The 57,671-nt window shown below is 41.3% G+C and carries 59 protein-coding genes (2 of these 59 cut by a window edge); 26 read left to right on the top strand and 33 right to left on the bottom strand.

Going from position 1 to position 57,671, the window contains the following annotated elements:
- From P6709_RS17115 to P6709_RS17105, 3 genes are all read right to left on the bottom strand, one after another.
- On the bottom strand, positions 1-327 hold the beginning of the coding sequence (locus P6709_RS17115) for a sugar ABC transporter permease (RefSeq protein WP_278242147.1). The gene continues 516 nt to the left of window position 1, outside the view; the window shows 327 of its 843 coding nt (coding positions 1-327); it begins with the start codon at positions 325-327; its stop codon lies beyond the left edge, outside the window.
- Positions 327-1,637 carry a carbohydrate ABC transporter permease gene (locus P6709_RS17110; RefSeq protein ID WP_278242146.1) on the bottom strand — a complete coding sequence of 437 codons (1,311 nt, stop codon included), beginning with the start codon at positions 1,635-1,637 and terminating at the stop codon, positions 327-329. The genes P6709_RS17115 and P6709_RS17110 overlap by 1 nt, the downstream gene beginning before the upstream one ends.
- Before the next feature lie 101 nt (positions 1,638-1,738).
- Entirely contained in the window at positions 1,739-3,004 is a 1,266-nt protein-coding gene (locus P6709_RS17105; RefSeq protein WP_278242145.1) for a sugar ABC transporter substrate-binding protein, read from the bottom strand.
- 346 nt (positions 3,005-3,350) lie between these two features.
- On the opposite strand from P6709_RS17105, the gene P6709_RS17100 reads away from it, so the two are divergent.
- The 4 genes from P6709_RS17100 to P6709_RS17085 all read left to right on the top strand — a co-directional run bounded on the left by P6709_RS17100 (position 3,351) and on the right by P6709_RS17085 (position 8,443).
- Positions 3,351-5,108 (top strand): glycoside hydrolase family 13 protein, encoded by a 1,758-nt coding sequence (locus P6709_RS17100; RefSeq protein ID WP_278242144.1) that lies wholly within the window; start codon positions 3,351-3,353, stop codon positions 5,106-5,108.
- Positions 5,109-5,173: 65 nt separating this feature from the next.
- The gene (locus P6709_RS17095) at positions 5,174-6,517 is read left to right on the top strand and encodes an MATE family efflux transporter (protein WP_278242143.1); all 1,344 of its coding nucleotides are present in this window, start codon (positions 5,174-5,176) and stop codon (positions 6,515-6,517) included.
- A gap of 176 nt (positions 6,518-6,693) precedes the next feature.
- Entirely contained in the window at positions 6,694-7,035 is a 342-nt protein-coding gene (locus P6709_RS17090; RefSeq protein WP_278242142.1) for a P-II family nitrogen regulator, read from the top strand.
- A 28-nt stretch (positions 7,036-7,063) separates the two neighbouring features.
- Entirely contained in the window at positions 7,064-8,443 is a 1,380-nt protein-coding gene (locus tag P6709_RS17085; RefSeq protein ID WP_278242141.1) for an ammonium transporter, read from the top strand.
- 139 nt (positions 8,444-8,582) lie between these two features.
- Here P6709_RS17085 and P6709_RS17080 read toward each other — a convergent pair whose 3' ends face one another.
- From P6709_RS17080 to P6709_RS17055, 6 genes are all read right to left on the bottom strand, one after another.
- Positions 8,583-9,422, bottom strand: coding sequence for a phytoene/squalene synthase family protein (locus P6709_RS17080; RefSeq protein WP_278242152.1), 840 nt, complete (start codon positions 9,420-9,422; stop codon positions 8,583-8,585).
- Positions 9,397-10,890: a phytoene desaturase family protein gene (locus P6709_RS17075; RefSeq protein ID WP_278242140.1), complete on the bottom strand. Its 1,494-nt coding sequence runs from the start codon at positions 10,888-10,890 to the stop codon at positions 9,397-9,399. The genes P6709_RS17080 and P6709_RS17075 overlap by 26 nt, the downstream gene beginning before the upstream one ends.
- The gene (locus P6709_RS17070; RefSeq protein WP_278242139.1) at positions 10,887-12,413 is read right to left on the bottom strand and encodes a phytoene desaturase family protein; all 1,527 of its coding nucleotides are present in this window, start codon (positions 12,411-12,413) and stop codon (positions 10,887-10,889) included. Before P6709_RS17070 ends, P6709_RS17075 begins: the two co-directional genes overlap by 4 nt.
- Before the next feature lie 299 nt (positions 12,414-12,712).
- Positions 12,713-13,084 (bottom strand): YisL family protein, encoded by a 372-nt coding sequence (locus P6709_RS17065; protein WP_278242138.1) that lies wholly within the window; start codon positions 13,082-13,084, stop codon positions 12,713-12,715.
- A 256-nt stretch (positions 13,085-13,340) separates the two neighbouring features.
- Entirely contained in the window at positions 13,341-14,249 is a 909-nt protein-coding gene (locus tag P6709_RS17060; RefSeq protein WP_278242137.1) for a fumarylacetoacetate hydrolase family protein, read from the bottom strand.
- A 67-nt stretch (positions 14,250-14,316) separates the two neighbouring features.
- Positions 14,317-15,486 carry a DUF418 domain-containing protein gene (locus P6709_RS17055; protein WP_278242136.1) on the bottom strand — a complete coding sequence of 390 codons (1,170 nt, stop codon included), beginning with the start codon at positions 15,484-15,486 and terminating at the stop codon, positions 14,317-14,319.
- A gap of 88 nt (positions 15,487-15,574) precedes the next feature.
- On the opposite strand from P6709_RS17055, the gene P6709_RS17050 reads away from it, so the two are divergent.
- The 6 genes from P6709_RS17050 to P6709_RS17025 are packed head-to-tail and all read left to right on the top strand — an operon-like array spanning position 15,575 to position 17,312.
- The gene (locus P6709_RS17050; RefSeq protein ID WP_278242135.1) at positions 15,575-15,799 is read left to right on the top strand and encodes a spore germination protein; all 225 of its coding nucleotides are present in this window, start codon (positions 15,575-15,577) and stop codon (positions 15,797-15,799) included.
- Entirely contained in the window at positions 15,796-16,005 is a 210-nt protein-coding gene (locus tag P6709_RS17045) for a spore germination protein GerPB (protein ID WP_278242134.1), read from the top strand. Before P6709_RS17050 ends, P6709_RS17045 begins: the two co-directional genes overlap by 4 nt.
- 19 nt (positions 16,006-16,024) lie before the next feature.
- Positions 16,025-16,549 carry a spore germination protein GerPC gene (gerPC, locus tag P6709_RS17040; RefSeq protein ID WP_278242133.1) on the top strand — a complete coding sequence of 175 codons (525 nt, stop codon included), beginning with the start codon at positions 16,025-16,027 and terminating at the stop codon, positions 16,547-16,549.
- Positions 16,546-16,719 (top strand): spore gernimation protein GerPD, encoded by a 174-nt coding sequence (locus P6709_RS17035; RefSeq protein ID WP_278242132.1) that lies wholly within the window; start codon positions 16,546-16,548, stop codon positions 16,717-16,719. Before gerPC ends, P6709_RS17035 begins: the two co-directional genes overlap by 4 nt.
- 2 nt (positions 16,720-16,721) lie before the next feature.
- Entirely contained in the window at positions 16,722-17,087 is a 366-nt protein-coding gene (locus P6709_RS17030) for a spore germination protein GerPE (protein ID WP_278242131.1), read from the top strand.
- A 6-nt stretch (positions 17,088-17,093) separates the two neighbouring features.
- Positions 17,094-17,312 (top strand): spore germination protein, encoded by a 219-nt coding sequence (locus tag P6709_RS17025; RefSeq protein ID WP_278242130.1) that lies wholly within the window; start codon positions 17,094-17,096, stop codon positions 17,310-17,312.
- 178 nt (positions 17,313-17,490) lie between these two features.
- Here the strand turns inward: P6709_RS17025 and addA are convergent, their stop codons facing one another.
- The 6 genes from addA to P6709_RS16995 form a co-directional block, all read right to left on the bottom strand.
- A complete protein-coding gene (gene addA, locus P6709_RS17020; RefSeq protein WP_278242129.1) occupies positions 17,491-21,210 on the bottom strand; it encodes a helicase-exonuclease AddAB subunit AddA in 3,720 nt (1,239 codons plus the stop codon).
- Complete coding sequence (gene addB / locus P6709_RS17015; RefSeq protein WP_278242128.1) at positions 21,188-24,667, bottom strand: helicase-exonuclease AddAB subunit AddB; 3,480 nt, start codon at positions 24,665-24,667, stop codon at positions 21,188-21,190. The genes addA and addB overlap by 23 nt, the downstream gene beginning before the upstream one ends.
- A 66-nt stretch (positions 24,668-24,733) precedes the next feature.
- Entirely contained in the window at positions 24,734-25,279 is a 546-nt protein-coding gene (locus P6709_RS17010; RefSeq protein WP_278242127.1) for a GNAT family N-acetyltransferase, read from the bottom strand.
- 259 nt (positions 25,280-25,538) lie between these two features.
- Positions 25,539-26,096: a signal peptidase I gene (gene lepB, locus P6709_RS17005; RefSeq protein ID WP_278242126.1), complete on the bottom strand. Its 558-nt coding sequence runs from the start codon at positions 26,094-26,096 to the stop codon at positions 25,539-25,541.
- On the bottom strand, positions 26,051-26,764 hold the full coding sequence (locus tag P6709_RS17000; protein WP_278242125.1) for a TVP38/TMEM64 family protein: 714 nt from the start codon (positions 26,762-26,764) through the stop codon (positions 26,051-26,053). The genes lepB and P6709_RS17000 overlap by 46 nt, the downstream gene beginning before the upstream one ends.
- 162 nt (positions 26,765-26,926) lie before the next feature.
- Positions 26,927-28,915, bottom strand: coding sequence for a S9 family peptidase (locus tag P6709_RS16995; protein ID WP_278242124.1), 1,989 nt, complete (start codon positions 28,913-28,915; stop codon positions 26,927-26,929).
- Positions 28,916-29,155: 240 nt separating this feature from the next.
- Between P6709_RS16995 and P6709_RS16990 the strand changes: the two genes are divergently transcribed.
- Positions 29,156-29,569, top strand: a complete 414-nt coding sequence (locus P6709_RS16990) for a hypothetical protein (protein ID WP_278242123.1) — start codon at positions 29,156-29,158, stop codon at positions 29,567-29,569.
- Between the two features lies 1 nt (position 29,570).
- Here P6709_RS16990 and P6709_RS16985 read toward each other — a convergent pair whose 3' ends face one another.
- Complete coding sequence (locus P6709_RS16985; protein WP_278242122.1) at positions 29,571-30,146, bottom strand: competence protein ComK; 576 nt, start codon at positions 30,144-30,146, stop codon at positions 29,571-29,573.
- A gap of 209 nt (positions 30,147-30,355) precedes the next feature.
- Here P6709_RS16985 and P6709_RS16980 point away from each other — a divergent pair, with 209 nt between their 5' ends.
- Together P6709_RS16980 and P6709_RS16975 are read left to right on the top strand one after the other, a co-directional pair.
- Positions 30,356-30,595 (top strand): IDEAL domain-containing protein, encoded by a 240-nt coding sequence (locus P6709_RS16980; protein WP_041056801.1) that lies wholly within the window; start codon positions 30,356-30,358, stop codon positions 30,593-30,595.
- A gap of 172 nt (positions 30,596-30,767) precedes the next feature.
- Positions 30,768-31,130, top strand: coding sequence for a hypothetical protein (locus P6709_RS16975; RefSeq protein ID WP_278242121.1), 363 nt, complete (start codon positions 30,768-30,770; stop codon positions 31,128-31,130).
- Here the strand turns inward: P6709_RS16975 and P6709_RS16970 are convergent.
- The 4 genes from P6709_RS16970 to P6709_RS16955 all read right to left on the bottom strand — a co-directional run bounded on the left by P6709_RS16970 (position 31,127) and on the right by P6709_RS16955 (position 33,540).
- Positions 31,127-31,519, bottom strand: a complete 393-nt coding sequence (locus P6709_RS16970) for a thiol-disulfide oxidoreductase DCC family protein (RefSeq protein ID WP_278242120.1) — start codon at positions 31,517-31,519, stop codon at positions 31,127-31,129. The genes P6709_RS16975 and P6709_RS16970 overlap by 4 nt on opposite strands.
- A 17-nt stretch (positions 31,520-31,536) precedes the next feature.
- Positions 31,537-32,349: a YihY/virulence factor BrkB family protein gene (locus P6709_RS16965; RefSeq protein ID WP_278242119.1), complete on the bottom strand. Its 813-nt coding sequence runs from the start codon at positions 32,347-32,349 to the stop codon at positions 31,537-31,539.
- A 160-nt stretch (positions 32,350-32,509) separates the two neighbouring features.
- Positions 32,510-32,824: an AzlD domain-containing protein gene (locus tag P6709_RS16960; RefSeq protein WP_278242118.1), complete on the bottom strand. Its 315-nt coding sequence runs from the start codon at positions 32,822-32,824 to the stop codon at positions 32,510-32,512.
- Positions 32,821-33,540, bottom strand: a complete 720-nt coding sequence (locus tag P6709_RS16955; protein ID WP_278242117.1) for an AzlC family ABC transporter permease — start codon at positions 33,538-33,540, stop codon at positions 32,821-32,823. The genes P6709_RS16960 and P6709_RS16955 overlap by 4 nt, the downstream gene beginning before the upstream one ends.
- 429 nt (positions 33,541-33,969) lie before the next feature.
- Here P6709_RS16955 and P6709_RS16950 point away from each other — a divergent pair, with 429 nt between their 5' ends.
- Positions 33,970-35,055 carry a hypothetical protein gene (locus tag P6709_RS16950; protein ID WP_278242116.1) on the top strand — a complete coding sequence of 362 codons (1,086 nt, stop codon included), beginning with the start codon at positions 33,970-33,972 and terminating at the stop codon, positions 35,053-35,055.
- A 259-nt stretch (positions 35,056-35,314) separates the two neighbouring features.
- Here P6709_RS16950 and P6709_RS16945 read toward each other — a convergent pair whose 3' ends face one another.
- Entirely contained in the window at positions 35,315-36,091 is a 777-nt protein-coding gene (locus tag P6709_RS16945) for an enoyl-CoA hydratase-related protein (protein ID WP_278242115.1), read from the bottom strand.
- Between the two features lie 162 nt (positions 36,092-36,253).
- Here P6709_RS16945 and P6709_RS16940 point away from each other — a divergent pair, with 162 nt between their 5' ends.
- Positions 36,254-37,912 (top strand): ABC1 kinase family protein, encoded by a 1,659-nt coding sequence (locus P6709_RS16940; RefSeq protein WP_278242114.1) that lies wholly within the window; start codon positions 36,254-36,256, stop codon positions 37,910-37,912.
- A gap of 248 nt (positions 37,913-38,160) precedes the next feature.
- Here P6709_RS16940 and P6709_RS16935 read toward each other — a convergent pair whose 3' ends face one another.
- The 3 genes from P6709_RS16935 to P6709_RS16925 all read right to left on the bottom strand — a co-directional run bounded on the left by P6709_RS16935 (position 38,161) and on the right by P6709_RS16925 (position 41,721).
- On the bottom strand, positions 38,161-39,714 hold the full coding sequence (locus tag P6709_RS16935) for a fatty acid--CoA ligase family protein (RefSeq protein WP_278242113.1): 1,554 nt from the start codon (positions 39,712-39,714) through the stop codon (positions 38,161-38,163).
- Positions 39,715-39,980: 266 nt separating this feature from the next.
- Positions 39,981-40,970: a lipoate--protein ligase gene (locus P6709_RS16930; RefSeq protein ID WP_278242112.1), complete on the bottom strand. Its 990-nt coding sequence runs from the start codon at positions 40,968-40,970 to the stop codon at positions 39,981-39,983.
- Entirely contained in the window at positions 40,954-41,721 is a 768-nt protein-coding gene (locus P6709_RS16925) for an MBL fold metallo-hydrolase (RefSeq protein ID WP_278242111.1), read from the bottom strand. Before P6709_RS16925 ends, P6709_RS16930 begins: the two co-directional genes overlap by 17 nt.
- A gap of 181 nt (positions 41,722-41,902) precedes the next feature.
- Here P6709_RS16925 and yhfH point away from each other — a divergent pair, with 181 nt between their 5' ends.
- Together yhfH and P6709_RS16915 are read left to right on the top strand one after the other, a co-directional pair.
- Positions 41,903-42,031 (top strand): protein YhfH, encoded by a 129-nt coding sequence (gene yhfH, locus P6709_RS16920; RefSeq protein WP_278242110.1) that lies wholly within the window; start codon positions 41,903-41,905, stop codon positions 42,029-42,031.
- Positions 42,032-42,260: 229 nt separating this feature from the next.
- The gene (locus P6709_RS16915; RefSeq protein ID WP_278242109.1) at positions 42,261-42,878 is read left to right on the top strand and encodes an acetate uptake transporter; all 618 of its coding nucleotides are present in this window, start codon (positions 42,261-42,263) and stop codon (positions 42,876-42,878) included.
- A 197-nt stretch (positions 42,879-43,075) separates the two neighbouring features.
- Here P6709_RS16915 and hemY read toward each other — a convergent pair whose 3' ends face one another.
- From hemY to hemE, 3 genes are all read right to left on the bottom strand, one after another.
- Entirely contained in the window at positions 43,076-44,494 is a 1,419-nt protein-coding gene (hemY, locus tag P6709_RS16910; RefSeq protein WP_278242108.1) for a protoporphyrinogen oxidase, read from the bottom strand.
- A gap of 36 nt (positions 44,495-44,530) precedes the next feature.
- The gene (gene hemH, locus P6709_RS16905; protein ID WP_278242107.1) at positions 44,531-45,457 is read right to left on the bottom strand and encodes a ferrochelatase; all 927 of its coding nucleotides are present in this window, start codon (positions 45,455-45,457) and stop codon (positions 44,531-44,533) included.
- A gap of 86 nt (positions 45,458-45,543) precedes the next feature.
- Complete coding sequence (gene hemE, locus P6709_RS16900) at positions 45,544-46,575, bottom strand: uroporphyrinogen decarboxylase (protein ID WP_278242106.1); 1,032 nt, start codon at positions 46,573-46,575, stop codon at positions 45,544-45,546.
- Between the two features lie 240 nt (positions 46,576-46,815).
- Here hemE and P6709_RS16895 point away from each other — a divergent pair, with 240 nt between their 5' ends.
- Both P6709_RS16895 and P6709_RS16890 read left to right on the top strand, forming a co-directional pair.
- On the top strand, positions 46,816-47,325 hold the full coding sequence (locus tag P6709_RS16895) for an antibiotic biosynthesis monooxygenase family protein (protein WP_278242105.1): 510 nt from the start codon (positions 46,816-46,818) through the stop codon (positions 47,323-47,325).
- A gap of 439 nt (positions 47,326-47,764) precedes the next feature.
- The gene (locus tag P6709_RS16890; protein ID WP_442905365.1) at positions 47,765-48,892 is read left to right on the top strand and encodes a M20 family metallopeptidase; all 1,128 of its coding nucleotides are present in this window, start codon (positions 47,765-47,767) and stop codon (positions 48,890-48,892) included.
- A gap of 60 nt (positions 48,893-48,952) precedes the next feature.
- Here P6709_RS16890 and P6709_RS16885 read toward each other — a convergent pair whose 3' ends face one another.
- Both P6709_RS16885 and P6709_RS16880 read right to left on the bottom strand, forming a co-directional pair.
- On the bottom strand, positions 48,953-50,182 hold the full coding sequence (locus P6709_RS16885; protein WP_278242104.1) for an ABC transporter permease: 1,230 nt from the start codon (positions 50,180-50,182) through the stop codon (positions 48,953-48,955).
- A complete protein-coding gene (locus P6709_RS16880; RefSeq protein WP_278242103.1) occupies positions 50,166-50,915 on the bottom strand; it encodes an ABC transporter ATP-binding protein in 750 nt (249 codons plus the stop codon). The genes P6709_RS16885 and P6709_RS16880 overlap by 17 nt, the downstream gene beginning before the upstream one ends.
- Before the next feature lie 147 nt (positions 50,916-51,062).
- Here P6709_RS16880 and P6709_RS16875 point away from each other — a divergent pair, with 147 nt between their 5' ends.
- The 6 genes from P6709_RS16875 (at position 51,063) to P6709_RS16850 (ending at position 54,967) form a co-directional block, all read left to right on the top strand.
- Positions 51,063-51,488 (top strand): HIT family protein, encoded by a 426-nt coding sequence (locus P6709_RS16875; protein ID WP_278242102.1) that lies wholly within the window; start codon positions 51,063-51,065, stop codon positions 51,486-51,488.
- Positions 51,489-51,597: 109 nt separating this feature from the next.
- Positions 51,598-52,116 (top strand): tryptophan transporter, encoded by a 519-nt coding sequence (locus P6709_RS16870; RefSeq protein WP_278242101.1) that lies wholly within the window; start codon positions 51,598-51,600, stop codon positions 52,114-52,116.
- 327 nt (positions 52,117-52,443) lie between these two features.
- A complete protein-coding gene (locus tag P6709_RS16865) occupies positions 52,444-52,821 on the top strand; it encodes a YtxH domain-containing protein (protein WP_278242100.1) in 378 nt (125 codons plus the stop codon).
- Positions 52,822-53,120: 299 nt separating this feature from the next.
- Positions 53,121-53,720 carry an HTH-type transcriptional regulator Hpr gene (locus P6709_RS16860; RefSeq protein WP_278242099.1) on the top strand — a complete coding sequence of 200 codons (600 nt, stop codon included), beginning with the start codon at positions 53,121-53,123 and terminating at the stop codon, positions 53,718-53,720.
- Between the two features lie 351 nt (positions 53,721-54,071).
- On the top strand, positions 54,072-54,632 hold the full coding sequence (locus P6709_RS16855; RefSeq protein ID WP_278242098.1) for a DUF3267 domain-containing protein: 561 nt from the start codon (positions 54,072-54,074) through the stop codon (positions 54,630-54,632).
- A 146-nt stretch (positions 54,633-54,778) separates the two neighbouring features.
- Positions 54,779-54,967, top strand: a complete 189-nt coding sequence (locus P6709_RS16850; protein WP_278242097.1) for a hypothetical protein — start codon at positions 54,779-54,781, stop codon at positions 54,965-54,967.
- A 50-nt stretch (positions 54,968-55,017) separates the two neighbouring features.
- Here the strand turns inward: P6709_RS16850 and P6709_RS16845 are convergent, their stop codons facing one another.
- Together P6709_RS16845 and P6709_RS16840 are read right to left on the bottom strand one after the other, a co-directional pair.
- Positions 55,018-55,104 (bottom strand): YjcZ family sporulation protein, encoded by an 87-nt coding sequence (locus tag P6709_RS16845; RefSeq protein ID WP_084215586.1) that lies wholly within the window; start codon positions 55,102-55,104, stop codon positions 55,018-55,020.
- Between the two features lie 31 nt (positions 55,105-55,135).
- Positions 55,136-55,219 (bottom strand): YjcZ family sporulation protein, encoded by an 84-nt coding sequence (locus tag P6709_RS16840; RefSeq protein WP_041058971.1) that lies wholly within the window; start codon positions 55,217-55,219, stop codon positions 55,136-55,138.
- A 222-nt stretch (positions 55,220-55,441) separates the two neighbouring features.
- On the opposite strand from P6709_RS16840, the gene P6709_RS16835 reads away from it, so the two are divergent.
- Positions 55,442-56,371, top strand: a complete 930-nt coding sequence (locus tag P6709_RS16835) for a peptidylprolyl isomerase (RefSeq protein ID WP_278242096.1) — start codon at positions 55,442-55,444, stop codon at positions 56,369-56,371.
- A 197-nt stretch (positions 56,372-56,568) separates the two neighbouring features.
- Here P6709_RS16835 and P6709_RS16830 read toward each other — a convergent pair whose 3' ends face one another.
- Both P6709_RS16830 and yhaM read right to left on the bottom strand, forming a co-directional pair.
- Complete coding sequence (locus P6709_RS16830) at positions 56,569-56,751, bottom strand: sporulation YhaL family protein (protein WP_278242095.1); 183 nt, start codon at positions 56,749-56,751, stop codon at positions 56,569-56,571.
- Between the two features lie 92 nt (positions 56,752-56,843).
- Positions 56,844-57,671, bottom strand: the 3' portion of a protein-coding gene (gene yhaM / locus P6709_RS16825) for a 3'-5' exoribonuclease YhaM (RefSeq protein ID WP_442905361.1). The gene runs 135 nt beyond the window's last position; only the last 828 of its 963 coding nucleotides appear in the window; the start codon falls outside the window, past its right edge; the stop codon is at positions 56,844-56,846.

Genomic DNA, 57,671 nt, shown 5'->3' with positions numbered 1-57,671 from the left:
TCCATATTTTCTTCCTACAAATCGATAGCGTGAGAACGCATATGCAACAAATGAGGTTAATACGACAGAGAAAAATGCATTGGCAACTGCTACAATCACACTGTTCTTGTACCAGATTAAGTAGTCGCTCGACGGATCTGTAAAGAGCCACTTATAATGCACTAAAGACCAATTTTCAGGAATTAACTGAGCTGAATAAAGGCTTGTACCAGGGTTTAAGGACATGCCTACAGTCCAAAGCAGCGGATATCCTATAATGATGGCCATAAAAGCCAGGAACAAATAAATTAACGCGACTTCTATTTTGGATTTTGCTTTTCGGCTCATTATAAGTTCCCCTCCTCTTTAAACGAGCGTGTTTTTCTAAATTGGAAAAACGCAAACCCCGTAACAATTAATCCGAGTATGATTGTAATAGCTGCAGCCATACTGTATTGATTTAATTCAAAGGTTAAGTCATACACCCACGAAATCAGGATATCGGTTCCGCCGGCATTTTGTCCGCGGACTGCAGGTCCACCCTCGTTAAATAAATAGATAATATTAAAGTTATTGAAATTACCGGCATATTGCATAATTAATAGCGGCGCTGTTGCGTACAAAACGTGCGGCAGCGTAATGCTCTTAAATTTTTGCATGCGGTTTGCACCGTCCACATCTGCAGCTTCATACCATTCTTTCGAAATACTTTGCAGGATTCCCGTAAATAAAGCGAAAACGAATGGAAAGCCAAGCCAGGTCTGTATCATAATTAACGCAATTCTCGTATAAAAAGGATCCTGTAACCATGGGATCGACAAATCGAAAACTGCCAGAATATCCGTATTAATGGCACCGAACCGATCGTTAAACATAGCTGCAAACACCAGAATGGTAACGAAAGCAGGTACTGCCCAAGGCAAAATTAAAATAGTTCGAATTAAACGCTTAAATTTAATCCGGGGATCATTTACAATCAGCGCCAAAAACAAACCAAGCGCAATTTGGAGCGTCGTAGCTACCAGTGTCCAAACGATCGTCCACGTAAAAACACTTATAAAAGTATCTTGCCAAATATTATTTCCTGCTCCTCCTGTTTCAAAAAACAGTCTGGAGAAATTATCAAACCCTACCCACGAAAGCAAAGCTCTTGGAGGCTGGTTGTATTGACTGTAGTCGGTAAACGCCAGGGCCACCGTAAACATCAGCGGCAAAATAACGATAAAAGCCAGCATGATCAAGCCGGGTGTTACGAAGAAATAAGGAAATCCTTTATCCCATACATTCCCTGCTGCTTCTCTGAAAGTAAGAGGTTTTTCTCCCTTTTGAATGCGCAGTGCATCCTTTTTCGCATCTTTAACATTCACCACATAAAGCGTCACAGCAAAAGCGATCAGGATTAGTGAAATCAATCCATAGATTAATAGAATAACAGAATGATCAGTGCCTTCGAGTGTTCCAAGTGTTGTAAGCCCCCATAATCCAAGGTTTAAGAAACGCCCGAGAGTTAATATAAACGAAACTTCAATAATAATAAAAAGTATTCCTTTTACATATCTGCGGTTGTACAACTGACCTAATCCCGCAAGTAAAATGGATAAAATAACAGCTGTATTGGGGTTATGTGATTTTTTAGCTGTTGGATTTGCAGTCGACATGTCATCGCCTCCCTAGCGAGGTTCTAGAAGAAATTTCTTCTTTATAAAATGCAGTGGATAGAAGGAGGGAATCCTTCTATCCACCAGGGTCATGAATCTAATTACTGCTGTGCTGCAGCAATATTATCTTTGATTGTTTGTACAGCTTCATCAAGTACTTCCTGAACATCATCGCCTTGTGCAATGAATAGAAGTGCATTGTTGATTGGGTCCCAAACCTGCTGCATTTCAGGAGTTGATGGCATTGGTGTACCATATTGGATTTGTTCAGCAAATGGTGCGATTAATTCATTGGAAGTTACAGCTTCGCTTTCAAGAGCTGCCTGGTTGGCAGGAAGCTCGCCAGCCTCTTCAAAGTATTGAGTTGAGTTTTCCTCATTTGTCAGGAACAAAGCAAGATCAGTTGCTGCCTCTTTGTTTTCTGAGTAGTCGGATACCATCCATGATTTAACTCCTACAAACGATGTTGCGTTTGTTCCGTCAACAGTCGGAAGAATAGCCGTTCCAAGGCTTTCACCAAGCGCTTCCTCGTATGCAGGAATCTGCCAAGGGCCAGTGATGGCAACGCCGACTTTACCGTCTGCAAATAATCCGTTCATGATATCCGGATTGATCTCAACCGGGATGTAGCCATTTTCGTACCAAGATTGAATTAACTCTCCGCCTGCTACTGCGCCTTCATTATTAAGGCCGATATCTTCTACATCATACGAACCGCCTTCATTGTTAAATACATACGCTCCATTAGCGCCGAAGAATGGGTATGAGAAATAAAAGTTAGCAGCTTCCATAAGGAAACCATAAGTTTCAGTTGATGAGTCTGTCTGTTCTTCCGCAATTGTCATCAGGTCATCCATTGTAGCAGGTGGTTCTTCTACCAGGTCTTTATTGTAGAACGTTGCATACGTTTCAACGACTAAAGGAGCTCCATAAATTTCTCCGTCATAGGTTACCGCATCAATTGCAGTTTGAGAGTAATCGCCTTCAGCATCACCAAGATCCAAAGGAGCCGCTAAGTTCTGCAATAAGATATTGCCCAGTCTGTCATGCGGCTGGAAGAACAAGTCCGGTCCGTTGCCTGCAGGACCATCGAGGTTTAACGCTTCGATTTGATCGAGCATATTCATTGGCGTTGTTTCAATTTCGATCCCTGTTTCTTCTGTGTATTTATCAAAAAGCTTGTCTAATACGGCTTTCTGTTCTTCACTGTCATTTACCCAGACTTTCAGTGTTTCCGGTGCTTCTTCTGATGATCCGGAACCGCCCCCATCTGTAGATTCTCCAGATTCTTCACGATCCGGTGCACATGCGCCTAAAACGCCTGCCAAAAGCAATGATGAAGCTAAAACTGATGCATACTTTTTCAAAATTGACCCCTCCTAAAGGTTTTTATCCGGGTTTGAACAACCGTTTGCACAATTTCTCTTTATAAAAATGCTATTGTGCTCTACAACAACATCTAAACCGCTTACATTATTTTTGTGAAAACGATTGCACAACCTCCTTTTATTATAAATAACTTTAAGAATAATACAATACTTTTTTTAAAACTTTTCTAATAAATTCATATTTTTTATGACTGAATCGCTGGTTCCATTCTCACCCTCGGTTCATTCTTTATAACTAACCCGTTGACAGACCTAATCTGTTGCCATAATCTTATAACCAATTGGAATGGTACGCCATTCAATTATTTATAAAGGAGCCGATTCGATGATTAGAGAAGCCGTTCACCACCGCGCAGACCGCATTGACGCGTATGCAATGAATGAAAAAGAATTACATATCCAGATTAAAACTAAGAAAAAGGATGTAGACGAGCTAAAACTTTTGCTTGGTGATCCCTACGACTGGACCGACAGTCTCTGGAATTTCACCTCCATACCCATGACGATAAGCGGAAGCGATGATTTATATGATTACTGGATCGCAGTTGTAACCCCGGAATTAAGAAGACTCCGCTATGGGTTTCAGCTATATAATAGGAAAGAAAGCGTTTTCTTCGGTGAAAAGGGCTTTAGAGAATCGCCGCCGGAAGACATAGGAGAATACTTTTGTTTTCCATATATAAATAAAGCAGACATCTTTACAGCTCCAGAATGGGTTAAAGACACGGTATGGTATCAAATATTCCCTGAACGCTTTGCTAATGGGGACCCTTCTTTAGATCCGAAAGGCACTCTCCCCTGGGGAAGTGAAGATCCGAAGGTAAACAGTTTTTTCGGCGGAGATATGCAGGGAATCATTAATCATTTGGACTATCTGGTGGAACTTGGCGTTACCGGAATTTATTTTAATCCTCTTTTTACCGCTACGTCGAACCATAAATACGATACCATTGACTACTTTGAAATTGACCCTCAATTCGGTTCAAAAGAAACCTTCAAAACGCTTGTTCAGGAATGTAAAAAACGGGGGATCCGCATCATGCTAGATGCTGTGTTTAATCATAGCGGCTATTACTTCCCTCCTTTTCAAGACGTTTTGAAAAAAGGGAAAGAGTCCAGATACAATGATTGGTTCCATCTATGGGACTATCATGTGGAAACAAAACCTAAACCAAATTACGATACGTTCGGATTCACTTATATGATGCCAAAATTGAATACAGAAAACCCTGAAGTGAAAAATTATTTACTTGAATGCGGACGTTACTGGGCAAGAGAATTTGATATCGACGCGTGGCGGCTCGACGTTGCAAACGAAGTAGATCAGGCTTTCTGGAGAGATTTTCGGTCAGAGGTAAAAGCAATTAATCCGGATTTATATATTCTAGGCGAGATCTGGCACGATTCCATTCCGTGGCTTAAAGGCGATCAATTTGATGCCGTGATGAACTACCCGTTTACGACGAATGTTTTACGGCTTTTTGCTAAAAAAGATTTAACCGTTAAAGAATTTGTGGAAGATATGACCAAGGTCCAGCATATGTATCCTAAGAACATTAATCAAGTCACTTTTAATCTTGTTGGCAGTCACGATACACCAAGAATCCTGACTGAATGCGAAAATAACAAGGAAACACTAAAACAGATCTTCACGATCTTATTAACGTACTACGGTACTCCATCCATTTATTATGGAGATGAAATTGGCTTGACTGGCGGGCAGGATCCGGGCTGCAGGAAATGCATGGAATGGGACGAAACAAAACTGGATCAGGAGCTTCTCGAATGGGTTAAGTCATTAATCGCCATTCGCAAATCTGAGCCTTTACTTGCTAATGCCGGCACTTTTTCATTCCTGCCATCTGATCTTAGTGAAAAATCCTTTGGCTATATACGTTCGAATGAAAGCACATCTGTAATTGTATTATTAAATACCAGCGATAAAAAAGATAAACTTAAACTACCGTTCACGTTTGAAGATCCTAATGCTGTCGACTTACTGACTGGCAAATCAGTCAAATGGAACAAAGGAAAAGTAAACTTAGATCCTTTAGAAGCTAAGATTATTAAACTAAGCCATTAACCAAAGCCGGGACTGTCCATTACTTTATTGGTCAGTCCCTTTGGTGTTCAAGTTGGAGGATCAAAATGAAAAAACCCGATAAATTAACACTTTTTGCATTAACATGGCCGATATTTATTGAAATTTCGCTGCATATGCTGATGGGTAATGCAGATACTCTGATGCTCAGCCAGTATTCAGACAACAGTGTGGCAGCTGTTGGTGTAGCAAATCAAATCTTATTTCTGTTGATTGTAATGTTTGGCTTTATTGCAACAGGAACTTCTATTTTAATCGCTCAATACGTAGGCGGGAGCAGAGAAAAAAGCGCTGCTGAGGTTTCGGTCGTCTCGTTGGCGGCAAATTTCGCTTTTGGCGCTTTTTTAAGTCTGCTGATTGTCCTTTTTGATGATTGGATTTTAAAGATGATGGATATCCCTCTGGAGCTCGTAAGTGAATCATCTTTTTACTTGAAATTTGTTGGAGGATTTTTATTTGTACAGGCCTTAATTATGACTGCAGGAGCGATCTTAAGGAGCTACGGCTTCACAAAAGATGCTATGTATGTAACATTAGCTATGAATATACTGAATGTAATCGGAAACTACTTTTTCATCTTCGGGCCGCTCGGCTTTCCTGTTCTCGGAGTTGAAGGCGTTGCTTACTCCACTATCGGCAGCAGGATTATTGGATTTTTCATTATATTTATTCTTTTACTGAAGCGTCTGCCGAATCAACTGCCTTTTATACGTTTGTTTTCACTGCCTTATTCACATATTAAAAATCTTCTTAAAATCGGCATACCATCAGCAGGAGAGCAGCTATCCTACAATGCTTCCCAGCTTGTTATCACTGCATTTATTGCAATGATCGGAACAGAAGCCATCACGACGAAAGTTTATGCACAAAATATCATGATGTTTATCTTTCTGTTTGCCGTCGCAATAAGTCAAGGGTCACAGATTTTAATTGGCAGAATGGTAGGAGCAGGTGAATATGAAGATGCCTATAAACGCTGTATTAAAAGTTTAAAAATCTCTGTCTACTTATCGATCTTCATGGCTGTTTTATTTTCTCTTTTCGCTGAGCAGCTGCTTGGAATTTTTACTGATAACCCGGATATTATTTCAGTTGGATCCATTCTTATTCTTCTTACTATTCTGCTTGAACCAGGAAGAAGTTTTAATCTAGTAGTTATAAACGCACTCCGCGCAGCAGGAGATGTGCGTTTCCCAGCATATGTAGGAATTATTTTTATGTGGGGCATCGCTGCTTTTCTCTCGTATTTACTTGGAATCGTATTTGAATTTGGACTTATCGGCGTTTGGATCGCCTTTATTTGCGATGAGTGGATTAGAGGGTTGATCATGCTAAAAAGATGGCGTTCAAGAGTATGGGTAAAAAAACATTTTGTTCATGCTGAAAATTGAATGAATGGTTGTCTCTCAAGGGGTTTGCCATATGGCAGACCCTTTTTCATGTTAGGTTTTCTTACATGAATTTTATTTTTTTATAAAAAAGGGTTGCATTTTATCAATTTTCTGAATATTATTAGGTACATAGTTCATGTCATAAAACCTAACATGAGAAATGAGGAGTGAAAGGTATGAAAAAAATCGAGGCAATTGTCCGGCCGGAAGTGTTTCAGGAGCTTCGTCAGTCACTGGTTCATATCGGGATCAGCGGCTTAACAGTTTTTGAAGCCGCCGGATGCGGAAATCAAAAGGGAAAAAAAGGAGCATTCAGGGGCACAACCTACGAGCTCCCGCTTGTCTCAAGAATTAAAGTGGAAATGGTGTCAGAAGAGCATAAAGTAGATGAGATTGTAGAGGCCATTATCGATGCATGCGGAACGGGCCAGGTTGGTGACGGAAAAATATTTATCTCTCAAATTGAAGAAGTTATTCGCATTCGAAATGGAGAACGTGGAAAAGAAGCTGTTTTATAAGCAAGATAAAACCTATGGAGGTGCAACAATGAAGAAAAAAATTGGGTCCATCGTTTTTGCAGGAAGTTTATTATCCACCACTACATTCGCTGCCCCTGTAACTCCTGAAAGTGTTCAATTATCCGTTGATACCATGTGGATTATGATTGCTGCTATCTTAGTCTTTTTTATGCACGCAGGGTTTGCAATGGTAGAGTCAGGGTTTTCAAGGGCGAAAAACAGTCTGAACATTTTAATGAAAAATATCCTGACAATTTCACTTGGTTCAATCCTTTACTTTTTAGTAGGATATGGGATTATGTTTGGCAACTCAAACGGCTTCTTTGGAACATCCGGTTTTGCACTGCAAGGTGTCGATGACATAGGCTTTTTTGTTTTCCAGGCTGTATTTGCCGCCACCTGTGCTACCATCATTTCCGGTGCTGTTGCAGAAAGAATGAAATTGAGCAGTTATTTGCTTCTAACCGTTTTAATGACGGGTGCAATCTACCCTGTCGTTGGTCATTGGATTTGGGGCGGCGGCTGGATTTCAGAGCTTGGATTTGTTGATTTTGCCGGATCTACTGTCGTTCACTTAACAGGAGCAGTCGGAGCATTTATTGCTGTACTTTTCCTGGGTGCCCGTATTGGTAAATACAGCGGTAAAAGTGTCAATGCCATCCCCGGACACAATATACCTCTTGGCGCACTCGGGGTATTTATCTTATGGTTTGGCTGGTTTGGCTTTAATGGCGGAAGTTCTCTTGCTGCTGATCCATCCCTGGTACCAGTTGTTATCTCAACGACCCTGTTATCAGCTTCTGGCGGTGTGGTCGCATCAGCCCTTTACTCAAGAATACGATTTAAAAAGATTGATCCTTCCATTACATTAAACGGAGCGCTTGGCGGTCTTGTAGGGATTACTGCGGGGACAGCAAATGTATCCTTGTTAGGCGCCATTATTATCGGGTTAATCGCAGGGGTTATTCTCGTAGAAGGAATTCGTTTTATTGATGTCGTTTTACGTGTGGACGATCCAGTTGGCGCAATCGCTGTACATGGTGTCTGCGGAATCTGGGGAACGCTTGCGGTGGGACTTTTTGATACTGCCAATGGCGCCGTTTATGGCGGCGGTCTCGGATTACTGGGTGTGCAGGCTCTCGGTGTCGGTGCAGTTATCTTATGGACGGCAGCTGCTGTCGGTGCAAGCGTCTATATTCTGAAAGCTGCCGGAGGGATCCGCGTAGAAAGAGAAGAAGAACTTGCCGGTCTGGACTATTCAGAGCATGGCTCAAATGCATATGAGTTTAAAGAATCATTAACTTCATCAAGTTCTAACCAAACAGATAACGCAAATGGAGATCTTGTGGAACGGCTGAATCAACTCGGTTCTTCCATTAATAAACCTAAAGCGAGAAAGTCGGTTTAAATTCAATAGTCCTCTCACTAGCTGTTTGATAGCAGCCTGAAACCTAGAATCACAACAAATAAAGCCGCCAATCATTCCTTAACAGGGATTGATTGGCGGCTTTATTATTGTTCAATAGTTCGATCTTCCATGGTATAGATCATTCCATATGAGCAGATAGAATTTTTTCTTTACTTTGGCCTGAAACATAATTTTTTACAGTAAAGACGTTATAATCATTGCCTCTGACCTCATCGAGAATCGCCCTGTATAAGATCGCCGCCCCTTTTACTGGAGGACGGCTATAGACCGGGTATTCATGGATCGTGGTCATTGCTCTGTCATAATACATCTCAGCAAGCTGGGCCATCTCTTCCCAAAGTAATTTAAATTGACTATTGTTTTCCATCTGCTCGAGCATGCTATACGTATATCCATGCTTGTCCATCAGCTCCTGCGGAAGGTAAACTCTGCCCCGTTCCAAATCTTCTCCTACATCCCTAAGGATATTGGTGATCTGCATTGCGTAGCCCAATTGAACGGCACTATCTATAAGCTTATCATGTGTTTTAGGCGCCAGCACTGGAAGAAGCATTAAACCGACTGTACTTGCAACATGATAGGAATAATCTAACACATCTTCAAAAGACCCGTAGCTTTTGTTTTCAATATCCATCTTCTGCCCTTCAATCATAGCCAAAAAAGCATCCGTATTCATATTGTAATTGGCGAAGACATCCTGCAGGGCAAGCCACTTTGCGTCCTTCATGTTTACATTGCCGCTTAAAAATTGTTGAAACTCTTCTTCAAATAGTTGAAGTTCTTCCTTGGGATGTTCGTTTTCATCCACAATGTCGTCGACTGTTCTGCAAAAGGCATAAATAGCCCATACTGCATTTCGCTGATTTTTTGGCAGTAATGAAAAAGCGCGGTGAAACGTTTTGGAATGAAGCTTTATGATCGATTCACACTCTTCATAAGCGGTTGATCTGTTCATTATGGATCACATCCCTTGTAAGATACTTCCTTTCAATTCCATCAGCCAGAAGCTTAGCTCCCTGCATGACAATGGGGATTCCGCCTCCTGGATGAATGGATGCACCGACAGCAAATAAATTATCTATTTCTTTATAGGGTTGAAATTGCGGACGGAAAGGACCTGATTGAAATAATGAAGGGGAAATTCCAAAGCTTCCGCCTGCATACAGCCCCTCCTGCATTGCCTCTGCCGGAGTGCGAATGGTAAGCCATTGCATTTTCTCTCTAATACCATCAAAACCGTTTTCAGCCATCGAGTCAATTACCCGGTCGGCTAAAGAGGCTTTTTCTTTTTCCCAGTCTATCTCATCCCCGGAAGGAACAGGAATCAAAACGTACAGGACGCTTTTTCCTTCAGGAGCAAGTGAGTCATCCACAAGCGAGGGATGAAAGACATAATAGGATGGGTCACTTGGCACAGTACGGGATTTAAAGATTTCACTCATATTTTCACTGAAATCTTTCCCTATATAAAATTGATGAATCTTTTTATTATCATATCTGCCGTCTATTCCCATGTAGAGGAGCATGCAGCCGGACGATGGCTGATAGGTTCTGCCCGCTTTGTTTTTTTGCACGCCAATCAGTCTTTCAGCCAAAGGAAAATCACCATTTACTACAACAGCATCCACCTCAATGCTCTCATTATTTATAACTATAGAGGTTACGCGGTTTGAGGTTCTGTTTAATTTTTGAACCGGCGTATTTTTTTTGACGGCAACACCGTTTCGTTTTAAAGCTTTTTCAAAAACTTCAATCAGACTTGCATAGCCGCCTTTTACATAATATATGCCATGACGATGTTCACTGAATGAAACTAAACTGTAGATGGCGGGCGTTGTAAAAGGATTTCCTCCGATATACAGAGTTTGAAGGGCATAGGCTGTTTTCAACTGTTCGTTTATGAAATATGAATCCAGCTGCTTTTTTACGGACCGGAAAGCATTTAGTTTTCGGAGCGCATTGACTGTAGAAGGGTTAACAGAACCCCACCTGTTTAAAAATGACTGCTCCAAAAAGCGGGGCTTACCAAGATGAAAACGTGCGTCCATATCTTTCATAAACCGTTTGAAATTTTTACTTTCGCCCGGGAATACGCGTTCAATTTCTGCTATTTGTTCTTCTATGCTAGCATATTTTGTGTAGGTCTGACCATTTGAAAAGTGAATATCGTACAGTGGATCACAGCGGATGAGCTTATATTCGCTGCTGTCAATTCCCGCTTCCTGCATGAGCTCCTTAAGCATTTCAGGTAATAGAACAATTGTGGGTCCTTTATCTATTTTATAGCCTTCCTGCTCCATAAAAGCCAGTCTGCCGCCCAGGTTCTTTTCTTTTTCATAAAGCGTTACCTGGAATCCTTTTCTCGATAGCAGCAGAGCAGCCATCATGCCCCCGATTCCACCGCCTGCCACTGCTATATTTTTCATAAGGCTTCCTTGCTTACAGGCCCGGAGTGACTCACTTTTCCCCCAGCCGATTTTTCCAGCAGCATAGTTGTTGTAATTCTGGCAGACTCCAGAATCGTTGGAAGTCCGCTTCCGGGATGCGTGCCGCCTCCCACAAGCCAGGTATTGCCCAGTTCTTCAAATTGATTATGGGGACGCAGAGCCATCATCTGACTAAGGTGGTGGCCCAGGCTGAATGTGGCTCCCTCATATACATGAAAGTCCTGCTCCCAATTAACGGGACTAATGATCCGCTCAGCTTCAATATGCTTCCTGATACCTTTAAAGCCTGTTTTTTCTTCTACCGAATCAAGCACTAACTCCCTGAACGCCTGTTTATGTTTTTCCCAGTCAATTTTGCTGAGATTATTTGGTACCGGGGCCAAAATATACAATGCTGATTTGCCCTCCGGAGCTAGTGTAGGGTCTGTGACGGAAGCATTTTGAATGTATATGGAAGGATCCTCTGAAAGTAATTGCGTTTTAGTTATTTCCTCAACATTTTTCTTGTAATCATCCGAAAAGGAGATCGTATGGTGCGGCAGATCGTATTTTTTATTAACTCCAAGATAGATCATAAAAGTAGAGCAGGAATATTTTTTCTTCGCAAGCTTTTCAGGCGCGTATTTTTTTAGCACGCCATCATCCACAAGGCTGGACATAACATGAGAAAAATCACCATTTATAACGACTTCATCCGCTTCGATCTTTTCACCGTTTTCGAGCAGCAGTCCTTTTGCCTCTTTACGTTCATTCAGGATCAGCTTTTTAACTCCATTTCCCAAATGTATCGTCCCTCCAAGTTCTTCCGTAGCCTGTGCGAGCGCTTTAGACAGTCTATTCACTCCCCCGATCGGATGAAAGATGCCATATTCGTGTTCCATAAATGAAAGGATGGAAAACGCGCCGGGACACTCCCAAGGTGACATTCCCAGGTATTTTGCCTGAAATGTGAAACCAAGTTTAAGTTCTTCGTGACGAAAGTAGTTGCTGAGTACGTCATATAAACTTTTACCTAGCGAGAGCTGAGGCAGGGCTCTTAAAATCTTAAAGCTTAAATACTCGTAATAACGGTCCATTTTATTTTGAAGAATAGGTCGAAGGGCATCCATTTTCACTCTTGTATCCTTCATAAAACGGTCATAGCCTTCACTATCCCCGGGAAAATGCCGCTCTATTTCCTCTTTCATTTTTTCAGGATCACGATACATTTTCACCTTTTTGGAAGGGAAATCCAATTCATACATCATAGGCAGTTCTTTTAACTCCAGATAGTCATGGAGGTCTTTCCCAGCTTCATTAAAAAGCTCTTCAGCGATTTCAGGCATACTCATGAAAGTTGGGCCTATATCAAAAGTGTATCCACTCATTTGAAAAGAGCTGTTTCTTCCACCGACAAATGATTGTTTTTCATAAACATCTACTTTGAATCCTTTACTGGCAAGCAGCATGGCAGCTCCTAATCCGCCTGGACCCGCGCCAATAACAGCTATTTTTTTAGGCATCCATATTCGCCTCCATTTCTCACAATCAAGGATTCTTAGGTATGTACAATTGTTATACAAATATCATACATGCGTTTGTTATAACTTAATTATACACATGTGTCGGTATGAAAACAATTTACAATGCGGTCTGTACACGTTATCCGATTTCAGCTGGATAAACAGGGGAAAACCAAATGAAGAAATAAGAAAAAATGAGACTCTTCTAATCTATTTATACACGTTCGGCAGCTATATAGAGTCAGAATAAATTAGCGAATTTCGTCAATAAAAAAAGCCGCCCTAAAGCGACTTTTCTTTTACGCAAAAAAGTTATATCCTACAGGCAGACGGAAGCCCAGGTAGGTGGTTCCAAGCAGAGCCAGCACCAGCAAAATCCATACCACTTGAGTGGATTTTCCTTTTTTCGTACGAACGAGCACCATCTCCATGAATCCCACAGTTAAAATACCCAGTAAAAACTTTACTCCATATAAAGCTGCATCAATACTAGAGTGGATGAAAAAAAGAGCTGCTCCTGTACCGATGATGAACAAATAAAATAAACGTAAAATCATATGGGTAATTTTACTTCCTTTTGCATTGCCTTGTTTATGCAGCCCGTATGCAGCAAAAAATAATATGATTCCTATAACCCATGATGCAATATGTAACCCCGTTGTTTCGAACATGCTATTCCTCCTTATATTCTCATTGCCTTTCTTATGGTATCATATTCCCCCTCTAATAGAAGTAAAAACCTTGTCAGCTTAATGACAGAATCACCATTCGAACGACTATAAAGGCAGGTTAGCAACAGCCATTCCTGATGATGCTTCAAAGCCTTCCGATCTGACTTTTTGCTTTTGGATAAAGTAAAGAATGTCCCCGCAAAACCATCGCGAAGACATTCTTGTATAAAATGAGTAATATTTTTTTGCAGGCTGCTTATTCCCCTATTTCATTTGTCAGCGTACCAATACCCTGAATGGAAACCTTCACCTGATCCCCGCGTTTTAAATACTTAGGAGGAGTAAACCCTTTTCCTACCCCTGCAGGCGTCCCAGTGGCAATGACATCACCTGGCTCAAGCGTCATCCCTTTTGATAGGGTTGATATAATTTCCTCAATAGGGAAAATCATATCCCTTGTATTGCCGTCCTGACGAATTTCATCATTAATCTTTGTCACAATGCTCAGCTGTTCAGGTGCTGGGATCTCATCTTTTGAAACAAGATATGGACCCATTGGACAGGTCTGGTCCAGGCTTTTGCCTAAATAAAACTGCTTATGGCGGGCTTGAAGATCGCGTGCAGTCACATCGTTTATGATGGTATATCCAAATACGTAATCAAAAGCCTGCTGCTTTGGAATATTTTTCCCTTTCTTTCCGATGACAACAGCGAGTTCACCCTCGTAATCAAGCGAATCTGTTAGTTCTTCATAGGATGGAATTAATGAATTATCTCCAGTAATGGAAGTTGATGCTTTTGTGAAAACCACTAAATCCTCTGGAAGATCTTTATCCGACCCTACTTCGAGTACATGATCACGATAATTTTTCCCAATGCAAATCACATTTTTGGGTGTGCGCGGAACCGGTGCCTCCCAAATTAAATCTGTAAAGCTTACTTTAAACCTTGACACCTGGCTGCTTTCTTCTGCTGCGCGGATGCATTTGCGGACTGTTTCCTGAAGTTCCATCCCGTTTTGAATTCCTTCGAGCAAAGTCGCCGGAACATCCTCGTTTGGAATCAGTTCTTTATGAATACGCACGATATTCCAGGCTGCTTCTTCTCTCTTTACTTTAACACCATAAAGCAGCTTGTCTTCAAAACGAAAAGATAAAAATTTCATTAGGTAAACACTCCTTAAAGTCTGAATTGTCCCTCTATTATACTATTATTCTGCTTAACTTGTCTGTTTATTTTACATTTTTCCCGTAAGTTAGACGGCGCCAGACAAATTCTATCGGTCCCTGTCTGAATTTCGATAGCCAGATTTCAGATAAAATCACCTGGATGACAAACAGTCCAAGAGCGATATAGAGTCCGTTTAACAGGGAGACTTCCCCGTATAGCCCAAGTCCGTACGAGTAAAAAATAAGCGTTCCTGCAACAGATTGCATCAAATAGTTAGTGAGGGACATTCTTCCGGCCTGCCCCAATGGACGAAGCCACTTAGCAGCTTTAGGCATTGTTGTTAACAGCGCAATCACACCCATATAGGAAAACGCTAAAAGTGGCCCTCCCACAAAATCCTGGATAAATGAATAAGCTAAATTTTCTTCCATCCAATAAGGAGATGTTTTTAAAACAAGAGCAGCCGGCAGCGTCAACACAACAATGATCATAAGGATTTTCTTTTTTTCTGCAGCTTTTTCCAATAGCTTCAGCTTCGAAATTCCTGCTCCAATCATCATAAGCGGCAAGAGCGCAATCGCAAGGGATACAAACGATGCCGGATTATTAGCATAGAGCCAGTCATTTAAACGCTGAGAAAAAATTTCACTGTAGGTCCCGCTGCCATACGCTTCAATAGAAGACTGAATTTCCTGAACAGCATTAAAATAAGTGACAGATGTAGGATCTGCAAAAGATGCCAGGATAAAAATCGCTGACATAAGAACCTGCGGAACTAAAAATAGCAGGAAGCCTACTAGCAACAGGAGCTTTCCTTCTAATTGCAAAAGCAGGATTAACAAAAGGCCCACCACTGCATAACTGATTAAGATGTCCCCTGACCAAATAATAAAAGCATGTAAGGCTCCAATGATCAAAAGGACGCCAAGTCTTTTTAAAGCAAAAGGATAAAAAGCCGTACCTTTTTCTTTATGATTGCGGTATTGAAGCGCCAGTCCATAACCAAATAAAATGGTAAAGATCGGATAAAAGCTTGCTTGTACAAATACATCTATCCACCAGTAAACCGGCTGATCTATTGAATTCCCCCACCAGGAGTAAGGGTCATAGTAATAAATCGGTGAATGAAACGCCATCATATTTACGATAAATATGCCTATTAGTGAAAATCCCCGCATCACATCGAGTGACTGGATTCTGTTTTGCTGCTTAACAGACTGTACTTCTCTCACATTGCTCTCCTCCACTTTCTGCACGTTCTAATGTATTCCACATATAATGTATCATCATTTACATTAATTCGCGAAAGGATGTTTTTGTATGCCAGGAATTGTAGGCTCAATACAAATCATCTCCATTGGATCAAGCGCTGTTATGCATATTGGAGACTGCTACAGTATTCAGCCAAGATCAAACACAAAAACATTTGCAGGAGCAGGTTCGTTTAATACAGGTGACGGCCTTTACGTCCAAAATCAGCAGTCCGCCACAAATACATGGGATTCTGATCAATTTGATCAAAATATTACAGGGCTTCCGATATGAGATCACCTCAATGGATTATTCATCAGCAAATCAGTGTGAATCAAATTAAAATTGGAAGCATGTCCAATTCTTCTATCCTGCAAATCGGTACAGTTGGCAGCATACAATCACGCGCCGAGCTTGCCAATACCGGAAAATTCACTAAGGCTGCTCCTGATGCTTTTACACTGGGGAAAACAACGACCGTACCTCAAGTGAATCCATAAGAAAGGCGGAGGATCCCGGATGCAGCAAGTCTATTACCAGTTAGCAGCTCTGCAGCAGCAGCTTACTCAATGCATGGAGAGATTATCAAAGATCGAACAAAAGCTCGAAGAACGAGCCTCCTCCCCTTCAAGTGTGCACATTGAAAAGATTGAATATAAATTTGATCAGCTAAAGGTAGAGACGCTTGAAGGTACTCTTTCTATTGGTTTATCTCCTTCTGATCTATATAAACAGGATGTGGAAATTCCCGGTTTTCGTAAAAGCGCATCAATTGAAGACCAGATCAGACAGTATATTGATGATCAAATTCCAACAGTTTTTTCTGACTGCAGTATGATTCATGATCCAGCAGGTAATCCCATTACGCCAAATCAAGTAACAGATCAGCTTATGCAGCAGCTTCCTCAGCGGATCGAACATTTGCAGCAGGGTGCTTCTATAACCCAGGAACAGCTTATATCATTAGTTCAGCGGGATGTGACACATGCACTTCATGCACTCAGGTCACAACAGCCGCTCAATCAGGGAGTTGAGGGTCAATGATTGTCTATCAGCAGGAAAATACCATCACACATTTACAAATTTCCAGTATTTCTTCCTCTTCACTTGTTCATGTTGGCGACGTTTGTTCCATTCAGCTTGATTCCGCATTTGATACTCCCCCTGAGTCGCTGATTATCGGACCTTTTGTTCCGCTTCAGCCCGAGGGATAACCATGTCCTCACAAATTAATAAACTTGATATTACGACTGCCTCCTCAAATTCAATTTTACAAATTGGGGATTCCTGCAGCATTGACAGTAAAGCTCAGGTTATTGCTGTGCAAAGACAGGAAGAACAGTTTTACGGGGATGAGGCTCCTTTTTCGATGTTTGCCATTTTCAACAGGCCTGCAGCCGCTCCCCTTCCCATTCCTTTTCATTGCTTAAAACAGTCAAGCATTAATACGGTTGATCTTTTTACTTTACGGGGAATTTCCAACTCCTCTGTCCTGCATATAGGAGATTCAAAACATATTCGAATGGTGTCTCGCGTTAAGCACATCAGACAGTTATCCGAGTCCTCGAATCAAAAGGAGTGATCCAGTTTGCCTTGTATTACAGGTCCCATTCAAATTTTAAATATCGGAGGCGGCACAGTACAATTTGGAGATACCGCCTTCATCTCACCTAAAAGCGCTTCGAAAAACACTGCCGGATCAGGTTCATACAGCACCGGTCCTTTTCACATTTATAATAATGGGTTCAGTTTAAATCAAACATATAATACAACCGGTGTTGATCAGCCGATTGTCGGAAATACCTAAAAAACCGCTTGGCGGTCCCTGATCGGACTCCAGGCATTTTTCAATTTGTTCTTAATCTATTTTCCGTTTATTAGTAAAATCAAAAAGAACTGCAGGATGTCCGTTATGAACAGACACTCTGCAGCTTTTTACATGCGTTTTTTCATTTGCCTCAACTGACATTACATACACGATATTTTTATTGATTCATAGGTAAAATAGATCCACCGTCAAAGAAATATAAGATGGTTTCATCTATATTCTCATTCAATGTTTGCTCGAGTGCTAGTTTGTATAAGGAAAGCTGTGTACTGTATCTTCGCTGCATGACCCCTCTTGCCTGTTCAAAACCATTTTCAAAGCGGTCGGTTATGCGGTCTGTTTTATAATCAAGCAGGACCATCCCTTTCTCATCCTTAAACAGGCAGTCTACGACTCCCTGAATCAGTACATTGTCCTGCTGATCGGTTTGAGGAGACGGGAGACCTAATTCAGCTGCGCTCGCTACAAATGTAAATGGCATTTCCCGCCTGACAGTATGAGCGTTTAACAGTCGTATGCCGATGGAGGATTCAAAAAAAGAAAGAATCTGGTCAATATCTACAACTTGTCTCTGATCCGCCGTTAACAGTTCACGCCGAACGAGTTCATTTAAAAGTTCTTCAATTGAAGATCGTGCAGGTTTTTTATCTAACGGAACATGCTGCATGACCATATGCATAATGGTCCCTTTTTCAGCAGGTGTTATTTTCATTTCCTGCATAAACTTCGGACGATTAAATAATTTTTTGGAAGGTGCTCCGGTGAAATCAAACGCGCTTCGTTCATCCTGCACTTCATTCATTCGCTTAATTTCCGATACAGATTGCTTTGAACGCCGTTTAGTCGCTTGTTCAAAAGGATACTTCCAATTTAGCCTCTCTTTAATTTCTTCTGAAAGGTTTGTTTTAACCGGAACAGGCTGATGATCCTGGACATATTTAAGATAAACTGCGTCCTTTGTGATTGACTGCTCCGTTTTGTGAATACCTGATGCTTCTACGATATCAATGGACCAGTTTGACGGATCCTGCAGAAGACATTCAGGCTTTTTCAGCTGGATTTTTTCTGCATGAGGATGGCGGATAAGAGCGGGTCCAATCCAATCCATGTAGGATTTTGCAGCTTTTCTTGTATATTCGGGCAAGAGCCAATTTTTGTGATCTCCTGAAGCCTGCCAATTTTTCATTGACTTTGAGACATCTGACAACGTAGCGGACATATACATTTTTTCTTTGGCTCTCGTCATCGCAACATACAATACTCTCATTTCTTCCGCTAAATTTTCAAGCTTTTTCTTCTCTTTAAATGCAAGCTGAGGAAGCGTTTCATAGCTGATTCTTTTCTCAGGCTGAACATATGGCAGCGCCAGTCCAAGCTCTTTATCCAAAAAGAACTTGCCGCGAAGATCCATCTCATTAAACGGACGAGCCATACCGGAAAGAAAGACAATCGGAAACTCCAGTCCTTTGCTCGAGTGAATGGTCATAAGGCGTACAACGTCCTCCTGCTCACTTAAAGCGCGTGCAGCACCCAGATCATCTCCACGCTCTCTCATTCTCTCAACAAAGCGAAGAAATCGAAAAAGGCCGCGGAATGAGGTTGATTCATATTGTCTTGCCCGGTCGTATAAAGCGCGTAGATTCGCCTGACGCTGTTTCCCTCCTGGTGTACCACCTACGAAATCATAGAATTGCGTATCCCGGTACAGCTCCCAAACAAGTTCTGACATCGCTCCGTTTCTGGCCATGGACCTCCATTTTGAAAGCTGATGCATAAACCGTTCCAGCTTGTCATTCAGTTCTTCATCTTCCAGCTTGCCGCCAGTGAGTGTGAATGCCTGAACTGCATCCCAGTAAGTCCCTGAGGAAGCAGCTGTTCTGATATTCCCCAGTTGTTCTTCAGAGCATCTGACAATCGGAGACCGTAACACAGAAGCTAACGGAATATCCTGATGGGGATTATCAATTACTTTAAGAAGAGACACCATAATCGCTACTTCTGTCGCTTCAAAATAACCGTTAGAAATATTTGCATACAAAGGAATGCCGGCATGACGAAACTCATCCATAATATCAGGTGTCCACGTCATGGACCTTGATAAAATGACAATATCACGAAACTGCATTGGACGATAACGGTTCAATTTAGCATCATACACCTGCTGTCCTTCTTCAATCATTCTGCGAATCTCTTTGATCATGTGTCTTGCCTCAAGTCTGGACTTATCCAGCTCTTTTTCATCCATGGCATCTTCAGGCACCTCCCTTTCATTTTCGGGAGCGGCCTGGTCAATTAATGTAAGCTGGACGGATATTGTCTGGTCTTCCGGGTAAGAAGCTCCTTTTACAAGCTCCGCTTCTTTATTATAATCAATCTCTCCAACTTGCTGTCCCATCACTTGTCTAAACAGGAAATTCACCGCATCCAATACTTGGGGACGGCTTCTGAAGTTTTGGGATAAATCAATTTTCAACCCTGTTTCTTCACCTGAAAAAGCGGAATACTTTCGAAGAAACAAATTTGGCTCCGCAAGCCGGAAGCGGTAAATCGACTGCTTCACATCCCCTACCATAAACAGATTGCCATTTTTTTCAGATCCGGTTTTAACGAGCTGAAGAATTGTTTCCTGAACCATATTGGTATCCTGATATTCATCAACGAGTACCTCTTTAAATTTCTGCTGATAATGACGTGCTGCCTCTGACGGTTGAACCGGCTGTCCCGGCACTGAAGCAGGGTCCGATAAAATCGCCAGACAATAATGCTCAAGATCCGCAAAATCAACTAATCCTCTTTCTTCTTTCTCCTCTGAAAAACGCTGATTAAATTCCTTGACCAGTTCGACTAATTCCTTTAATTCCCCGGTCATCCTTCTCATATCCTCCAGGTAGCTTTGGGGACTTCTGATAAAAAAGGTGTCACGTATTGAATCCATCATTTTTTTTACCTGGTCACGCCATTTTTTCGTTTCCTCTAATCGTTCTTCATCAAACTCTGGTCCTTTGCAGCTTTTTAGTCTGCTGAAAGAAATCAGCTTGATCTGCTCATCCATTTCCGTCCACGTGGCAGCATTTTTTAAGTTTTCCAGTTGTGTCACATCATCCTGAAAATTTTCACCGCGAGGATAAGGTCCACCAGGCTGCATGCTTGCCTCCAGTGAACGTTTGCTCAGTTGAATGGCTCCTTCGATTTCCAAATGGATATGAAATAGAAGATAGTCGACCAAAGGATGCTCATTAATGTGGTAGTCCTCCGGTACGTTGTGAAGGTCAATAATCTGTTTGAGCCACTCATCCGGATTCGCATGTGAACGGGAAAAAGTATGAAGCTTTCGGACTAATTGATGCAGCGCATCATCACTCCGGTCGTTTGTTACCGACTCTGCCAAACCAATGAATGCATGAGAACTTTCCAGGTACTTTTTCTCAAGCAATTCCTCCAATACCTCATCTTTAAGCAGCTCGGCTTCAGTTTGATCAGCAATACGGAAGCCGGGGTCTATGTCGATTAAATAGTAATAGGTTCGAATCACGTCCAGACAAAAGGAATGCAGAGTCGAAATGGAGGCTTTGTTAATTAAGCTCATTTGCTGTCTTAAGTGATAGGAATCCGGAAATTCTTTTAACGCTCTCTCCAGTGTCTGACTTACTCTGTGTTTCATTTCCGCTGCAGAGGCATTCGTAAATGTCACAACAAGCAATTGATCAATATTAATTGGGTTGTCGTCCGTCAGTACCTTTTGAATGATCCGTTCAACTAAAACGGCCGTCTTTCCGGATCCAGCCGCAGCTGCCACCAGAATATCCTGGTCTTTGGCCCAAATTGCCTGCCATTGGTCATCTGTCCATATTGCTTCAGTCGGTTTTACCGGTATCAAGCTTCCACTCCTCCTCTCTCATACTCAATAATAAATCTTCGGGCTTTTTGGGCTTCAGCTGTCTGTACTCATTACCCTCCAGCGCTTCATCAAATTGACAGACAGAACGATACGAACAAAATTGGCACGGCGTCCTTTTTTTAAATTCATAGGGATCGATTTTTACATCTCCATCCATAATCCGATCTCCAGACGATTGAAAAAGGGTCCGCGTGTGCGTTCTCATTGCACCAAAATGTTCTCTGCTGGCCGTCTTTGAATCCGATCGCAGTGAGCCGTCTTTTTTAAATCCTGCTGAAATCACGGATGACTGCCCCTGTTCAAGAGTCTGATCCATCAGCCTGACTGCTTCTTCATCACCCAAAACGAGGCCCTTCATTTTGTATTGCTTAAGCAGTTCTTCTTCAATTTCATCCATTGTAAGGCGTTTTTTGCTTTTTATCAGTGGGTTATGAAGGTGGAAATACAAAATTCCTGCTGGATCTGCCTCCGCTTTAACCAGCTGCTTTGAATTAGACAAAGCGATATCAAGATAGGTCAGCATCTGAAGAGAAAGCCCATAATAGATTTCTGTAAAATCCAAGTCCCTCGCACTCGACTTGTAGTCAATTACACGCAAATATACTTTTTCATCTATACTTGCTGTATCCAGCCTGTCAATCCGTCCCTGCAGCTCCATCACAGCGCCATTGCTCAATGTGAATTTCAGCGGAGGCAGCTCCTGTCTGGGCCCAAATCCTACTTCAACGCCTATTGGTACAAATCCGCTTGACCTCGCATGCTCGCTTATAATATAAGAGGCCTGTCCAATGACCCCCTCAAGCTTCTTTGCAATATACTGGTAGCGGCTTGAACTTAACAGAACTTCATGCTGAAGCTTTGGAGCAAGGTGACGAACAGACTCCTCTGCCAGTTGAAAACACAATTCCTTTGTAACCTTTTTCCAATCTATTTTTCGAATGATTAATTGCTCGGAAATCCATTTAAGAGCTGCGTGAAAAAGCTCACCAATATTGGGCGCTTCCAGACGGTAGACACTTCGTTCCTTCAGCTTTAGCCCGTGACTGGCAAAATGAGAAAAAGCACAGCTGTTGAATTTCTCCATCCTTGAAACACTTGCAAGAATAGAAGAACCATAGAGCTCTTTAGTTGTTGAAGAATTCAATGTTTGTGTATTATTGCTGTAATATAGACTCGACAAAATTTTTCTGCTTGTCTGTTTCCATACATCATCCTGAACATAAAAGTTATAAACGTCCCACCATACACCCGCTATAGGATAATCACGTTTTAGCTGCTGAAGCTGCGTGGTCATGAAGGAAACTGCAGCTCCGGGATGAGAGATATAGTCAAGCTGTTTATCACCCGGCAATTCCACCGGATCATTGACCGCCATTTTTATAGTTGTATCCGGCAGCATCTCCTTCACCCTGTTAATATATGGGGAAGCAAGAAGAGCCTTTCCTTCTTCATCTGCGATCGGATAAGATATATAAAGGCCCTGGGAAGAAGCAGTAAACGCCCTGTAAGCAATAAATTCTTCATCCTGCAATCTGGTCCTGGCACTTGGTGCAACTCTCATACCTGAGCGCTCGAGCCAATCCCGGTCATCTTCCGCCAGGATTCCTTCATCTTGAATACGGGAGGGCATAACTCCGTCATTGACACCCGCAACAAACGTAATTTTAATATCCGGCAGTCTGGAGTTTTCCAAATCCGCAACAATCACATGATCTATCGAAGGAGGGACTAGCGAGAAATTCATTGATTCCAGACCCGCATCAAGCAAATCGACAAAATTCGCAGTGTCCATTGTTTCCTCCCCAAGCATTTCCACCATCTGATCCAGTAAATCCATAATTGCGTTCCATGCCTGGTCATGCTCCCTTGCTCTAAGTATGTCTCCTCGTTCTTCTGACAATAAAGACAGCTGTTCGAGCTTTTCAGGAATTTGCAATTCCTCTAAGAACTGATAAACAGACTGGCACTTATTTCTTGCAGTTTTGCTTCTTTCAAGCTTTTTTTGTAATCTTTGCATCGGTTCTATAATTAAATTTCTGGCTTCGTTTATCTCAATCTCTATATTCTCTTCATCTTTTGTCTGAGCAGTATCAACGAAGTCAAGACCTCTGAATCGGCGGTAATGAAATTTATCCTTTTTGGTCCACCTGTCCCCGTGGATTCCATGCGCGAGAACATAATTCTCCAAACGGTCCATCTGCTGCCGGACTTTAAACCCTCTAGTTAAATCAGGAAAAAAGAGCTCTGTTTTCACTGCACGAAAAACAGATTCATACCGCCAGTTTTTGACCACGATTTCCAGGGTGGAACGAATAAATTCTACAAGAGGATGATTAAGCATCGTTCTTTTTTCGTCAATAAAAAACGGGATATCATAATCGTGAAAAATGGGCTCAATTAATTCATGATAAGCGTGGCCGTTGCGAATTAATACGGCAATATCTTTATAACGCATGCCTTCTTCCCGGGCTTTCAGTCTTATTTCCCGGGCAATGCTTTCCACTTCTGCGCGGCGGTTGGCCGCCTCAGTAATGACGACATCTGTACCGGCCTTTACAGCTGATCCTCTTTCTTGAAAATTTGCTTCTAAGAATGCGAGATCCGGTGATTCATAACGGTTTTTTTTCTTTTCATGCTCCACGTTCACGGGAATCTTCTTTTTTGCTGACAGTTCTTTTAATTGAAGAAACGTTTCATTTGTTTGACGGAATAGTGCTGTATTCGTTTGAGGCTCATCCATTGTTAATGAAACAGTCACATTTTTTCCATTTTCTATAAGTTCACCGAGCACTAAAAGTTCCTGGGGGGTAAAACTGTGAAATCCATCTATATAAATTTCCGCCTCGCTAATCCAGGAAGAACGTGCTATGTTTTCCGCAAGCAATCGAAAATAATCCTCTGCATCAATGTACTTTCCAAGCAGCTGATCATCAAAATTACGATAAATTTTTTCAAGATCCTGAAGCTTATCTACGAGAGATTTAGGTGCATTCTCAGCACTCAGGTCAGCTGCCTGTTGAAGTAAATCCTCCGGCTGTATACAATACCTTCTGAATTCCGTAATCAACGATTCAACATGCTGAATAAAACCGTGCTTTGAAGCAGCCCGGCTAAACAGATTTAATTCATCTTTTTGTTCAATGATAATTTTTCGAATCAGCATATTGATCCCGATTTGATTGACATACTGCCTTGCAGCCCCGCCTGTTTCATGAAGAATCCGCCAGGCCAGCCTGGTAAAGCTGAAAACCTGAGCGCGCACCATCCCTGCCGCTTCAGAAGCAAGACGGTATTCAGATTGAAATGTCATTTGTTCAGGAACCAGTAAAACGAGAGGATGCCCGTCAGGTTCCTTCTTTAATTTTTGCTGAATATCCTGCATCATAGCAGATGTTTTACCAGAGCCAGAGCGGCCCACTTTGATCGTAACAGTCACTTATGCCCCTCCCGCCGTTTTTTCTTATTATACCAGTAACGAAACATACGTTCTATTTATTAATACTTATATGGAACCTTCAAAAGGATCTTTCCATTCTGATTTAAGCAACCCGAATAAAATCATATCGTGCTTTTTGCCGTTTCTTTCAATAAACTCCCTGTATACACCTTCTCGGGTAAAACCGAGTGCCGCATATAAACGGACAGCTGGTTCGTTATAAGAGAAAACAGTCAGCTGAAGTCTGTTCAAATTCAGTTCCAAAAAAGCATAGCGCATGCACGACTCCATTGCTTCTCTTCCGTATCCTTTGCCCCAATGAGCTTTTTCTCCAATAGCGATCGAGACCCACGCATTACGATGGTTCCACAGAATCCCATCCAGTTCTACAAATCCAATCAGCTCGTTTCCCTGTTTAAGCCTTATGCCAAAACGCTGAGAATAGGCATCTTTCCCGTCCCACCAATCCTTCAGCTCCTGAACGGTTTGAAAACGATATGGCTTGGCATCCAATCTTCTAACCAATGACTCATGCAAATACCAACTCGACATCTTCTCAAACTCTTCCTCATAAACAGGACCCAGCCAAATATTTTCATTCGTCAGCAACATCCCAAATCCCCCCTTACCAAACTATTCTAGACAAAAACCAACAAAACCTCCAATTAAATTAAATGCGGAAGGCGCTCGTCCAGCTCCGACAAGCATAAGACGACCTGCACGAATAGGCGCTTTTTGCCTGCATGGTGGAGCGGCTTACGATCCGAGGAGCTGCCCGCTGGAGCTAGATACCATTAAATGTGGAAGCGGGCGTTTAGGGGCGACAAGCAAAGAAGAATCAAAATAAAAAAGACCAGTCTCAGACCAGTCTCTATTCATAAAATGTCATATTCATCTCGTTTAAAGGCCAATAGCGTAAATTCACTTTTCCAACTACTGTGTCCTGCTCCACAAAGCCAAAAATCCGGCTATCGAGGCTTTCCTTGCGATTATCACCAAGGACAAAGATCATACCTTCCGGAACTTCCGTTTCATCTGTAAGCTCTTCGAGTGTAAAATTCCCAGTCAGTCTTTCGTCAGATCCCTGCTCACGAAACTCATCCAAATAAGGTTCATCATACGCTTCTCCATTAATATATAATTGGTCGTCAACGTATGAAACTTCATCTCCTGGAAGACCAATTACCCGTTTCACATAATCTTCATCTTCGCTGGCATGAAAAACAATTACGTCAAAACGTTCAAGCTCGCCCAGCTGATAGCCTATTTTATTCACAACAAGCTTATTTCCATCTTCAAGGGTCGGCTGCATTGAGACGCCTTCAACTACGTAATTTGAAAACAGAAATACTCTAACGATTAAAACAATAATAATTCCTACCGCTAGTGCTTTGATCCATTCGAAGCCTTCTTTCTTCCATGAGTCCATTTAGTCTCCAACCTTTCAATCTTCACAGACTTCCCATCATCATCTTGCTTTTCATAAATAATTATATCACGTTCCATTTTTTTATTTATTCTTGCTTCGACTTTTTTTCCTACCAGCCATAATACTATAATAACAGCCAAAACAATTCCTGTCTTTGCAGGCTGCCTGATTAATGAAACAATGTCTGCTCCTATGAAGGAAATAGTGGAAATCATCACTAGTTTCCCTGTGACAACAGCAAGCATATACTGAAAAATGCTGATTCTTGATAACCCTGCTACTACATTAACCAGGGCTGATGGAGTAAAGGGAAAGCACAATAGTAGAAAAAGCGGACCAAATCCGTGCCGTTCAACCCATGTAGTAAGTTTTTTTACTTGTTTTTGATTTCGTAAAAAGGCCAAAAACCGCTTGTCTCCAAACCTTCTAATTAGAATAAAAACAAGCAAAGCTCCGATACTCGCTCCGGCCCATGAAAGTAAAATACCTCCGAGAAGACCATATGCGTTGGCATTTGCAACCACAAAAACAACTAAAGGCAAAAACGGAAGGAATGCCTCTATAATGGGCAGCAGCAAACCTAAAAGCGGTCCAAACGAGCGGTATTCACCTATCACTTCACGAAGATTTTCAACCGTTAACCATGCTTCAACCGTTTCAAACGTCATTTGAATGCTCCTCAAATTAAAATCACCGGGATAGATACGCTTAGCATTTTCAGTATAGCATAATTTCTTTTTTATACTGCATTTGGTGTGTACTCATTTTTCCCTTATTTTTCTGCAATTAAACAAAGGGTCTGCACCTTTTAGCGCAGACCCTTAATGTTTTTATAAATATTTTGCAAACCAGTCGGTTACATGGTTCAAACGTTCAATTCTCAATTTGGGTTTACCTGTTCTTGAAAGATTATGATCAGATTCAGGGAAGCGGATCAGTGTTGCTGTCTTTTCCTGTTTTTTAAGAGCAATATACAACTGCTCTGCCTGTTCGATTGGACAGCGATAGTCTTTTTCGCTGTGCATAATAAGCAATGGTGTATTTATCGAATTAACATAGGCAAGAGGAGAATGCTTCCAAAGCGTATCTATGTCGTTTAAATCAGCCTGAATTTGCCATTCACTGAAGTAGTACCCTATGTCACTTACTCCATAAAAACTGATCCAATTGCTTATGCAGCGCTGAGTTACTGCTGCTTTAAAACGATCCGTATGCCCCACAATCCAGTTTGTCATAAAACCGCCATAACTTCCTCCAGTAACACCGAGTCGATTTTCGTCAATAAAATCGTATTCTTCTATTACATAGTCAACTGCTGCCATTAAGTCAGCATAATCATTTCCTCCATAATCCCCACGGACTGCATTTACAAATTTCTGTCCATAGCCATGGCTTCCTCTTGGGTTCACGAAAACAACTGCATATCCCTGAGCTGCGAGCAGCTGCATTTCGTGAAAGAAGGAATGGGCATACATAGCATGCGGGCCGCCATGAATTTCAAGAATTAAAGGATAGTTCTCTCCTTCAGTAAATCCGGCAGGCCGCAGCAGCCAGCCATGAACGTCCCAATCATCAGCACCCTTGCAAAAAAATGATTCGGGCTGAACTATTTCTACATTATCAATATACTCTTTATTAACATTCGTCACTTGAGTATTTTTCCCTGTCGGAATATGCAGCACGTGCAAATCACCGGGATTTGTTTGTGTGCTTATGGCTGCAATCACCTGCTGGGAGCTGCCATGAACGTCAAAACCATATATATGGTGATCTCCGTCTAATGCCGGGTATACTTCCCCTTTTATTGATCCGTAATAAAGAGATACACTGCCTTGATCACTCATAACAAAATAAAAGCTTTCATTGTCATTCCAAACTGTGCTTTGCATCACGGCTCCCTGCTGAATATCTGCTACTGCGAAGTCACCTACAGGAGCATCAATGCCTGCAGTAATACATTGGCTGTCACCGTTTGCAGAATCAAAAACCCAGAGCTTTGCGTGAGTGGCATTTTCATACGTTCTCTCCGTTGCCACATACGCTAGTTTTTCTCCATCCGGAGACCAGGAAGCCCCTACGATGTATCCCTCGTTTGTTTTAATTTTATCCCGTGTAAGATCTTTCAATGAAAAAAGATATAATTCACTATTAAACGAGAAATCCTTATTGTCTGCTTCATCATTAGTTGAGTACGCTATTTTTTCTCCATCCGGAGACCAGTCAAGAATCGTATAACTATTGTCCCCTTCAGTAATTTGCTTAACTTCATTTACAGACAAATCCAGAATCGCTATATGCTGCTCCTTTTCTTCCAATAAACCGGACCCATCCGCTTTATATTTCATCGTGCTTGTAACGAAAACGTTTAAATCATTTTTGCTATTCTCTTCCCTATTATCATCCCCAGGAATTGTCTCACCTTTTTTCAATGAAGTGGTAAAAGCAATTTTTGTACTGCAGGGGGACCAGATGGGGTGGGAGGCACCGTGTTCAGCCTTGGTTAGCTGCTTTGCCTCTCCTCCCGATTTTGATAAAAGATAGAGCTGGTTTTTCCCGCTTCGATTGGAAACGAATACTACATTATCACCATCCGGCGACCACCTTGGCGAAGAGACTCTTTCGTCGCCATATGTCCATTGTGAGAGTTTTCCATCTGAAACATTCATGTGATATAAGTGTGATACATATGTATGCTCATCTGAATCAATATGTGTTTTTACAAAGATGACTTCCTGTCCGTCAGGAGACCACCTTGGATCTGTCGCTGAATGAATTGCATATAAATCCTCTGCTGTTACGTTCTTTTTTTCCGTCACCATTACCCCTCCACATTCTGCTGCTATTTCGTTATACAAAATAATCTGCAAGTTCTATTATCAGATTTTTTTGTAAATAATGCAAATAGTAAAGCTGCCTCTGACATGGTACGTATAAAATATCCGTGTTGACGAACGCTGCTCTGACAAATGATCTGAAGAAAAAAATTCCTGTTGTAAGTTCTAAAAATGTGTGTAGAATAATATATACGAACATATGTTCTTTTTTGGAGGAGATTCATTATGACGAGAATACCAGCTGAGGATCGTGACTTACTGGAAAATGCTTTTTACTTTCCCATGCTTTTAACCGTTTTGGAACGGGATCGTCAACTGATTGAGCAAAGCAGTTTTAAACTTAAAAAACCTTATCTTGAAATTATTGAAGCTGCAATGAAAGCGGCACAGATGGATTTGGCAGCTGTTAAGAAAAAAATGAAAATGAAAAACATGAAGGTGGTTAAGCTGGGTTCGGACGAAGCCTTTACTTCTTATTTATTCATCTATAGAGGATACGAGGAAAGACATAATTATTTTAACCCCAGGCTGCGGAATCATACGGAAAATCTGCTCCGTTTCTATCTTTTGGAAAGGTTAAACACGAAGATGGAAGAACAAAAATTGCCTCCATCTGCCGGCATAACCTTTCAGAATTAATTTACACCCGATTACGTTCAATGCGATTCAAATATTCCATAATCATTAATCGGTTTGCCTGACGCTCAACAGTGTACTCAGGCTCCGTTTTTTCTCTTATTTCATCCAGGTTAAGCTGAGCCTTGCAAAACAGATGAGACGCTTTATAATACTGCTGAACAAAGGATTGGTATGAAACGGGAAGATTTCTTTCACTTCCATCTATAAATAAAACTTTGGTATAATTCCCCTGGCACGCCTGCTGATCATGTGTATGCTTAAGTGAAACCCAGTGATTATGCGGATTTGTATCCGAATGTGTAGAATAAAAATACACGCCAGTAACGGGGTCTATTACAATAGGAGGCTTGTGGCGAATATTTGTCAGAGACTTTGTCGATAATTTCCGGCCTTCATATGAAGACAAAAAATAGAGGCAGGAAGACTGTATGATCTCCTGAGGCTGTTTTTCTGCAATAATAGGCTCGGCATTCTTTTCATATATTATCGTTTTCTTTTCCTTTCCCTCTATCCAAGGCTCGAGCAGCATCGTATGTGTATGGATTATGTAAGAGTCAACGCGTTTAAAATCTTCCATTTAATCACTCCCTTTTATTATTATGGAATAATAATATCGATTTAGTCGACGCTTGTATATATGAAATTACATTTTTTTATATTTTTACAAAACTATAGAACTACATTTACAATTGATACATAAGAATCACTGCAAAAAGAAAAGTATTTAATGGTTGAAATATTTCTGATTATTCACTATAATGAAAAAAAGTAGCAGAGGTGATGAAGATGGAAAATAACAAGTCGTTCGCAGAATTCATGAATGAGTCAACCGTCCCTCAAAAACAATCAAGTGAAATGACGATGATGGAGATATACGTTGATATGGTTCTCAACGAGATATTGATCAGGCATCGCAAAGAAAAACTGTTAATCGCGATTAATGACGCATTGGATCAAAAAGATCAAAAAGCGTTCATGGAATACTCGAAAGAACTGAATACTTTAAAGGACACACACGGTGTGTAAAGATTGAACCCCCTCCCTTCAAAATAAATACAGCAAAGGAGGGGGTTCAGTATATTTAATTTTCACTGGTGTTTTAATTTCAATAAATCGTCATCGATTATGGTAGCATTGGCCTCTTGAATCATGAATAATAGGTTTATACACTATATTCTTCAAGGCAAGGGGTCTGTTCATGAACCATTACGAATTAAATTCTGTATTTTTAGCCATCCTCGAATGGGGATATGTAGCGGTTGCAGCTGGAATCATTCTATTTACTTTGTGGTCAGTTAAAAAATATCCTGAACTGAAAACAATCCTTTTATGGCTGGTCATTCATCTGTTTTTAATGATTGGCGCTCATTTATTGTTTTGGATGGGATTGGGAAACCAATCAGATGGACTTACACCGATCGATAATGCGGTTGATCAAATCCACTTCCTTATGGGTGTTGCGGGTCTATTATGGTTAATGGGAATGCTGTGTCTTGTGCTTTGCATTCAGCTTTTAAAAGACCGTTTTTCTGCAAAATTAAAAAAGAGCGGAGAGGGCTAATCCAAAAGCCTTCTTCGCTCTTCTTTTGTAGGAAGATCACATTGCTCTTTTCTGCCAAACCAATGAAACCGATTACGTGCAATAAAGTCGTAGACAAGATCTCTCAGAGGCCTTGGAATCATCAAACCCAATGAAAGATAGCGTACGGGTCCCTCAAGCTCCCTGCAAATACGAAGGGCAGCTGTCGATTTACTCCACATCTGATCATTCTCAACCAAAAGAACAGAATCAATCATAGGATCTGATCTATAGGTTTTTGTCAGTTTGCGGCCGATATCCCCTTGTAGAGAAGCAAACTTAAACTTTCCTGAGGGATCCCGCTTCATAATAAATTGAATACTCCAGTTGCATACATGACAATCCCCATCAAACAGCACAATAGCTGACATTTCTCTTCCCCCTTGCTTTAGTGACTCTTATGTTCAATTGAATAGGCGTTTAATAAGCCTCCAAATAATAAAATGAAGGCAGTTAGATAAAACCATACGAGAAGCACGATAACAGAACCCAGCTGTCCATATAATTGAGTATAATTTCCATAACCTACATACAGAGAAAATGCTTCAGATATCCCCTGCCAGCCAATTGTAACAAATAAAGCACCCGGAATTACAGATTTCCAGCCTAATTTCCGGCTGGGCAAGTAGCGGTAAAGCAGCCAGAAAAACAAAAATAAAATAAGCGAGCCAAGTCCCCATCTGATCGGGCCCCATAATGACAGCCAATCAACCTGCAGCCAGACAGCATTTTCCGCCAAACGCCGAACAAATTTCTCCAGTATAGGTATTAAAATGGTCAATGGCAGCACAAAAATCAAACCTACAGTTAAAAAGAAGTCACTGAACAACCCTTTTAAAAAATGCTTCTCCCTTTTTATTTGATAGGTATCATTTAGTGAGCGGACAAGTGACTGAATGGCCATTGAGGACAGCCAGAAAGTAGATATGGCGCTTATCGAGAGAATTTGACCCTGTCCGGAGTCAAGGATAGATGACAAATTAGATTCGATCAGATCATATGTACTTGGCGGAGCATATGGCTGAATTACGGCAATCAATTCATCTGACCGAATCGGAAAAAAACTTGCAATAGACATAACCATAAAGAGGAATGGGAAAATTGACAGCATAAAATAGTAGGCTGTTTGAGCCGATTGATCATAAAATCCTTCTTTAAAAAAACGCTTCAAGGCATAGATAAAGCGGTCTGCTATCTCCATTTAATTCCCTGCCTTCTCTGATTTCTTTCATCCATCTGCCTGTTTTTTACAAAAGCAAAAAAGAGCAGATGATCATGTATATGGATTCTTCCACATACTATACCATTCTACTCCTTCTTCCCGCCATTTCAGGTTGGTTCAAACGAAATCCCGGCTCCCCTTAAAATGAAAAAATAGCCAGATAACCTGAAAGGATGATAATTGATCCAATGACCACGATCATAACATTAGCTCCAGCCAATGCCAGCGCAAATGCAGCAAAGGCCCCCACCAGCCCAAACCAGACATCGCCTTCCCTGATAAGAAGAATTCCTGGAAATATTAATGCACCTAATACAGCATACGGAATACTGCTTAAAAAAGACTGGATAAATGGGGGCAGATCCTTTCCTTCCAAAATAGTTAAAGGAAGCACACGGGGAATATAAGTTACAACCGCCATTCCTGCAATTAATATGAGCATCTGCCAATTCATTTAACTCCCGCCTTCCTCTTAAGTAAGATTGCTGTCTCGACTGCAGCAGCAGAGAGTATAGTAGAAATAATAATTGCCCACCCGGTTTCCATTGAATCCGTAAGAATCAAAGCACTGTTAATGCAGCCTGCGATCAGGGCCAGATATAGGACCTTGATACTCTTTTTGAGAGAAGGCATCAGAAGACCCACAAACATTGCATACAGAGCTATGGACATGGCTGCTTGAAGGAAATCCGGCAGACTTGCGCCGATTAAATGGCCTGCACCTGTGTTTAAGACCCAGCTTCCATAGGCAACCAACATAACACCAAGTGCGTATGAAGCAGAAGATTTCCCATTTCTAGTAGCAATAACCGAGAACGTTTCATCTGTAATCCCAAACGCGTATAAAGATTTTGTTCTTTTTGGTGCGTCGTCCATCTTTTCATTTAAGGAAGCAGACATTAAAAAATGACGGATGTTTACAATAAAAGTATTAAAGATAATGACACCGATCCCAACCCCGCCTGCAATTAAAGATAAAGATATGTATTGAGCTGCCCCCGCAAAAACAAGCATACTCATTAAAATGGCTTCTAGCAGCGTAAGCCCGGTTGTTTTAGCAAGCAATCCAAATGTTAAAGCAACCGGGACATACCCTACTGCAATGCTCATGCCTGCCTGAATTCCTTTTTTTAAATCAGATTGAATAGATTGTACTGCGGTTTGCTGCATGTTATTCCCCTGCCTTTATACAGAAAGTTAAGTATAATCTTCAATTCTTACAGACACTTATTTCAGACGTTCCTAAGATTGATTACTATAGTATATAAATACGTGCAGGAACAAACAATGGATGGAGCGAAAAAATCATAAACTGCCCCAGCCTCAGCTCAGATGACGGATTAAATTATATAGTCATTTGCAGTCAATCGGCAATTTAAAGAAATGATAGAGAGTGGGTTTTTTGAGTCTCTTACCTTATTATAAATAGTAAAAAAAGTTTTGAATAGCAGGTTCAGATTCATTATATTAAATAATTTAAAGCCATTATGTTTCCGTTTCAATCTGATTACAACTGTCTAACCTGGAGAAAATTGTGTTAGGATTACTTCTAGCTTGTCCCTGTATACCAATCTTTTCATTTAAAAGGGAGTGGAAAACATGACGAAGAAAAACACGCAGCTGTTCGCAGCGCTTTTAGTTATACTGCTTTTAGGAGCATGCACTCCACAGAGTTCCGAAGAGGAAGCAGAAGAAGCACCGGAAAAAGAAGAGGAAACACAGCCTGAGGAGAAGAAGGAGCCCGAGGCACCTTACCAGGCCTTAGCACCCTCTGAAGAAGCTGTTCCCTTAAGTGAAAGTTTATCCCAAGAAGAGCAAAATAATATGCCGGAGCAGCAGATGGCGCTTGGCGGCGACCCTGCCCGTTCAATTCCAGCTGGTGAAACACTTGCGAAGGATATAGAGGATCAGACAGACGGACCGCTGAAGGATCACCGGCTCGTTGCTTACTATGGCACGCCTCAATCTGAAAACATGGGAATTCTCGGGACACTTGAGCCAGAGGAGTTTATGAAGAAGCTGAAAGAACAGACCCAGGCTTACTCGGATGCAGATCCGGACAGGCCGGCGATTCCAACTATTGAACTGATAACGACGATGGCTCAGCGTGATCCAGGTCCCAATGGAACGTACGTCAGCCAGCTTCCTGATGACAGAATCGAGGAGTATGTAAATCTGGCAGAGAAGCACGATGCGATTGTCCTTCTTGATATCCAACTCGGAACAGATACCGTAATGAACCAGGTAAAGAGCATTGAAAAATGGCTTAAACATCCACATGTTCATCTGGCGATCGATACGGAATTCCAGGTGGGTGAAGGCGAAGTACCTGGTGAAGACCTCGGACAGGTTAACGGCCAGGAAGTTCAAGAAGCCGTTAAATACCTGTCCAAGCTGACTGAGGAAAACAATCTGCCTGATAAGTTCTTACTCGTTCACCAGTTCACGGAGCATGTGCTGACAAATAAAGATGCCATTCAGCCAACCGAAAACGTCGAAGTTGCACTTAATTTTGACGGTTGGGGAAATTCAACCGATAAAATGTCGCTCTATAAAAAGTATGTTCGTGATGATCCTTTCCAATATGGAGGTTTTAAGGTTTTTTACGATAAAGACGAACCTGTCATGACGCCCGAAGAAGTGGTTAAACTCGAACCAAGCCCCGCAATTGTAAATTATCAATAGAAAACGAGAGCCTGAGACACCGTCTCAGGCTCTTTTGCCGGTTCACTTGGCTGCAGGCGGACGCTTTTCGCAGAAGTCCGCGCCGCTTTACTCCCCTCATAGAAATAATAGATCCTTCCTTTAAAATTTTTTGTAATGTCAGGACCTCCGAACACCAGCCTTTCGACTAAAAAATACGATAAATGAGGAAGTTAAATAAAAATTTTCTCTATAATAAGCACCCCTATCGAAAGTAGAAAACTTCCTTGAACCCCTTGTGCTATTCTCCTAGAAAATTCGGCTTTCTTTTTTCACTGAATGCGAGCAGTGCTTCCATTCTATCCTTCGTCGGGATTGTTAGTTCATAAGCTTTACGCTCGATTTGAAGACCTGTTTGAAGATCCGCTTTCATGCCGGTTTTTACCGCATATTTCGCCTGAATTAAAGCGACCGGTCCATTTGCGAGAATGGCCTCAGCCAGATTCATTACTTCATCCCAAAATAACTCTCCCGCTGCTGTTTTTGTAACAAGGCCCGCCTGCAAAGCCTCTTGAGCTGTTAAACGTTTTGCAGTTAAAATAAGCTCAAGTGCTTTAGACTCCCCGACTAACCGCGGCAGACGCTGTGTCCCCCCTGCTCCTGGAATAATAGCCAGACTCGTTTCTGTAAGGCCCATTAAAGCATTTTCTTGTGCAATTCTAAAATCACATGCTAAAGCAAGCTCCATTCCCCCGCCGAATGCGTGACCATTCATTGCCGCAATGGTCGGCTGCGGAAGAGAATCGACTGCATTAAATACTTCTCCAATTTTGTATACATTTCTTCTTACCTGCTGTTCGTTCAAGGTTTTTCTTTCTTTTAAATCAGCCCCTACACTAAATGCTTTTTGACCCCCTCCTGTAAAAATAACTGTACGAATTTCAGGATTCAGTTTAATTGATTCCACTGTCTCCTCCAGGTCAGCCAGCATGTCCCAGTTAAATGCATTCATAGCTTCCGGACGGTTTAGTGTGACAACCGCCAGATGTTTTTTTTGTTCTAGTAAAATGGTTTTCATATGTATGACCTCTCCCTTAATCAACCAGAGTGTAAACCCTTACATTTTTAAATTGTATCACCTCTTCCTCTCTGTTGCACATGACCATTCGTTTAAGTTAATTGAAAGAGTGGTAATTATTTTATACGCATCAAGAAAAAACACATAAATAGACAGCTAGGGGTGTTTAACACGAAAAACCTTGCCATATACCGTATTTATAAAATTGTCTGGATGTCTACTAAGTTTTTCCTTCAAATTTATTGGTTTCAAAAAAGATATAAAGGCAGCTGGAACTCGAATGTAGAAGAAAAATGGTCACGTTTAACCGGAAGACAGGCAAGAGAATACAAAAAGCTTGCTTTAAAGCTTGAAGGGCTCATGATAAAGCTTGGGCAATTCTTATCAACGAGGGCAGATATAATGCCAAAATCCTTTATTAATGAGCTGGATGGACTAACAGACCGGGTTCCGCCTGTGCCATGGGAAAAAGCAAAAAGAGTGATGGAAAGTGAATGGAACACGGATACTTCAAGTATTGTTAAGTCGATATCTGATGTTCCTGTGGCATCTGCTTCTATTGGAGACGTCTACAAAGCAACGCTCCATAACGGTGACACTGTCGCGGTAAAGGTACAAAGACCGGGGATTGAAACGATTATACGTACAGATTTTAAGGCAGTGAAAATCGTCAGCTGGCTGGCTCAAAAGTTTACCTCATTTGGCAAGCAAATTGATTTAAATGCCTTATACAGGGAAATGACAACCGTCATAGGAGAAGAGCTTAACTTTCGTCAGGAGCTGCAAAATGGCGAAACGTTCAGAGAGCGGTTCAATCATCAGCCCGGCATCAGTATACCGTTTTATTATACCGACTTTACTACTCGCCGGGTGCTGGTTATGGAATGGATTGAAGGCGCAAAAATTAATGATCAGAACTTTTTACAGGAAGCCCAGATCGACCGCTCTGATTTGGCTGACCGCCTCCTTCAGCTTTTTATTGAGCAGCTATTAAATGAAGGGCTTTTTCATGCAGACCCTCACAGCGGCAATATCTTAATTAAAAAAGATGGAACGATCGTATTAATTGATTTTGGAATGGTAGGATTGATTCGAAATAAAGATGCACAGGCTGTCCAGCTTGCAGTAGAGGGGATTATCTTTGAGCGGTATGACGATGTCATTCAGGCATTGGAATCGCTGCGCTTTTTACTGCCGCATGCGGACAAGGAAATCTTAACGGAAGTAATTGAGCGTGTAGTAAGACTTTATAAAAGCAATGAATGGCAGGATGGAGACAGCTTTTTAATGGATCGATTACTCGAAGATATTCAGGAAATTGTAAGGTCTCAGCCTATTCAGCTGCCAAGCGAGTTTGCTTTTTTCGGAAGAGCAATTTCAACATTTACCGGTGTCATCTACAGTATTTATCCTGATGCCGATTTTATTGAAATGGCCCGCCCAACTGTTCTTGGATGGGTGACTGGAAGAAATGAAGAAAAAGATTCATCAAAAGAGCTGCTTAAAACGGCTCAGCGCTACTTCCAGCCTTTATTAAGCACTCCTTACAAACTGCAGGAAACGTTAGAAGAACCAAAAAGATACCGCAGAATGGTGCAAAACAAACATAAACAGGAACAATTACTGAATAACTGGATTACACAGCGAAAAGATATTGCCTTTATAACGGCTATCCCTTTTGTGGGTCTTCACGGAGCGGTTTGGTTTTCAGAATGGATTATTGCAAGCGGAACCGGCGTATTGGTTTTAGCCGGATCGTGGCGCTATATGGTGCTTTCCCGAAGAATTAAAAAAGAACTGGATGAAGAAAAACGTTCATGACGAGGCATAATGAGGTTAGGATAAAACTCAAAAAAGTTCAAAAATGAGGATACACTTATTAATAGTAATTGGAGAGCGAAGGGGAAGGTGGCGACAGCAGGATATGATGGGTGCTTGAGACTTTACAGAGCAAGGCTCTGAAAGGCTCAAGCACCAGTTCCCTGCGGAAAGGTCCGCCAGAAGCACAGCGAACTGGTCAACGAGCTTGAGACACGTGTCTCAAGCTCGTTTCATTAAAGATAGTTTTTTTAGCCCTGCTTTACTTGATCACGCAAAGCTCTTCGTAGAATTTTCCCTGTTGTATTCTTAGGTAATTCTTCAATAAATTCTACTACTGTAGGAAGTTTGTATTTAGCCAGCTGTTTTCCACAGAATTCCAGCAATTCTTCCTTTGTTAAAGAGGCGTCTTTTTTAACCACAAAGCATTGCACAGCTTCTCCATAGTCAGGATCAGGAACTCCCACAACTGCCGCTTCAACTACATTTTTGTGGGAATATAAAACCTCTTCAACTTCACGTGGGTATACATTATAACCGCCTACTAAGATCATATCTTTTTTGCGGTCTACAATAAAGAAGTATCCTTCCTCATCTTTTTTTGCTAAATCCCCTGTAAACAGCCAGCCGTCTCGTATGGCTGCCCCGGTATCTTCAGGCATTTTGTAATATCCTTTCATGACATTTGGACCGCGCACAATTAATTCGCCTACTTCTCCAGGCGGCAGCTCTTCTCCTAATTCATTAACGATTTTATTCTCCACATTTGTAATCGACGTTCCGATTGATCCTGCTTTTCTCTCTTTATCAAGCGGATTAAAACACGTAACGGGCGATGCTTCTGATAAACCGTAGCCTTCGGAAACCCTGACACTGAATTTTTCTTCAAACTGGTGCAGCAGTGCAACCGGCAGTGAAGCCCCTCCAGAAATACATAAGCGCACGGACGAAAAATCAGCTGGGTCTGCATCCGGATACTGAAGAAGAAAATTATACATAGTTGGTACCCCTGCAAAAACGGTTGCCTCATATTTTTTCGTGAGATCGAATACGTCTTTTGGGCTGAATTTCGGCACAATGATGATAGTACCTCCATTAATAAGAGGCGCATTTAACACTACTGTTAAAGCGAATACATGAAACATAGGCAGAGCGGCAATCACTTTGTCTTCACCTGTAATCGAAAGATATTCAGCAGTATCTTTTGCATTTGAATATACATTCCTATGAGTCAGCATAGCCCCTTTTGGTTTTCCAGTAGTGCCTGAAGTATACAAAATGACTGCTACATCATCCTGCACTAATTCCGGACCTTCATACACAGGCGGGTACGGGGCAAGGGCGTGGGTAAACGATGTTACTTTGCTTTTTATTTCTTCCCCAAGATTCTCAATTTGCTCCTGTGTCTGCGAGCTCGTTTCACAAATAACATAATGACTGATCTCAGGAAGAACTGCATGTGCCTTTTCAACAAGCGGAAGCAGCAGGTCTAACGCTACAACCACCTTAACATCACCATCCCGCAGGATGTATGAAATTTCATCCGGCGTGTAAATAGGATTAATGGGTACTGCCGTTGCTCCGATTCTTAGAGCTGCATAAAGGGATACAATAAAATGAGGAGAGTTGCCAAGGAGAAGACCTATATGATCCCCTTTTTTAACCCCCATTGCCTCCATACTATTTGCCATTTTGTTAACTGCTCCATTTAATTCCCCGTAAGAGGCAGTCTGTTCCATGAAATAATATGCTGCTTTATCCCCGTGCTGCATAGCATTTTCTCTCAAGCGATCTGACAAATTCATAGATCCATCCCCTTTGTTCAGTTTATGAATGATTAGTCATTCATTTTTATAGTTAAAAAAACTCCTCTGCCCCTTCGATCACCTACTGCTTATAGAACGCGGTAAATAATCGAGAATATTCTAACTAATTATAGCCAACTATGAAAAGATTATCAAGAGAGCGTTTTCATAAATTCATATAAAACAAAAGGCTGAGACAAATGTCTCAACCTCTATTAACTGATTCACTGATCTTACGCGTTTTAATCTGGCCATCTGCCTGTTATTTAATATAACAGGTCGATAAATTCTTCTCTTTCAATATTTCCAAAGTAATGCTTTAAGTCAATGTCTTTCAACGCGTCTTCAATCAAGTGCTTTTCGTAGCGGAGACCAGTAAGTCTTTTTTCAATGTCGCTTACATCTCCCACACCAAAGAAATCTCCATATATCTTGCAATTTTCAATTCTGCCTTTATCTACATCCAATCGCACATCTACGCTCCCTACCGGAAACCGGTGAGAATGCTGAAGATTGAACTTAGGTGATTTTCCATAATTCCAATCCCAGTTCTGATAACGTTCATTCGACAGCTCACGGATATTTATCCAGTCCTGATCGGTCAGTACATATTCTTTAATATTTTCTTTGCCATTAAATATATGGCGCAGAATCAGCTGTTTAAACTCTTCAATCGTTACTTTCTCTTCCATGAATTCAGAGATATTGGCCACCCGGCTGCGTATTGATTTGATGCCCTTTGATTCAATTTTATCTTTACGCACTTTTAGGGCTGATACAACATGATCAATCTCCGAATCAAACATAAGCGTGCCATGACTGAACATACGGCCCTTAGTTGAAAATTGAGCATTGCCGGAAATTTTTCGTTCACCCACTACTAAATCGTTGCGGCCTTTAAGCTCTGCTGGCACACCAATCTGATGAAGAGCTTCGACTACAGGCTCGGTGAATTTTCTGAAATTATGGAAGCTGTCTCCGTCGTCCTTAGTAATAAAGCTGAAGTTTAAATTGCCTAAATCATGATAAACAGCCCCGCCTCCTGAAAGACGGCGCACAACACGAATATTATTCTTTTCAACATAATCCGTATTTATTTCTTCAATCGTATTCTGGTTTTTACCAATAATGATAGAAGGCTCATTAATGTAGAACAGCAAAAAATCCTGATTAATATCCAGGTTTTTAAGAGCATATTCTTCTATAGCCAAATTTACCTGCGGATCCGTAATCCCTTTATTATCTATAAATAACATTTGAAGTTCCTCCTTGAGAATAGGTAATGGTCAGGCCGGATGAAGCAAGCAGAATTTGTCCATCGTATGTTTCCTTTGCTTCACTGACCAATTGATTTAAATCGCCAAAGTGAGGAAGATGGCTGAGCAAAAGGGTTTTAACTTTAGCCGCATTAGCGATCGCTGCTGCATCCTCGCTCGTCATATGACCCGCTTCTGCTGCGTTCATGCCTTTATAAAAATTACATTCCGAGATGAGTAAATCAGCGTCTTCAGCAAAAGAAATAAACTCCTCCTGATAAGCTGAATCTGCTGTAAAAACCATCGTACCATGATTACTTTTCACCTTCACAGCATAGCATGGGACAGGGTGAACTGTCCTTAAAAAAGACAAAGTAAAAGGGCCGAGGGTTAAGGTTTTTTCTGGTATGTATGCATGAGCGGTCATAAGTTTCTTATAATGAAGTGAAGCCAGACCATCTTGATCCTCTCCATGGCCGTAAGCATCTACGTGAATGTTTTTATTTTGAAGAAATTGCTGAATAAGAAGAGCATGCTGCAAAACCCCAACATCTGCAATATGGTCAGGATGATAATGTGTAATGACAACAGCATCTAATTCTTCAGGTGCTGTATATCGCTGTAGATGACTTAGAACGCCGCTTCCGCAATCCAGTAAAATGCGAAAATCATCCTGTTCAATAAGATAGCCCGAGCTTGCTTCATTCATTTTAGGATAGCCTCCCCAAAAGCCCACCACAGTAACCTTCATCTGCTTTCCCTCCCAAACATAGTAGACTATTAACTTTCTATACTATACTTCATTTGAACCATTTTTTCATTAATGGGCAATTTATTGAGGAAATAGCCTTGACGGATCACCAACTGTTATAATACAATATAGAAAATAATAAATTAGTTGTATAACAGCTAATAAGAAAGGAAGGATCATCATGCTAGAAAACGTAATGGAATTTTTCAGAAATCTGCCTCCAAAGAAATGCGTATCCTGTGGAGAAAAAATGGAAGAACAGGCTGAAGCATATGGTACGAAATGTGAAAAATGCAACGCTTCTCAATAATCACAACTCAAATTACGAAACATCCTGCTGTATAACAGATTAAATCTGTTGTAGTCAGTCAGGGTGTTTTTTTGTGTATGAATTCTCACAATAAATTAAAATTCTCTTCTGAAAACCCTTACTTTTAAAGGGAAAAATGAAAATTTCGCTTACATATTATTTATCATTGCATCCCCTCCATTTATTATGTAAATTAATCAAGTATGTATTTTAGGAGGGTTAATCGTAAATGAATCAAAACCAAGTAACACAGCGAGTTCAAATTGCTACAGCAGATCCTTCTGCTATCGGATTATTCGGTTTAGCGATGGTGACGCTCGTTGCCTCTTCTGCTAAATTAGGCTGGACTGACGGCCTTTCATTTGTTTTGCCATGGGCGATATTCCTTGGAGGATTTGCTCAGCTCTTTGCAAGCGTCCAGGACGCAAAGCATAATAACACGTTCGGCACAACGGCCTTTGGCGCCTTCGGCTTGTTCTGGCTCGGTATGGGGACCTCCTGGTTAATCGACTATGGAGTTTTCGGTGAAGCAGCGGCTGCTGCAGTAGATCCAAACCAATTAGGGATTGCCTTCATCGGTTATTTAATTTTTTCATTATTTATGACCGTTGGAGCAATGGAAACAAATAAAGTGCTTTTCTTTATCTTTGTGCTAATTGACTTTTTATTTATTGGCCTTTCCCTATCCACATTAGGAATTGCGCCTGAGGCGATGCATTTGCTGGCGGCTGTTGCTGAGCTTCTTATTGCGTTATTCAGCTTTTATGGTTCAGCTGCGGCTGTGCTCAATACTCATTTCGGCAAAATTACTCTGCCAATCGGAAAGCCGTTTGGTATTTTCAAGTAATACGCTGGTGATGACCCGGCTGCAGTTCACTAAACTTGTTTAGCCGAAAATTAAGAAAAACCGGGCGTTATTCGAACTCTGAATTGAGAATTCGATAACGCCCGGTTTTTATTTTTGAACCTTTACTTCCCTTCCTGACGGATGAAGAGTAAAACAAAACAGATCAACTGACCCGAACTTTAATAGGAGGTGTTTAATCAGCGCTCGAGATAGTCAAGGACATTGTCCGCTGCCTTTTCTCCCTGATCAATACAGTCAGGAAGCCCGATTCCATCATAGGAACCGCCTGCCAGGTAAACGCCAGGAAACGTTCGCTGCATTTCATTCCGAACGTCAGCCAGTCGTTCTCTGTGTCCTACTGTATACTGAGGCATTGCATCAATCCAGCGCGTGACAATCGTCCAATCCGGTTTTGCATCCAGGTTCATGATTCTATTTAAATCATTCAGCACAATTGCTTCGATCTGGTCATCCGCCAGGTCCACAACGGCTTCATCACCTGCTCTGCCAACGTAGCATCTCAGTAATACTTTTCCTTCCGGTACTGTATGCGGCCATTTATTGTGTGTCCACGTACAGGCAGTAATCGTATAATCACTGTTTCTAGAAACCACAAAGCCCGTTCCATCCAGCATATTCGCCACTGCGGCTTTTGGAAATGCCATCGCAACCGTTGCAACGGAGGTAGCGGGTACATCTTTAAATTGTGAAAGAAGATTTTTTTTATGAAAAATAGAGTGTGCAGCAAGATGCGGCACAGCAAATACAACGCTGTCTGCTTCTATATACTCACCGTTATTCATTTTCAGGGAGTACCTGCCTGATGGAGCGTGTTCTATGGACTCTATCTTCACGCCTTTATGGATCGCCGCATCCTGTAGCTTTTCTTCAAGTGTATCCACTAAAGATTGAAGTCCGGATGTGAGCGTCAGAAACATGCTTTTTTTCTTTTTCTTTCCATCTTGATCCACTTGTGGAGAAGGAGCAGTTTTTTTTATTCCGGCAATTAAACTTCTATGCTCCTGTTCAAGCTGATAAAACTGAGGGAAAGTAGATTTTAAGCTGATTTGATCAATATCACCTGCATAAATACCAGAAAGAAGCGGTTCAATCATATTTTCTACAATTTCATTGCCCAGACGGCGTCTGAAAAATGAGCCCAACGCCTGATCACCTGCCCCTTTTGAGCAAGGCAATACAAAGTCAGCTGCTGCCCGCAGCTTACCTGTCATAGAGACAAGGTCCGTTGTAATAAATGGTTTTATCTGCGTAGGGATGCCCATAATAGCTCCCCCTGGCATCGGGTGCAGTTTATCATTCATCAGAATAAAAGCCTGGCCGGTTGAATTAGGTACAAGGCGATCTCCCAAGCCTACATCTTGAATAAGCCTTGACATACTTTTTTTACGCTCTAAAAATGAATCCGGCCCCTTTTCAATAACAAAGCCGTCTTTATGAACGGTATGAATTTTTCCGCCAAGACGATGACTAGATTCAATCAAAGTGATTTCCAGGCCCAATCCGCGGCGCTTACTTTCCTTATCCAGTTTATACGCTGCAGTAAGGCCGGTAATGCCCCCGCCTATAATGACAACTTTTTTCTTTACTGAAGACACACTACTCATCACTTTCTGTTTCTGATTTATGTTACTTTATTTGATTAGAGCTGCTATTTTGTCAGCCATTGCATCGATAAACAAAGGCTGGGTATTCGGCATTTCCGGCCGGTAATATTTCGCACCAATTTCATCGGTTACAACCTTGCACTCATAATCATTATCATATAGCACTTCCAAATGATCCGAAACAAAACCAACAGGTGTATACACAAAGCTTGTGTACCCTTTTTCATTATGAAGGGTACGGGTTAAGTCCTGTACATCCGGACCAATCCAGGGATCAGGTGTGTTTCCTTCACTTTGCCAACCAATTTCTACATTTTCAACCTTAGCCTGTTCCGCTATTAACCGCGCTGTCTCTTTCAATTGATCAGGGTAAGGGTCGCCTCCTGCCAGGATTTTTTCCGGAAGGCTGTGGGCAGACACAATCAGGACCGCTTTTTCTTTTTCAGCATCGCTCATTTGACCAAAGACAGATTGAACTTTTTCAGACCAGTATTGAATAAACTTCGGTTCATCATACCAGCTTTCAACAGATGTAATTACCGGTCCGCCAGCTTTTTCTGCAGCTTCTTTAGCTCTTCCATTGTAGGATTTTACGCTGTATGTGGAAAAATGAGGAGCCAGCACTATAGATATAGCTTCTTCTATTCCATCTTTGTTCATTTGTTCAACGGCATCTTCTACAAATGGTTCAATATGCTTTAGTCCCAAATACATCACAAATTCAATGTCTTCCTGCCGTTCATTTAAACGCGCAGTGAGGGCTTCTGCCTGTTCCTGCGTAATTCTGGCTAATGGAGAAATGCCCCCAATTGCTTCGTAGCGTGAGCGCAAGTCCTCAAGAAGCTCTGGAGATGGCTTTCGGCCGCGGCGGATGTGTGTGTAATAGCGTTCCAGATCTTCTTCAGAATAAGGCGTACCATACGCCATGACCAATAATCCCATTTTCTTTTTCATTTTCTCACCTCATGAAGTAGTAATATCAACCTTTTATTTAACATGTTCGTTACCTATGTTCCAATATAAAAGCTCACACAATGTGTTTATTTTGCTGTATATTCGTGCACAAAGGAAGTTAAGCGTTTTAATGTATCCGGTTTAACCTCCGGAAATACTCCATGACCGAGATTAAATATGTGGCCTGGCTGCTTTAACCCCTGATCGAGAATGGGCTTTACTTTTTCTTCAATAATCGGCCAGTCGCATAAAAGAAGTGAAGGGTCTAAATTTCCCTGAACGGTTTTAGTCAATCCTTTTTCACGCGCTTCCTCAATCGACAATCTCCAGTCCAGTCCTACCACATCCAGTGGAAGATCATGCCATTCCTTCGCTAAATGTGCAGCACCAACACCATGCATAATAAGCGGCACGCCTTCAGTGCGAAGAGCCGTAAAGATCTTTTCCATTGCAGGCTTAATATACGTGCGGTAGTCCTCTACATTCATTGTGCCTACCCAGGAATCAAAGATTTGTATCGTTCCCGCTCCTGCTTTAATTTGCGCTTTCGTATACCGAATGGTCATCTCTGCAAGCTTATCCATCAGTTTGAACCAAGCTTTTGGTTCCTGATACATGAAGGCTTTCGTTTTGTGATAATTTTTAGAAGGTCCGCCTTCAATCATGTAACTGGCCAGCGTAAAAGGGGCGCCGCCAAATCCAATTAAAGGAACTGACAGCTGCTCTTTTGTTAAAAGCTTAATTGTATCAAGAACATATGGTATATCGCTTTCCGGTTCAATCATGCCGAGGTTCTCAACATCCTGAACGGTACGAATTGGGTTGTCTATTACGGGACCAATACCCGATTTAATTTCAACATCGACTCCGATGGCAGGCAGCGGGGTCATAATATCTTTATAAAGCACTGCAGCATCTACATTATAATTTTCAACAGGGAGCCGAGTGACGTACGCACAAAGCTCCGGCTGATGGGTAATTTCAAAAAGGGAGTATTTTTCTTTAATCGCGCGATATTCAGGCTGAGAACGGCCAGCTTGCCGCATATACCAAACTGGTGTATGGGACACCTCTTCTCCTCGTGCTGCACGCAAAAATGTATCATTAAATGGTTTCATTGATTTAAACATCCACCCTTCAGTTCTGTATCTTGATGTAATCAAACAACCCGTGAAGATTTCTCCGGGCTTCCGATCATTCTTTCTGCTTAATTCCCACTATAGCCCTATTAACATGTACTGTATAGCAAACAAAATAAAATGTCATAAAATCGACTCTTTTTATTCCTGGCCAAGGCACAATACTGGATTAATAGATACGCTTATGGGTAAATATGAAGTAAGAATAGGAGGGATTTTGTGAACATTTTTATGACTTTTGGAACAGAGGATTTTTTACATAAGACAATGGAAAAACACCCGGATGAAACACTGGTTCTTCTTCATGGGGAGGATACTGCATTGCTTATCCATGAAACGGAAGGAAAAACATTATTTAATGAGCCGAGAAGTTATGGAGTGTTTGAACAATCCGGCGCACTGACACAGGAAGGCTTTTTCGTATTTAATAATATTCCTGTTTCAGAAGAGGGGCGTCCCGTGTTTGAACACCGTTTCAAAAGCCGGGCAGGCTTAATTGACCAGGAGCCGGGCTTTATCGCGATTCGTGTTCTTCGTCCTTTAAACTCTGACATTTATGTAGTGCTGACTCAGTGGGACAGCGAGGATTCTTTTAAAAACTGGCAAAGCTCCCAGGCTTACAATAAAGCACACGAAAAACGGGGAACGGATCAGGGCCTCGATCACCAGAAGACGATTTTCCCACGGGCCTCATTTGTTACGAAGTATCGGGGGAAATCCGAGGAATAATTATCTTCCTTTCCACAAACAAAAAAACAGGGTACCCACTTCTATTGCGGGCGCCCTGTTTTTTTTAATCATTGCGTTTTGCATAAATCGCCGCCTGCGTTTCTCTCGCTTAATACCAGTTTGTTTAAAACGTTCCTTGTTCTTCCATTTTATAAGGGGTTTACTATGGGGGCACTGCAGGTTTCACCAGCTGTCGAGGGTAATCAGTATTTGGGAGTGGAGCATATAACTACAACCACCGCAATAAGACTGGGCCATAGACTCTCTGATCTTATATGGATCGATGAGCGAAACAGTCGATTTCTCTGCTAAAGGATGTCAAAATTATTTGAAAATGATATACTTGCAAACGTACAAGATGATTATTTCGTTATACGAAAGGAGAGTTACCGTGACCATTCAAACTCTGTATTCAAAACTTGATTCATATTATTCCAGTATGGTTGAGATCAGACGCTTTTTACATCAACATCCTGAACTTTCATTCGAAGAAAAAGAGACGGCCTCTTACATTGCAAATTTTTATAAAGAGTTGGGAGTGGAGGTTCGCACCGGTGTTGGAGGAAATGGTGTGACAGCAAAAATTGACGGAAAGAAACCTGGAAAAACGGTCGCACTGCGGGCTGACTTTGATGCTCTTCCTATCCAGGATGAAAAGGAAGTTGAGTATAAATCGAAGGTTCCCGGCAAAATGCACGCATGCGGTCACGATGGCCATACCTCCACCCTGCTCCACCTGGCAAAAGCCATATATGAGATAAAGGATGATTTAGCAGGGTCTTACGTATTTATTCACCAGCATGCTGAAGAGTATGCCCCGGGCGGAGCAAAACCTATGATTGAGGATGGCTGCCTTGATGGAGTCGATGTGGTATTCGGGACACATTTGTGGGCGATAGAACCCCTGGGCAAAATCCAATACCGCACCGGGCCTATGATGGCTGCTGCCGACCGCTTTGAAATTACCGTTCAAGGAGCCGGAGGGCACGGTGCGCAGCCGCATAAAACAAAAGATGCCATTGTAGTCGGTTCCCAGCTTGTAAGCAACTTGCAGCAAATTGTCAGCAGAAGAGTCAATCCGATTGATTCTGCAGTCGTCACGGTCGGTTCATTTGTCTCTGACAATGCCTTTAATGTTATTGCAGACTCAGCCAAATTGATCGGCACCGTCCGCACATTCAATCCAGAGGTCCGCACACAAATCGAGCAGGAAATTGAACGGGTTGTAAAAGGAACGTGTTTGTCTGCGAATTGTGAGTACCAATATGATTACTTCAGAGGCTATCCTGCTGTTGTGAACCATGCAGAAGAAACCGATCATATTATTGAACAGGCCAAGCTTGTTCCGGAGGTCACTGTAATCGAAGAAACCGAGCCGCAAATGGGCGGTGAAGACTTTGCCTATTATCTTGAGGAACGAAAAGGTGCATTCTTCTTTACAGGTGCACAGCCTGATCATGTTAAAAATCCTTATCCCCACCATCACCCGAAATTTGATTTTAATGAAAAAGCTATGCTGATTGCAGCAAAAACACTAGGTGCTGCAGCGATCAACGCACAATCTTAACTAGAGGTTAATAAGAAAAAAACGCCAGTGAATCCGCATGCGGATTACTGGCGTTTTGATTTAATTTGATGGTGTATACCACTTTTTAATTTGGTTTGGAACATACATATACATAAACACTGCGTAAAACAGCAGGAAGGCAAGAGCAACCGTACAGGCATCAAACCATTGTCCGCCCCAGGCGCTAATTAAAATAAACAATATTCCCTGTACAATAATAACAGTTGATAAAACACCTTTAAATGACTCGTTTCGATAGCCTCCCGGCAGCGGATAAAGGTCCGGCCAAATCTTGAGTTCGTGTTTTTTCAGCATGGGAATAAGCTGAAAACCGGTTAAATACAAGAATAAAACGGCCGTTGCAATCTTTATCCATATAACGTCAGAACCCGCGATGATCACAGACGCGATGATGGATAAGCGGATCCACAAGCCAAAATATTCATCTGACCGGAGGAACGTTCGAACGAATAAATAGCGGTACGTATGCTTCGCACCAAAAGGAGAACGCGCAAGAAAAGGATCGAGCCACTTTCTTCTTTTCGCTTGTCCTTTCAAATGAGGCACATCTGTAAATAAATTTGCAAAACGATAAAAACGGTGCAGCCGCTCATGCTCCAAATCAATGAGCAGTTCCCACTTTAGTGATTTTCCCATTGTTAATTTTCTAAAGGCTGTAAGATAAGCAGCCAGTATAACAGCCATCACAATTGGCACCCATGCAGAAAACTGAGCAAAAACAGTCCATAGAAATAAACAATTCAGGATCAGGCGCACAAGCAGATCTATTCTGTGGGCAGATGGCTCCTGATAGCGCAGGATGGTCCAGCGCATAAAAAGATTCCATGCTTTTAAAGCCAGTACAAGCAAAAGCAGGAGAAAGAAAACGGAAAACTCTACACCATAAACCTTAACGTACATTGGCATTGAAGCAGCCAAAGCGACAATGATGATGTAGGATTGAAAGAAAAAGCTGCTGACTACTGCACTGAGAAAATACCGTTTCATTTGGCCTTCCAAAGGCGTCAAATATACTTTATCCGGTTCCTTTAAATACGTATAGATCGGACTCATGGTGACAATGACACCAAGCAGAACGGCCATGACAGCGGCTGCGTTAAAATCATCACTAAGTGTTTCCACCCAATTGCTGTAGGCGTAGCCCCCGCCTCCTACCGCAAAAATCAGCACAAACATTAAGTGCCCGTTAAATATGTATTTTAAATATTTTTGAAGCTCACGGTTATAATCCTGAAGGCGGCTCGCCCATAGTTCATGAACGTGTTTCATGTGAATCTTCCTTTGTCAGCTGTATATAGATATCGTCTAATGTAGCTCCCGGCATCGAAAACTCCTGGCGCAAATCCTGCAGCGTCCCCTGCGCTCTGACTTCTCCATCATGCAGAATAATAAACGAATCGCAATACCGTTCTGCTGTGGCGAGAATGTGAGTAGACATTAAGATGCTCGCCCCTCCTTTTTTCATTTCTTCCATTAAATCAAGAAGCGACTGGATTGCTAGTGGATCAAGACCTACAAAAGGCTCATCAATAATATACAGACTTGGATTCGTTAAAAATGCACACATAATCATTACTTTCTGCTTCATGCCCTTAGAAAAATGAGCTGGAAACCATTTCATTTTTCCATTCATGCGGAATTTCTCCAGTAATCCGGGAATCCGCTTTTCATAGACTCCCTCTTCTATTCCGTAAGCCATTGCGGTTAATTTCAAATGTTCCTCTAACGTTAATTCATCGTACAAAATAGGAGCTTCAGGAATATAGGAAAATTTCTTTCTGTATTGATCAGGCTGGTCCTTTAATTGCAGCCCATTTATAGAAATGGATCCAGAATGCGGCTCCATAAGGCCGATAATATGTTTAATGGTCGTACTTTTCCCTGCACCATTTAAACCGATCAATCCTACGATCTGCTGTTGGTCCATTGAGAAATTTATATTATTTAATACAGGCTTTCGCGTATACCCGCCAACAAGGTCTTTAATTTCAAGAAGTGCCATCCTGTTCTTCCCCTCCACGTCTTATTACGGCTATTGTAGCAGATTTTTCCGGGCCGCGCGCAGCAGAAAACTTCGTGTGCTTGATTCTGCCAGCTGGCCATCCTTATGATAGAATAAAACCATTATACTAAAGAAAGGGTTGAAACAATGAGTGACTGTATTTTCTGCAAAATAATTGACGGAGAAATTCCCTCTTCTAAAGTTTATGAGGATGAAGATGTCTATGCATTTCTGGATATCAGCCAAGTTACAAAAGGCCATACGCTGGTCATTCCTAAATCACATAAAAAAGACATCCACGAAATGACACCGGAAATTGCCGGGAAACTGTTTTCAGTTGTACCTGAAATTACAAATGCCCTTAAACAAAGCTTTGATATTAAAGGAATTAACTTATTGAATAATAATGGAGAATATGCCGGCCAATCCGTATTCCATTTTCATCTGCACATTTTGCCAAGACATGGAGAGGAAGATGGTTTTAAGCCAGGTTGGCAAACTCATACAGAAGATTATACTGCAGACGAGTTAAAAGCCCTTGCAGCACAGCTTGCCAGTGCTATTAATAAATAATCAAATGACCTGACATCATTTTAAAATATGCTATAATAAATGTACTTTTCGCCAGCAGTCACGAGGACATGCCGGGAAAAGAAAGAGATGAGTCGAGGAGAGATGAGAAATGAACACAAGAACATTAGTCGCATTATCATTATTTGTGGGAATTGGTGCAACGCTGCATTTGCTGCTGCCTGGAACACTAAGTATGAAACCGGATATGTCATTACTGATGATGTTCCTAGGAATTCTGCTTTTCCCAGGCGTTAAAAATGTGCTTTTACTGGGGATTGCAACTGGACTGCTTTCGGGATTAACCACCACTTTTCCAGCAGGCTTTTTGCCTAACCTGATCGATAAGCCGGTATCTGCATTCGTTTTTTACGGTATGGTTCTGCTTACTGCGAAATACAGCAAAACAGTGCTTGGTGCTGCTTTACTGGCCTCTGCAGGCACTATTCTTTCAGGTATAGTCTTTCTTGGCACTGCCGCTATTCTGGTCGGCATTCCTGCACCGATTATGGCTCTGATCCTTACAGCTGTTCTGCCGGCTACCGTGTTAAACGGATTGCTGATGGGTGTTATGTATCCAGTTGCTCAATCCATTATCAAACGTTCAAGCCTGATGCAGCCGGCCACATAAATTTCTGCAAAAAAACCCGTCATTGATGGCGGGTTTTTTTTTGTTGTTTATTACCACGTAAAATAGGTTAAAGATAAGAAGAGGAGACTGGCCGCACCACAAATCACCGCGTTTCTGATCCTGATTTGTTTGGGAGGATACATAATTTTTGATTGTATTCTTAAAATTGAATTTAGTGTTAAAATAATAAAGGCAAGGGTACATAATAAAAAAAGCCATTTCATTAGCAACATGGTGAGATTCCTCCTTCCATTAAGAGGTCCTGTTCTACATTATGATTAAAACCGTACAATTAAACCGATTAAAATGATAAAGGATGTGTTATGAATGAATGTTAAATTATTGTCTTATGGAATTTTTGTGGGGTTTATAGCTGGAGCTGCAAGTACGCTGCTCTCAGCACCTCAATCCGGCAAAGAGCTGCGCGGATCCATAAAGCACACGAAAGATAACTGGTCTGATCATATGCTCGAAGTTCAAATGAATCTTCAGCAGGTGAAAGAATCCATTCAGCAGGTATCTAAAGAAGGAAAAGACTCCCTTCAATCTGTCGTAAGTGAATTAAAAGAATCTATTCAAACCTGGAAAAGCGAATCAGATCCCGCAATTAACAATCTGCAGGATGAGCTCGCAGCCATTCAGGCTACAATGGAGGAACTTGAACGCTCGCTTAATCAGGATGAAACAACCCCGCAGCCATCCTAGCTCATTGATTTTATCTCTATAGCTGTATCAGACGTTTGAATTCATTTTCAGACATCTGATACAGCTTTTTTATTTGCAGCATGCTAATAATTTATTATCGTTTATTTTTAATGGCATTACGTAATGCATCTATTAAAAATTATTAAAAAAGCCCTTTTTCTTCTGTACTAACGGCTGAAGGGTTATTTATTTGAAAATTAAATTTATTCACACCTTTTTTTATTTTTACTTTATTGCTATAATATCTTAAATGCCCTGTACTGCCGGTGCCATAATAAAGTAAAAAGTAGGTGAGCGATTTGGATGAACAACCTTTTTCCATGAAAGAAGCCATGCTTTTCAGTCAGCGTATGGCTCAGTTAAGTAAAGCTCTTTGGAAAGCGATCGAAAAAGATTGGCAAAATTGGATTAAACCCTATGATTTAAATATTAATGAGCACCACATTCTATGGATTTCCTATCATTTAAAGGGGGCGTCCATTTCAGATGTGGCGAAATTCGGCGTCATGCATGTTTCAACAGCTTTTAACTTTTCAAAAAAGCTTGAAGAACGCGGTTATCTTCAATTCTCAAAACGGGAGAATGATAAACGGAATACGTATATTCAGCTAACTGAAAAAGGCGATCAGCTGCTTCTTGATTTAATGGAAAATTATTCTCCTGATCAGCATGCGGTGTTTCTTGGTGCTTCTCCTTTACGGGAGATTTATGGCAAATTCCCTGAAATGATGGAGATGATGTCCATCATAAAAAATATTTATGGTGACGATTTTATGAAAATATTTGAAAAATCGTTTCACAACATTGAAACGGAGTTTTACGAAAAGGATGGGAAAATAAAAAAGAAAGATTCAGCATCCTCTTCTTCGCCCGTTGGAGAAATTGCCTCATCACCCTGATTTTTGTCATTATAATCTTCTTTTACAGCTTTCGTTAAGTCACCCCAGCCGGTGGCTTTTTGTTTTGCACTTTTAAACTATGGCTGCATGCTTATTGTGTCCGCCACTCTCCTTAAGTAAAACCTCTGCGGCCTCTTGTCATTTATTCCAGCTTCTATCCTGTCCCTTCCTTCTGCAGCCATAGTACCTCTGCTGATGATTAGTCTTACATTTTCAGGATCTGAATGTGAATCCTTCTCTATTAGTTTTGTAAATTTTTTAAAAAGGTATTGATTTTTATTTTTAAGGAGAGTAAAGTAACTCTCAGGTTGTAAAAATTGACGTATCGTCGAGTTTAGGAGGCGATTATAAATGCATTGCTGGAAATCAATTAATGTAAAAAAACAGTACGGATTTTATCGGATCTTTATGTTCTCTACGATCCTTGTACTGGCTGTTTTTTCACTCTTATATGTTTTTTCACAATTGATAAGCGAAACTTCACTAAAGGATCAATATTTTTTACTTTTTGTCATTGGGTTATTTATTATCTATCCATCACATAAATTATTTCATGTACTGCCTTTACTGAGCTATCTTAATGACATCATCATTAAGACCCGTTTTCAATTTTACTTTGTGCCAATTATGTCAGTGCGGGTAAAAAAACCGATTCCCAAAACGGCATTTATTTTAGCACTTGTTTCTCCATTTCTGATCATAAATACGCTTTTGCTTGCAGGTGCTTATTCATTTCCAATGTATTCACATTATTTCACAATGCTGACTGCTTACCATTGTGGAATATGTCTGGTTGATTTTTTGTATGCTAAATGCTTAGTTAAGTCACCAAAAGGGGCTTTTATAGAAGAGTACGATGACGGGTATGAGATTCTTGTTCCTGTTAAAAACCTGGAATACACAAATGTATAATCGTAAGTTCGCCCTCCATCTGCTGTTAAAAATAGTGGAATTACCGGAGGGCTTTCGTAATTCATGTTGAAAGAATAAGAGGTAAACCTGTTTTTTTATCTTATTTTTTGATATTGTAGTAGGTAGAGAATAGGAGGGGTTTGGCAATGGTCTCCGTAGCAGCGATATTTGTACTGTTTACTATCTTTATTTTATACTCCATCAACCGCATGACGAATAAGTTATGCGTACAGAAAGAAATACCTGATGAAAAGCAGCCAAAGGTATTTCGCACAATTAATATTTTAATTTTAATTCTGCTTTTATCATCTTATGTAGAAGTGTTATACACATAAAAAGGAACGGACCCTAAACGGTCCGTTCTTTTTCATTCAATCCGCTTGTTTTAGAACCAAGCTGATCCAATGATGATCAAAAGAATAAATAGCACGACAACTAATGCGAAACCGCCGTAGTATCCGCCACCTGACATAGTATTTCCTCCTTTTCAGTATTGCTTTATTTTAGAACCAAGCTGAACCTACAATAATCAGCAAAATAAAGAGCACAACGATCAGAGCGAAGCCTCCACCATAGCCGTATCCCATTTTAACCCCTCCTTCCTTTATTATTTATGCTATTCACTTCAATGAAGAATGGCATGGGCACTAGAATGGATTCTTGCATAATTGTGAAAAATAAATGAAGAATTCTTTCTACATTTATTTTTTAGAGAATTAGTGAGAAACAAGACGTACTCCGTTTTATGGAAATATGTTATAGTAAGCTTTGTAGTTAGTTTGAAAGTTAAAGTAAGGAGAGAAAATAGTATGAAGAAGTGGATTGCAACGGTTTCATTGGCAGTAGGTGTCTCAGGATTGGCAGCATGCAGTGATGAAGAAAGCGAAGTCATTGTTTCATCAGCTTCTGGAGATATCACAAAAGAAGAATTTTATCAGGAAATGAAAAGCACAGTTGGTGAACAGGCCCTGCAAATGATGGTGCTCGAAAATGTTCTTCAGGAAAAGTACCCTGTTTCAGAGGAAGAAATTGACGAAGAAATAGAATCAATGAAAGAACAATATGGTGGTGAAGAACAATTTAACGCAGTTGTTTCCCAACAAGGCCATACAGAGGAGTCTTTTCGTGAAATGCTTGTGTTGAACAAGCTTCAGGAGAATGCTTTAATTGCAGATATTGAAGTAACAGATGAAGAAATACAAGCTGAGTACGAACAAATGCAAAAAGAAGTGAGTGCTCGTCATATATTAGTTGAAGATGAAGAAACCGCACTGGAAGTAAAACAGCTTCTTGAAGACGGGGGAGATTTCACAGAGCTTGCAAAGGAGTATTCAACTGAACCGGCAGCTCAGGAATCAGGAGGGGATCTCGGTTTCTTTACAGCCGGACAAATGGACCCTGCCTTTGAAGAAGCAGCGTTTAATCTTGAACCAAATGTGATCAGTGAACCTGTTCAAACCAATTTCGGCTACCATATTATTGAAGTAACGGAAACAAGAGAAGCAGACATTGAAAGCCTCGATGAAATGCGTGACGACATTGAGCGTGATTTAAAACTTGAAAAAGTGGATCAAACACAGGTGTCCTCTATCATTCAGGGAATTATGCGTGATGCAGACATCGATGTAAAAGATGAAGAATTATCAACAGCATTCGATTCATTGCTGGCTGAGCCGGAGGAAGCTCCTGCTGAAGAGCCGGCAGAAGAAGATACTGACGAAGGTACTGACGAAGGATAGGCAGGACTGGTTAGTACAGTTCTAGTAGAGGACAAACTAACGTGAGAAAGAGGGTGAGACACAAGTGTCTCACCCTCTTTTAACTGGTTCACTGAATTTCAGGAAGACTTTTTCCGCAGAGACGGAAGCTTATGCCCCCTCGCTCTTCCGCCGCATCAGGCAGAAATCAATAAGCGTCTACATCTCTTCATTGTCCTCTATTCTTCTTCCCTATACATCAGTCTTTTCTGTTTTTCTTCAATCATTCTTTTAATATACGTTTGTCCATGTTCTTCGATCCATTCTTTTTCTACCTTTTTTTCCACATATGCTGCTCTTGCCGCCATTACTGCACTAACCGCAATCCCGCCAATAATTAAATCGATCCATATTGGAAACATAGCTGCTCCTCCTTATTCAACAATGATCTGCATCCATTGTTTCGTTGGTTATGGACAGCCTATGCAAAAAAACGGGCTAACATTCCTGCTGATTACGATTCTCTATCTTCCTCGTACATCAGCGGTTTATAAAATGAACGGTTTTCCAGTGCGAATACCCGCTCTGTATATTCTCCCGCTTTCGTACGGTTCAATACCCGGTCCATCATGTTCATTTTCGCATCGAGATTGTCGATATAATGGAGGATTTCAGCCTCTCTTAACATTGGCGGTTTTGGTGATCCCCACTCTGCTTTACCGTGATGGGACAGCACCATATGCTGAAGCATCAATACCTCTTCACCCTTCACACCAAGTTCTTCTGCCGCCTGACCAATTTCATTGATCATCAAAGTGATATGTCCTAAGAGATTGCCCTCTAATGTATAAGAAGCCGATACCGGTCCTGAGAGCTCTTCCACTTTCCCCATATCGTGCAGAATGATTCCTGCATACAGAAGATCTTTATTTAATGAAGGATAGAGTGAAGTCAAAGACTTCGCTATTTGGAGCATAGAAAGGACGTGATAAGCGAGTCCTGAAACGAATTCATGATGATTTTTAGTTGCTGCAGGATATTCCATGAATTCCTTTTGATGTTTTTTTACAAGATGTCTTGTCAATCGCTGAATTGTTGGATTCTTCATTTCAAAAATATATTGAGTCAGCTCATCCATCATCGTTTCCTTTGAGACAGGTGCAGTTTCCAGAAACTCTCCGATTGAAACCCCGTCTGATTGAGATGCAGGACGGATCTGTCGCAATCGCAGCTGATTTTTCCCTCTATAATTGTGAATTTCTCCAGTTACCTTTACGATTGTTTGCGCTGCATATTTTTTTTCATCCTCTTCACCCGCATCCCAAAGTTTAGCTTCAATATC

It is taken from the genome of Jeotgalibacillus sp. ET6, from assembly GCF_029667115.1.
Taxonomy (GTDB): domain Bacteria; phylum Bacillota; class Bacilli; order Bacillales; family Jeotgalibacillaceae; genus Jeotgalibacillus.
This window is presented reverse-complemented; position numbering and strand designations above follow the sequence as displayed.

Bases quoted from the DNA above. Each gene is read 5' to 3' on its own strand.
- P6709_RS16870 (WP_278242101.1), top strand. From the start codon at position 51,598: ATGAACACAAGAACATTAGTCGCATTATCATTATTTGTGGGAATTGGT.
- P6709_RS16830 (WP_278242095.1), bottom strand. From the start codon at position 56,751: ATGTTTCCAATATGGATCGATTTAATTATTGGCGGGATTGCGGTTAGT.
- P6709_RS16845 (WP_084215586.1), bottom strand. From the start codon at position 55,104: ATGTCAGGTGGCGGATACTACGGCGGTTTCGCATTAGTTGTCGTGCTA.
- P6709_RS16975 (WP_278242121.1), top strand. From the start codon at position 30,768: ATGAACCATTACGAATTAAATTCTGTATTTTTAGCCATCCTCGAATGG.
- P6709_RS16840 (WP_041058971.1), bottom strand. From the start codon at position 55,219: ATGGGATACGGCTATGGTGGAGGCTTCGCTCTGATCGTTGTGCTCTTT.
- P6709_RS16965 (WP_278242119.1), bottom strand. From the start codon at position 32,349: ATGGAGATAGCAGACCGCTTTATCTATGCCTTGAAGCGTTTTTTTAAA.
- P6709_RS16835 (WP_278242096.1), top strand. From the start codon at position 55,442: ATGAAGAAGTGGATTGCAACGGTTTCATTGGCAGTAGGTGTCTCAGGA.
- P6709_RS17095 (WP_278242143.1), top strand. From the start codon at position 5,174: ATGAAAAAACCCGATAAATTAACACTTTTTGCATTAACATGGCCGATA.
- P6709_RS17010 (WP_278242127.1), bottom strand. From the start codon at position 25,279: ATGTTGCTGACGAATGAAAATATTTGGCTGGGTCCTGTTTATGAGGAA.
- P6709_RS16945 (WP_278242115.1), bottom strand. From the start codon at position 36,091: ATGAAAACCATTTTACTAGAACAAAAAAAACATCTGGCGGTTGTCACA.
- P6709_RS16955 (WP_278242117.1), bottom strand. From the start codon at position 33,540: ATGCAGCAAACCGCAGTACAATCTATTCAATCTGATTTAAAAAAAGGA.
- P6709_RS16880 (WP_278242103.1), bottom strand. From the start codon at position 50,915: ATGGCACTTCTTGAAATTAAAGACCTTGTTGGCGGGTATACGCGAAAG.
- yhfH (WP_278242110.1), top strand. From the start codon at position 41,903: ATGCTAGAAAACGTAATGGAATTTTTCAGAAATCTGCCTCCAAAGAAA.
- P6709_RS17045 (WP_278242134.1), top strand. From the start codon at position 15,796: ATGAGATCACCTCAATGGATTATTCATCAGCAAATCAGTGTGAATCAA.
- P6709_RS17035 (WP_278242132.1), top strand. From the start codon at position 16,546: ATGATTGTCTATCAGCAGGAAAATACCATCACACATTTACAAATTTCC.
- P6709_RS16935 (WP_278242113.1), bottom strand. From the start codon at position 39,714: ATGAATTTGTCAGATCGCTTGAGAGAAAATGCTATGCAGCACGGGGAT.
- P6709_RS16915 (WP_278242109.1), top strand. From the start codon at position 42,261: ATGAATCAAAACCAAGTAACACAGCGAGTTCAAATTGCTACAGCAGAT.
- P6709_RS17060 (WP_278242137.1), bottom strand. From the start codon at position 14,249: ATGAAATTTTTATCTTTTCGTTTTGAAGACAAGCTGCTTTATGGTGTT.
- gerPC (WP_278242133.1), top strand. From the start codon at position 16,025: ATGCAGCAAGTCTATTACCAGTTAGCAGCTCTGCAGCAGCAGCTTACT.
- P6709_RS16855 (WP_278242098.1), top strand. From the start codon at position 54,072: ATGCATTGCTGGAAATCAATTAATGTAAAAAAACAGTACGGATTTTAT.
- P6709_RS16960 (WP_278242118.1), bottom strand. From the start codon at position 32,824: ATGAATTGGCAGATGCTCATATTAATTGCAGGAATGGCGGTTGTAACT.
- P6709_RS17085 (WP_278242141.1), top strand. From the start codon at position 7,064: ATGAAGAAAAAAATTGGGTCCATCGTTTTTGCAGGAAGTTTATTATCC.
- P6709_RS16980 (WP_041056801.1), top strand. From the start codon at position 30,356: ATGGAAAATAACAAGTCGTTCGCAGAATTCATGAATGAGTCAACCGTC.
- P6709_RS16925 (WP_278242111.1), bottom strand. From the start codon at position 41,721: ATGAAGGTTACTGTGGTGGGCTTTTGGGGAGGCTATCCTAAAATGAAT.
- P6709_RS17100 (WP_278242144.1), top strand. From the start codon at position 3,351: ATGATTAGAGAAGCCGTTCACCACCGCGCAGACCGCATTGACGCGTAT.
- P6709_RS16950 (WP_278242116.1), top strand. From the start codon at position 33,970: ATGACGAAGAAAAACACGCAGCTGTTCGCAGCGCTTTTAGTTATACTG.
- P6709_RS16890 (WP_442905365.1), top strand. From the start codon at position 47,765: ATGGTTGAGATCAGACGCTTTTTACATCAACATCCTGAACTTTCATTC.
- P6709_RS16995 (WP_278242124.1), bottom strand. From the start codon at position 28,915: ATGGTGACGGAAAAAAAGAACGTAACAGCAGAGGATTTATATGCAATT.
- P6709_RS16985 (WP_278242122.1), bottom strand. From the start codon at position 30,146: ATGGAAGATTTTAAACGCGTTGACTCTTACATAATCCATACACATACG.
- P6709_RS17070 (WP_278242139.1), bottom strand. From the start codon at position 12,413: ATGCCTAAAAAAATAGCTGTTATTGGCGCGGGTCCAGGCGGATTAGGA.
- P6709_RS17110 (WP_278242146.1), bottom strand. From the start codon at position 1,637: ATGTCGACTGCAAATCCAACAGCTAAAAAATCACATAACCCCAATACA.
- P6709_RS17030 (WP_278242131.1), top strand. From the start codon at position 16,722: ATGTCCTCACAAATTAATAAACTTGATATTACGACTGCCTCCTCAAAT.
- hemE (WP_278242106.1), bottom strand. From the start codon at position 46,575: ATGAAACCATTTAATGATACATTTTTGCGTGCAGCACGAGGAGAAGAG.
- P6709_RS17050 (WP_278242135.1), top strand. From the start codon at position 15,575: ATGCCAGGAATTGTAGGCTCAATACAAATCATCTCCATTGGATCAAGC.
- lepB (WP_278242126.1), bottom strand. From the start codon at position 26,096: ATGGACTCATGGAAGAAAGAAGGCTTCGAATGGATCAAAGCACTAGCG.
- P6709_RS16930 (WP_278242112.1), bottom strand. From the start codon at position 40,970: ATGTTATTTATAGATAATAAAGGGATTACGGATCCGCAGGTAAATTTG.
- P6709_RS16970 (WP_278242120.1), bottom strand. From the start codon at position 31,519: ATGTCAGCTATTGTGCTGTTTGATGGGGATTGTCATGTATGCAACTGG.
- P6709_RS17075 (WP_278242140.1), bottom strand. From the start codon at position 10,890: ATGAAAAATATAGCAGTGGCAGGCGGTGGAATCGGGGGCATGATGGCT.
- P6709_RS16885 (WP_278242104.1), bottom strand. From the start codon at position 50,182: ATGAAACACGTTCATGAACTATGGGCGAGCCGCCTTCAGGATTATAAC.
- P6709_RS16865 (WP_278242100.1), top strand. From the start codon at position 52,444: ATGAATGTTAAATTATTGTCTTATGGAATTTTTGTGGGGTTTATAGCT.
- P6709_RS17065 (WP_278242138.1), bottom strand. From the start codon at position 13,084: ATGTTCGAAACAACGGGGTTACATATTGCATCATGGGTTATAGGAATC.
- P6709_RS16850 (WP_278242097.1), top strand. From the start codon at position 54,779: ATGGTCTCCGTAGCAGCGATATTTGTACTGTTTACTATCTTTATTTTA.
- P6709_RS17090 (WP_278242142.1), top strand. From the start codon at position 6,694: ATGAAAAAAATCGAGGCAATTGTCCGGCCGGAAGTGTTTCAGGAGCTT.
- P6709_RS16990 (WP_278242123.1), top strand. From the start codon at position 29,156: ATGACGAGAATACCAGCTGAGGATCGTGACTTACTGGAAAATGCTTTT.
- P6709_RS17000 (WP_278242125.1), bottom strand. From the start codon at position 26,764: ATGACGTTTGAAACGGTTGAAGCATGGTTAACGGTTGAAAATCTTCGT.
- P6709_RS16875 (WP_278242102.1), top strand. From the start codon at position 51,063: ATGAGTGACTGTATTTTCTGCAAAATAATTGACGGAGAAATTCCCTCT.
- hemH (WP_278242107.1), bottom strand. From the start codon at position 45,457: ATGAAAAAGAAAATGGGATTATTGGTCATGGCGTATGGTACGCCTTAT.